A 57,671-nucleotide genomic window follows, 5' to 3' on the forward strand; every position below is an offset into this window, starting at 1 on the left:
TACGATCGAGTTTCAATAAGCCCTTGCGCCGGAGAACCGGACGGACCGATTGCATTGCTGTCGGGCATGAAGAAAAATGCGCGCTGCGGCAGAGCGCGGCAAGCAACGCAGGGAGCGCAGCTCCGGATTGTTTTTATCGTTTTGGCGAAGTTTGAATCGACACGCAAACTTAGCGCGCAAACGGCAGTCCCGGCACCTCTTCCGACGGCATCACCGTCACGGCGACATCCATCGTCTGCTGGCCGCCGCCGATCAACACGCCGCGTAACGGCGATATATCGAGGAAGTCGCGCCCCCAGCCGAGCGTGATGTGGCTGATATCGGGAAAAATACCGTTGGTGGGATCGGCATCGATCCAGATGCCCGGCTGGCCGTCGACACCCGGGCAGTACACCGACACCCAGGCATGCGAGGCGTCCGCGCCGATCAGGCGCGGCTGCCCCGGCGGCGGCTGCGTCAACAGATAGCCGCTGACATAACGCGCCGCCAAACCCAGCGACCGCAGGCAGGACAGCATGAAATGAGCAAAGTCCTGGCACACGCCGCGACGGTTGACGAACACCTCTGTGACCGGCGTCGACACCGTGGTCGCCTCGGGATCGAAGGTGAATTCGTTGAAAATGCGTTTCATCAGCAAATCGATGCCGGACAACAGTGACAAGCCGGGCGTGAAACATTCGGCGGCATAGCGCGCGAATTCACGCTTGATCCGGACATGCGACGATTCGAACATGAAGCGCGACGCTTCCAGCATATCGGGCGGCAGACTGTGACCGGCACGATACGACAGTATCTCGGCGGCCTGTTCCCACGACAGCGTGGATGCGGGCAACAAACGCGGCGAGATTTCCACCCACGACTCCGCATACACCTCGAGGCTGCTGTGGTCCTGATCGAGAGAGAAGGCCTGCAGCGCATTGCCGAAGCTGTCCGTGTACAAGTTGATCAGGCTGGTCGGCCCGGGCAGGATATTGATGAAATGGGACGTGCACGTCTGCCATGGCAAGGAACGCGGCGTCAGCCGCAACACCTGGTGCGACAGGCGCACCGGGACCGCGTACCGATAGTTCGTTTCGTGAATGATGTGATAGGTCGCCTGGTTCATCGTCATGCTCAGACTCCCTGGATCACGGGGGCGGTCAGCGGCGTGAAGAAATGCCGCGCCAGATCGTCGGTCAGCGAAAAACCGGCGGCGGTCGCTTCGCGCATGAGCTGCATGAGCCGTGCATTGGCCGCCGTGGAAGCCGCCGAGTCGCGCGAAAAATCAGGCAAGGCGAAACTGTTCAGCTGCTCGCTCAGATGCGCCGGAATATTCATGCTCAGGATGCCGAGCTGTTGCGCGATGTCGCTCAGGTAATGCTGCAGCATGCGGAACTGATAGGCGATGCTGTGCGGATTGCTCACGTCGAACACCAGCAGATGCAAGACCTGCAGCCACTCCGGCGTGCGGCGATAGCGCACGCGATACGTCACGATGCTGCTCGACGACTCAAGCAGCCAGGTCAGCGCCGCATTCTGGCGCGCCGGTTCGAGTTGCATGAACTGGTCGAACAAGGTCGCCAGATGCACCATGCGCTCGATGTGACGGCCGATCATCAGGAACTGCCAGCCTTCATCGCGCGTCATGTCGTCCAGCGCATGGCCGGCCAGACCGGAACAGGCCTGGATGACATTGTTGAGGACGTGCAGCATGACGGTGGGCGAATTGATCTTGTCCTGCACCATCGGCGGCATGCGGTTGAGCGCGTGCCAGTTGTCGAGCGACAGATGCTCGCGCACCTGGTAGCCGGAATGATGCAGGTGACGCAGGTGCGTGGCGATGCTGACGTTGGCGCTCGGATCGGATATCGCAGCTTGCAGGCTCTGCTGCAAGGCGGTGATGGTCGGATGCGCCTGCTCCGATTTCGGCATCAGGATGCCGAGACGGAAGCACACCTCGCTGACGCTGCGCAGGATCGCGCGGTTCTCGCTCTGCGTTTCGGTCGTGCATTGCAACGTGGTGCGCAACAGGCGCGCAAGATTGTCGGTGCGTTCGGCGTAGCGCCCCATCCAGAACAGGTTTTCGCCGGCATGCGACGACACGTCCACGGTGGTGCGGATCAGATCGGAAGTACGCGACACCGGATCCGTCATGGCGCCCGGTCCGACGGCGACGCTGGTCTCCGCGGTGGCGGCGACCGTACCGGATGGATCGCTATCTTCGTTACGTTCGCCCAGCACCCAGACATCCTTGCTGGTGCCGCCCTGCTGCATCGACACGACGTCGCGGCGCTGGCGCGGCGCCACGCGCGTGAGTCCGCCCGGCATGACGTGGTAACCGCCCTCGCCGTCGGCCACGGCGAACACGCGCAGGCTGATGGTGCGGTTCATGAGGCGATATTCGCCGCTGCGCGACAGCACCGGCGCCTGCGACAGGCGCACCCATTCCTGTGCGACATAGGCATGCGGCTGCAGTTGCAGACTTTCCACCAGATGGCGGCGCGCCTGCGCATTCAATGTGTGGCCAAACACCGGCTGCATGCGCATCGATGGAAAAGCCGGCATGATCACCAGTTCTTCCAGATGGGCGAGCGTGTATTCCAATGCAGGCTTTTCGCCGCACCACCAGGAGGCGACCGCCGGCAAAGCCAATTCTTCGCCCAGCAGGCGCTGGCAAATCGCCGGCAGGAAGCCATGCAAAGCCGTCGACTCCAGCACGCCGCTGCCGAGCGCATTGGCGATCAGCACGTTGCCGGAACGCGCCGCCTGCGTCAGGCCGGGAATGCCCAGCGCGGATTCGGAACGCAGCTCAAGCGGGTCGCAGTAGTCGTCGTCGAGACGGCGCATGATCGCGTGCACGCGGCGCAGGCCGGTCAGCGTCTTCAGGTAGACCATGTCGCCGCGCACGGTGAGGTCGACGCCTTCGACCAGCGGGAAGCCCAGCGTATGCGCCAGGAAGGCGTGTTCGGAGTAAGTTTCGTTGTACGGTCCCGGCGTCAGCAACACCACCAGCGGCGGTTCGCCGCCTGTCGGCGCCAGACGCGTGAGGCATTCATGCAATGCGTGAAAATAATTGAGCAAGGGCTGCACGTGCATGTCGCGCAAGGCCTCGGGCAAGGCGCGCAGCATGATCTGGCGGTTCTGCAAGGCATAGCCGGAACCGGATGGACCCTGCGTGCGATCGGCGATGACCCACCAGTTGCCGTCCGCCGAACGCGCCAGGTCGATCGCATACAGATGCAGGTGCACGCCGCCCGGCGGACGCACGTCGCGGCACGGCCACAGGTAGCCATGCTGGCCGAACACCAGCGCCGGCGGCAACAATCCCTCGGACAACAATTGCTGTTCGCCGTAGAGATCAGCGAGTACGGCGTTGAGCAGGCGCGCACGCTGCGTGACGGCGCCCGACAGTTTCTGCCATTCGTCGGCGGCAACGATCTGCGGCAGCAGGTCCAGTTCCCATGGACGATTGACGCCTTGCGGATCGGCATAGACGTTGTAAGTCATGCCGTCGGAGGCAATCGCATCGCGCACTTCATCGGCGCGGCGACGCATCATCTCGGGCGAAAGATTTTCCAGCTGATCGATCAACGTACGCCAGTGCGGCCGCAAACCGCCGTCGGCAGCCAGCATCTCGTCATAACGATCGGCGTCGGCGGTGTAACTTTGCAGGAGGCGCTGATACATAGAATTCAGTGGCGCAACCGCCGCCGTCATGCGATGAAGCATGACGGACGGCGGCGGCTAAACAGGGTGCGTTAGAAATGTCTCAAGTCTAACGTAAATGGGAACTCGATTGACGGTCTTGAAGCGGTAACTTCCATCTTTCCTGGCGTGTGATTGAGACGGAAATAACGCGCCAGGCGGCGGCTTTCCGCTTCGAATGCATTGACCGGGAAAGTTTCGTAACTGCGCCCGCCCGGATGCACCACGTGGTACTGGCAACCGCCCAGGCTGCGGCCGTTCCAGGTATCCACCAGATCGAAGGTCAGCGGCGAATCGATGCCGATGGTCGGATGCAGGGCCGACGGCGGCTGCCAGGCGCGGTAACGCACGCCGGTAACGAACTCGCCGACGATGCCGGTCGGCTGCAACGGCACGGCAACACCGTTGCAGGTAAGCACATAGCGGTCCTTCGCCATGCCGCTGACCTTGACCTGCAAGCGTTCCAGCGAGGAATCGACATAACGCGCGGTGCCGGACGAGCTGCCCTCTTCACCCAGGACGTGCCATGGTTCCAGCGCCGTACGCAATTCCAGCTCCATGCCCTTGACCGCAAAGTCGCCGATCTTGGGGAAGCGGAATTCGAAATGCGGCGCGAACCACTCTGCCTGCATCGGATAACCGGCTTCCTGCATGTCGTCCATGATGTCGCTGAAATCCTGCCAGATGAAATGCGGCAACAGGAAGCGATCGTGCAGCTCCGTGCCCCAGCGCACCAGGCGTTGCGGCTTGTACGGCGTCTTCCAGAAGCGCGCCACCAGCGCGCGCAGCAACAGTTGCTGCGTCAGGCTCATGCGCGCGTGCGGCGGCATTTCAAAGGCGCGCAGTTCCAGCAGGCCGAGACGGCCGGTGGCGCTGTCGGGCGAATACAGCTTGTCGATGCAAAATTCGGCGCGATGCGTGTTGCCCGTCACGTCGATCAGCAGATTGCGCAGCAGGCGATCGACCAGCCATGGCGGACAGCCGCCCTTGGCGATCTGGTTTTCCATCTCGGCAAAGGCCAGTTCGATTTCCACCGTGGAATCGTTGCGCGCTTCGTCGATGCGCGGCGCCTGCGAGGTCGGCCCGATGAACATGCCCGAGAACAGGTAGGACAGCGACGGGTGGTTATGCCAGTAGCTGATCAGGCTGCGCAGCAAATCCGGACGGCGCAGGAACGGCGAATCGCCGGTGGTGACGCCGCCCATCACCATGTGGTTGCCGCCGCCGGTGCCGGAATGATGGCCGTCGAGCATGAACTTTTCGGTGGTCAGGCGCGACTCGCGGCCGGCTTCGTAGAGATGCGTGGTCTGATCGACCAGCTCGGTCCAGTTGGAGGCCGGCTGGATGTTGACTTCGATCACGCCCGGATCCGGCGTGACGCTGAACTTGCGCACGCGCGGATCGTGCGGCGGCTCGTAGCCCTCCATCAATACCGGCTGCTTGAGCTCTTCCGCGGTCGCTTCGATGGCGGCGACCAGTTCAAGATAGCTTTCCATCTTGGCCAGCGGCGGCATGAACAGATACAGCACGCCGTTGCGCACTTCTGCACACAGGGCGGTGCGCGTGATCCAGTCGGCCGATTCGAAGGCGCCGGGGATGCCGCCGGTTGCGCCTGTACGCACGCCATCACCCTTGCCGGTCGTCGCAGCGCCGCGCTGCGTGGCGTAGTAGTCCTGCAGGAAGGCCACCGAAGTGGCGCCGGTCAGCGAAGGACGCTTGGTATATTGCAGGCGGATTTCAGAAGCTTGCGGCAGCGTCTGGAATTGTTGCGACGGATCTTCCGGGTACACATACGGATAGTCGGTCGTTGTGACCCAGGGCTGAGAATCCAGCGGCAAGCGATAGCCCAGCGGCGAATCTCCCGGATACAGGTAGCAGCGCTCGCTGCGCAGGAACCAGTCGCCGGTCTGCCAGCCGCTCTCATCGGGGCGGCGCGCCACCGGCAAGACATGGCCGGCGATCTTGTCGAGACCTTGCGAGAAGACGCGCAGCAGTCGGGCACGCTCCTGCTTGTCTTCCAGTTTGGAATCGAAGGGATCGACATTACCGGGCAGACGGCGCTCGCGCCACATGTAGTAGAACACGTCCTCATACGCCGAGAACACGTGCTTGCCGTCGAGCGACAGGCGCGCGGCGACGCCTTTGAGGAAACGCTCGGTGATGCCGTCGTCCGTCACGTTGGGCTTGGTTTCATCGCCGATCAGGTCGCGGTTGTGCCAGATCGGCTGGCCGTCGCGGCGCCAGTAGCAGTTGAGCGCCCAGCGCGGCAGTTGCTCGCCGGGATACCACTTGCCCTGGCCGAAATGCGGCAAGCCCTTGATGGCGTATTTCTCGCGCATGCGATGGTAGAGATCGGCGGCCAGCGGTTTCTTGGTGTCGCCGAGGGCCGCGGTGTTCCACTCCGGCTCGTCGGGATAATCGAGCGAGACGAAGGTCGGCTCGCCGCCCATGGTCAGGCGCACGTCGAGCGCATCGAGATCGTCGTCGATGGCGTGGCCGAGCTCCTCGATTTCGCTCCATTGCGCTTCGGTGTAAGGCTTGGTGACGCGCGGCGCTTCCCAGAAACGCGACACGCTCATCGCATGTTCGAACTCCACTTCGCAAGGATCGACCATGCCGCTGACCGGCGCCGCCGATGAGGGTTCAGGCGTGCACGACAAGGGGATATGGCCTTCGCCGGCGAACAGGCCGGAGGTCGGATCGAGGCCGACCCAACCGGCGCCCGGCAGATAGACTTCGCACCAGGCGTGCAAGTCGGTGAAATCGGCTTCCGGTCCCGACGGGCCGTCCAGCGACTTCTGATCGGCGGTGAGCTGGATCAGGTAACCGGACACAAAGCGCGCGGCAAGACCGAGATGGCGCAGCAGCTGCACCAGCAGCCAGGACGAGTCGCGGCACGAGCCGGAACCGATCTTGAGCGTCTCTTCCGGCGTCTGCACGCCGGGCTCCATGCGGATGGTGTAATTGACCGCGTCGGCCAGTTTCTGGTTGAGCGCGACCAGGAAATCGGCGCTGCCCATCTTCTCGCGCGAAATGCCGTCGAGAAACTGTTGGAACAACGGTGTCAGCGGTAGCGTCTTGCGATACGGCGACAATTCGTTTTGCAGTTCCTTGGCGTAGTCGAAGGGAATCTGCTCGGCATACGGTTCAAGGAAGAAGTCGAACGGGTTGATGACCGACATTTCGGCCACGAGGTCGACTTCGATGCGGAATTCTTCGGTCTTTTCCGGAAAGACCAGGCGCGCCATGTAGTTGGCTTGCGGATCCTGCTGCCAGTTGATGAAATGCGGTTCCGGCAGGATGCGCAGGGAATAGCTCAGGATGCGGGTACGGCAATGCGGAGCCGGTCGCAGGCGGACGATCTGGGGTCCGAGGTTGATAGCACGGTCGTAACGGTAAGACGTGACATGGTTCAGCGCCACATGAATTGACATGAAGATCCTTTACAACAAACAAGTTGAGCTGACGGACTGCTTTGATCGGGTTGCGCGAGGAAACGATCACCTCTGGTGCATATTAATGAAATCCCTCATGCGTGGATAGATTTCATTTTCCCAGCGGCGCCCGTTGAACACGCCATAATGGCCGACCGCTGTTTGCACATGGTGCAAACGCATGTAGGGGCGAATGCTGCTGCACAGATCTTGTGCAGCGACGGTCTGGCCGACGGCGCAGATGTCGTCTTTTTCACCTTCTACCGTGAATAATGCGGTGCGCCGGATGGCCTTGAGATTGACCGGCCGGCCTTTGTATTGCAACAGGCCGAGCGGCAGCGCGTGTTCCTGGAACACGATGCGCACCGTTTCCAGATAAAACTCCGCCGGCAAGTCCGACATGGCGAAGTATTCTTCGTAAAAAACTTTGATGGCCTCGGCTTTTTCGTGCTCTCCCTCGATGAGATAGTTGTACAGATTGCGGAATGCGTCGACATGGCGATTCAGGTTCATGTTCATGAACGCCGCCAGCTGCATGAAGCCGGGATACACCTTGCGGCCGCCGCCGGGATGGCGCGCCGGCACGGTGCTCACCAGATTCTGTTCGAACCATTCGATGGGCTTGCTCTTGGCCAGTTCGTTCACGGTGGTCGGATTGACGCGCGTGTCGATCGGACCGGCCATGAGCGTCATGCTGCGCGGCTGCGCGGCGTCGTTGTCTTCCGCCATGACGGCAACGGCGGTAATGGCCGCCACCGTGGGTTGGCAGACCGCGACGATGTGCGCGCCGGGACCGATGGCCTGCAGGAAACGGATCAGATGGGCGACGTATTCGTCGAGGCCGAAGCGGCCGTGCTCGAGCGAGATGTCCCGGGCGTTGTGCCAGTCGGTGATGTAGACGTCGTGATCGCGCAGCAAGGTTTTGACGGTGCCGCGCAGCAAGGTGGCGAAGTGCCCCGACATCGGCGCGACCAATAACACGGCGGGTTGCTCCGCGGCAGTTTCCTTGCGGAAACGCAACAGGCTGCAGAACGGCGTCTGGTCGACCACCTGTTCCCGCACCGCAACGGTGCAGCCACCATCCAGCACGCTGTCGATATCGAACGGCGGACGCTCGTGCGTAAGTTGCGTGCGGGAAAATACTTCGTATGCAGCAGACATTTTGCGCAGCGTCAGACTGGACGGGAAGCCCGGCCAGCTATGCCCCAGAAACGGTGCTGCTGCGCGTGCCGATGCCCGCAGCGGATCGGTGGCATCGGCGTATTGCTGATATGCCTGGTAAATATTTGTCATAGAACCCATTCCCTCTGTTCTCACCAGTCCTTCACTCGATGCAATATGCATGCCATTGACCTTCGATGCCTTCCATACGATACGGCCGGCACGCTTTCCGATGCGAGCCGCTGGCACGCCCTTTGCAAGTACCGGAAATGCAACACCAGGAAACATCGACGCGTCCATGCAAACTGCGCGTCAACGCATCGACGCGCCAAAGTCAGAAGCACCTACACAGATAAAGGACTGACATGCCTAAAACGACTTTGCGCATCACCAGCAAGAATTATTCTTCGTGGTCCATGCGCGGCTGGCTGCTCGCCAAATTTGCCGGACTGCCGTTTCAGGAAGACATCGTCTCGCCCGATGATCCCGATGCACGCGCCGAAATACTGTTGCTGTCTTCCTCCATTCTTGTGCCCAGCCTGAAACATGGCAACATCTTCGTCTGGGACACGCTCGCCATTGCCGAATATCTCAACGAAATCCGCCCCGCCGCCAAGCTGCTGCCGGCCGACCAGGCCGCGCGCGCGCACTGCCGCGCGATCTGCGGCGAGATGCATTCCGGCTTCAGCGCGCTGCGCTCGGCGCTGCCGATGAACCTCAAGGCGCACTTCCCCAATTTCAAAGTGTGGTCGCGCGCGCAAGCCGACATCCAGCGCATCACGACGATCTGGAAAGAATGCCTTGCGACTTACGGCGGCCCCTACCTGTTCGGTGAGCGCACCATGGCCGACGCCATGTATGCACCGGTGATCACGCGCTTCATCACTTACGACGTCGCGCTCGAACCGATCTGCGCCGCGTACAGCAAACGCATCATGGCCATGCCGGAAATGAAGGAATGGATTGCCGCCGCGCAGAAAGAGCCGGAAGATATCGATGAACTGGATGTGGAGTTCTAATAGCAATAGCCTCGCCGGGAGAACAAGAGGAGACACAAGCAACGTCATTCTCCATCGCGTCAAATGCGGGACGCCGCAGAAAGGATCAGTGTGATGACTACGATAGCCGAGACAAATCCGACAGCCCTGAATGTGTTTTCCCATGTCAGCGAGGGCGATACGCCATATGAATCCGGCGGCCTGCGCGACTTCTTCCTGTACCGCGACCTGGGCATTGCCGCGGCCACCGGCGGCCAGGTGATCGCGCAACTGGTCAAGGCCAACATGGCGCCGGAGACCGGCACCGGCTGGCACCGGCATGAAGCCAACTTTCATATCGTCATCATGCTCAAAGGCTGGGCGCGCTTCATGTACGAGGACCAGGTGACGCTGGTGAAGACCGGCGACTGCGTGCACCAGCGACCGGGCATCGTGCACTTCCTGTTCGACTATTCGCCCGACATGGAATATCTGGAAATCGTCAGCCCCGCCGATTTCACCACCATCGACATGCCTGCGCCGTGCGCCGTTCCCGCGCCGACGCCGTGGGCATGAACGAGTTCTTTTTTTGAAAGGAGAATCGCATTTTCAATTATCTATTCCCTGTCGTGGCGCCCATCGCTGGCGCGGATTGCGCCCGGGACTTCACGCAATTTTCGCTGTCCAAAAACAGAAATGGCGTGATAGTCTTAGTCTACGTTCACCAGCGATGAGGATGCCGGCCAATACAACTCTACAAATAATATTCGCTTGATCAGAAGCCCCAAAATCCCCCAGCATCAGCACCAGAAAACGAAGCAAATTTATGGCAAATTTTTTCGATGAGATGTATTCCGATGGAGCCGTTTCCGTACGCCAGCATTATGATGAATTTGCTGCCTGGCTCTCCGCACAATCCGCTGAAACCATTGTTCGCAAACGAGCAGAATCGGACCTGATCTTCCGTCGCGTGGGCATCACCTTCGCGGTCTACGGCAACGATGCAGGTACGGAAAGGCTGATTCCCTTCGACATCATTCCGCGCATCATCCATGCCGCGGAATGGACTAAACTGGAAGCCGGTCTGGTGCAGCGCGTCAAAGCGCTGAACATGTTCATCCACGATATTTACCACGGGCAAAAAATCATCAAGGCGGGCGTCATTCCCGCCGAGCAGATTTTCCAGAACGCCCAGTATCGTCGTGAGATGCAGGATGTAGACGTCGCCTCCGACATTTACGCGCACATCGCCGGCGTCGATATCGTGCGCGCCGGCGAAGGCGAGTTCTACGTGCTGGAAGACAATTTGCGCGTGCCGTCGGGCGTGTCGTACATGCTGGAAAATCGCAAGATGATGATGCGGCTTTTCCCCGAACTGTTCACGCGCCACAAGATCGCGCCGGTCGATCACTACCCCGACATGCTGCTCGACAATCTGCGTTCGGTCGCGCCGGTCGGCGTGGTCGATCCGACCGTCGTGGTGATGACGCCGGGCATGTACAACTCGGCGTATTTCGAACACGCTTTCCTGGCGCAGCAAATGGGCGTCGAACTGGTCGAGGGGCAGGACTTGTTCGTCAAGGACAACACCGTCTACATGCGCACCACGCGCGGCCCGAAACGCGTCGACGTGATCTATCGCCGCATCGACGACGATTACCTCGATCCGCTGGCTTTCCGCGCCGATTCGTCATTGGGCGTGCCGGGCCTGCTGTCGGCCTATCGTGCCGGCAAGGTCACGCTGACCAATGCCATCGGCACCGGCGTGGCCGACGACAAATCGATTTATCCTTACGTGCCGGACATGATCAAGTTTTACCTGTCCGAAGAGCCCATCCTCAACAACGTTCCGACCTACCAGTGCCGCAAGAAGGAAGATCTTTCCTACACGCTGGCCAACCTGGAAAAACTGGTCGTCAAGGAAGTCCACGGCGCCGGCGGCTACGGCATGCTGGTCGGCCCCGCGTCGACCAAGCAGGAAATCGAAGATTTCCGCCAGCGCGTGATCGCCAAGCCGGACGGTTACATCGCCCAGCCGACCTTGGCTTTGTCGGTGTGCCCGACCTACGTCGAATCGGGTATCGCGCCGCGCCATCTTGACCTGCGTCCCTTCGTGTTGTCAGGAAAAACCGTCTCGATGGTCAAGGGCGGCCTGACGCGCGTGGCCCTCAAGGAAGGCTCGCTGGTGGTGAATTCGTCGCAAGGCGGCGGCACCAAGGACACCTGGATTCTGGAGAAATAAAACATGCTGAGCCGCACCGCTGACCACCTGTTCTGGATGGCGCGCTACACCGAACGCGCCGAAAACACCGCACGCATGCTGGACGTGCACGTACAAACCGCTCTGCTGCCGCAATCGGTCGACGACGCCGAACAAGGCTGGCGCGCCGTGCTCGGGATTTCCGAGCTGCTGTACGGCTACAACCAGAAGTACGATGCACTCACGCAAAAAGACGTCATCGACTTCATGGTGCGCGATCCCGGCAATCCGTCGTCGATCGCCTCCTGCCTCAAGCAGGCGCGTGAAAATGCGCGCGCCGTGCGTGGCGCCCTGACCACCGAAGCATGGGAAATCCAGAACGCCACCTGGATCAAGATGCAGGGCTATCTGCAAACCGATGCGCTGGAGCAAAACCCGAGCGAATTTTTCGAATGGGTCAAGCACCGTTCGCACCTGTCGCGCGGCGTGACGATCGGCACGATGCTCAAGGACGAGGCATTCCACTTCATCCGCCTCGGCACTTTCCTGGAACGCGCCGACAACACCGCCCGCATCATCGACGTCAAGTTCCACGGCGCCAAGGAGACGGCCGGCAAACAGAGCCAGCAGCAATCGCAACAATTGAGTCAGAGCCTGCTGAGCAAAGACAACAAGGGTCAGGACAGTCAGATCGACTTCTATTACTGGGCGGCGATCCTGCGCTCGGTATCCGGCTTCGAGATTTACCGCAAGGTCTATCGCGACGTCATCACGCCGGAACGCGTGGCCGAATTGCTGATCCTGCGCGCCGACATGCCGCGTTCGCTGGCGGCCTGCATGGACCAGGTGCTGAGCAATCTGAAGCACGTGCACAACGATGTTTCCGCCGACACCGAGCGCTTTGCCGGCAAATTGCATGCGGACCTCAAATTCAGCCGCATTGAGGAAGTCCTGGATGCGGGCCTGCATGATTACCTGACGGTGTTTCTGGAACGCATCTTTGAGTTGGGAAATCGCATCAGCAAGGACTTTCTTGTTCCTTTGGCAGCATAATTTTTGTCATTCTGCCAATCTGACACAGACGGACACTTAAGAATTATCTGAAATTTGCCGATAATGTGTCAGGTCCACGACATTTAGCCCCGCCCACGCTCAGCGTTCGGCGGGGCTTCCTGTAAAATTCGGTTTTTACATTTTTAGCTCACATCATGACTTATTGCGTTGCCATGCGCCTGAACGAAGGCCTGGTCTTCTTATCCGACTCGCGGACCAATGCGGGCGTCGACCACATCGGCACCTTCCGCAAGATGAACGTCTACGAGAACCCGGGCGAACGCGTCATGGTGATGATGACCGCAGGCAATCTTTCCATTTCGCAATCGATCCGCCAGATCGTGTCCGAAAAGACCAACGCCGAAGGCCGCACCATCTGGACAGCCCACTCGATGTACGAAGCGGCGCAAATCCTCGGTGATGCCATTCGTACCGTGCATCAGCGCGATGCGGAAGAGTTGGGCAAGTTCGGCATCGACTTCAACGTCAGCATCATTTTCGGCGGCCAGATCAAGGGCGAGCGCTGCCGCCTGTTCCAGATGTACTCGGCCGGCAATTTCATCGAGTCGCACGACGAAAACACCTATTTCCAGATCGGCGAAGCCAAGTACGGCAAACCGATCATCGACCGCGTCGTGACGCCGCAAACCTCGCTGGACGAAGCGGCGAAGTGCGCGCTGATTTCCATGGATTCGACCTTGAAGTCGAACATCTCGGTCGGCCTGCCGCTGGACCTGCTGGTCTACAACAGCAACGACCTGGCCGTGACGCGCTTCGTCACCATCGATGAGCAGAACCAATACTTCCAGATGATCCGCCGCAGCTGGGGATCGCAACTGAAGCGCGTGTTCGAAGCGATCGATGATCCGGTCTGGGACGCAGCGCCTGAAGCCACGCTCAATGTGCTGTCGTCGTCCATCGACCACAGCCAGCCGGTGCGCGTACAGCCGCCGGAAGCACTGGTGCGCGATGCGCAGCCGGTGACGCGTCAGACCCTGGCCGGCGATGGCGAAGCGGATGTAGCGCAGCAACCGGCCTGATCACGGCATTCCTTAGCGTCACCCAAAACAAAAACGGCTGCAATTGCTTGCAGCCGTTTTTTATTGCCCGGCGCGAACCGGGCCATGCCTGATTTTTTAAACGACGATCGTCTGCGCTTCGCCTTCGGCGCGTGCGCGGATTTCACCGATGCGGAACACGGTCTCGCCGGCCGCTTTCAGTTGCGCCTCGGCGGCGTCGGCGTTTTCTTTCGACACGATCACGGTCATGCCGATGCCGCAGTTGAAGACGCGGTGCATTTCGGCGTCAGCCACGCCGCCATGCTGCTGCAGCCAGGTGAATAGCGGCGGCATGGTCCAGGCTTTGCTGTCCAGCACCGCAGTCAGGTTGTCTTGCAACACGCGCGGAATGTTTTCGACCAGACCGCCGCCGGTGATGTGGACCATGCCCTTCACTTCCATAGCTTCCATCAGGGCCAGCAGCGGCTTGACGTAGATGCGCGTCGGTTCGAGCAGCACGTCGGCCAGCTTGCGGCCGTGGAAGTCGGCGTTCAGGTCAGGCTTGGCCACATCCAGGATCTTGCGCACCAGCGAATAGCCGTTGGAGTGCGCCCCCGACGAAGCCAGGCCCAGCACGACATCGCCCGGGACGATCTTGGTCCCGTCGATCAGCTTGGATTTTTCGACCGCGCCGACGGCGAAGCCGGCCAGGTCGTATTCGCCGTCCGGATACATGCTCGGCATTTCAGCGGTTTCGCCGCCGATCAGCGCGCAGCCGGCTTGCTCACAGCCCTTGGCGATGCCCTTGATGACGTCGGTGGCGCTGGCCACGTCCAGCTTGCCGCAGGCGAAGTAGTCGAGGAAGAACAGCGGCTCGGCGCCCTGCACCAGGATGTCGTTGACGCTCATGGCGACCAAGTCGATGCCGACGGTGTCGTGCCTGTTGAGGTGGAAAGCCAGTTTCAGCTTGGTGCCGACGCCGTCGGTGCCGGATACCAGCACCGGCTCCTTGAACTTCTTGCTGATCTCGAACAAGGCGCCGAAACCGCCAATGCCGCCCAGCACGCCTTCACGGGTCGTACGCTTGGCAAAAGGCTTGATGGCCTCGACCAAAGCGTCGCCTGCATCGATATCGACACCGGCGTCGCGGTAGGAAAGGGAAACATTGGATGATGAAGTCATGATGATATTGGCACTAGAGGCGGTAAAATAGAGGTCTGAAGCGTAGAAGAGTAAAACGGCCGGCAAGGCTGCTGAATTACTGCGTAAACCATGATTTTATCAAACCGATTCACCTAAAGCCCGATTTCCATGCCTTTTTCTTTCTCGGATGAGCAAAAACAAAGCTTGTTGTGGCTCATTTTAGGGCTTTTGTTAATAGGCCTCCTGGTGCTGCTGGGGCCCATGCTGACTCCCTTCGTGACCGCGGCCATCCTGGCGTATGCCCTCAATCCGGGCGTCGACTGGCTGGCCGGGCGCCGCATCGGCCGTTTCCGCCTGCCGCGCGTGCTGGCGGTGCTCGTCGTCATCCTGTTGCTGGTGCTGGCCGTGCTGGCCATGATCCTGGTGGTGGTGCCGGTGCTGGTCAAGGAAATCCCGCTGCTGCAACAGCAAATCCCGAATTTCCTCGACAAACTCAACGCCACCGTGGCGCCGCGCCTGGGCGAATACGGCATCCACGTGCGCCTGGACGTCACCGGCATCAAGAAGATCATGACCCAGCAGCTGGCCACCAGCGGCGATGAAATCTGGGCTTCCGTGCTGGCCTCGGTCAAGATCGGCGGCACCGCCGTGCTGGCCTGGCTGGCCAATCTGTTGTTTATTCCGATGGTGTTGTTTTATCTGTTGCAAGACTGGCATCCTTTCATCGGACGCCTGCGTGGCATGATTCCGCGCCGCTGGGTCGCCAAGATCAGCCACATGGCCGAAGAAGTCGACGACCTGCTCGCGCAATACCTGCGCGGACAATTGCTGGTGATGCTGATCCTGGCGGCCTATTATTCAATAGCGCTGGCCATTGCCGGCTTCGACATCGCCTTGCCGGTCGGCATCCTGACCGGTTTGCTGGTTTTCATTCCCTACGTCGGCTTCGGTCTCGGCCTGGTGCTGGCGCTGATCGCCGCCGTATTGCAATTCACCGGCCCATACGGGCTGGTCGCCATTGCCATCATCTATGGCATCGGCCAGGTGCTGGAAAGCTTCATCCTGACGCCGCAACTGGTGGGAGAACGCATCGGCCTGCATCCGCTGGTCGTGATCTTCGCCCTGCTGGCGTTCGGGCAGTTATTCGGTTTTGTCGGCGTGCTGCTCGCCCTGCCAACCTCGGCCATCATTTCGGTGATGGTGCGGCACCTGCGCCAACATTACCTGAGCAGCAGTTTCTACAATAGCGAGACATGAGACAACTTCTGCTGGATCTGAGCGCGCAGCAGCCGCCGACTTTCGATACTTTCGTCACCGGCCAGAATGCAGAATTGCTGCAACGGTTGCAAGGCATCGCCTCGGCGCAGGCGCAGCCGACATTGAACGACCGCTTCATCTACCTCTGGGGCGAGAACGGTGCGGGCAAGACGCATCTGCTGCATTCGCTGGCGCATGCCAATGTCGCCAGCCGCCTGATCACCGCCGCCGACGCCTTCGATAGCGCCTTCGACTACACGCCCGCCGTGCAATGCTATCTGCTCGACGATTGCGAACAGCTCTCGCCGGATGCCCAGATTGCCGCCTTCGCGCTGTTCAACCAGATCCGTGAACTGGGCGGCTATCTGATCAGCACCGGCACCCGGCCGCCGGCGCAATTGCAGGTGCGCGAAGATTTGCGCACGCGGCTCGGCTGGGGCCTGATCTATCAGTTGCACGGCCTGACCGACGACGAGAAGATCGCCGCCCTGACGCAATCCGCGCAAGGCCGCGGCATGACCGTGTCGCCCGGCATCCTCTCGTACCTGCTGACCCACTACCGGCGCGACATGCCTTCTCTGTCGCGCATGCTCGACGCGCTTGACCGCTATTCGCTGGAAACCAAGCGTCCCATCACCCTGCCGCTGCTACGCGATCTATTACAACAGGAAGCTGAAGACGAAACGCCATGAATCTCGCCTTATTTGACCTCGACCATACCCTGATTCCCATCGACTCCGACCATGAGTGGGGCGAGTTTCTGGCCCGCACCGGCGCCATCGATGCAACCGCTTTCCGCAAAGCCAACGACGAGTGGTATGCGCACTACCAGGCCGGCACGCTGGACCCGGTGAAATATCTGGAATTCGCCTTCGGCACGTTGTCCAGATTCCCGCGCAAGCAACTGGACGACTGGCACGCACAGTTCATGGAAGAAGTCGTCAAACCGGCCATGGTCCCCGCCGCCGTCGCCGTGGTGCAAAAACATCTGGATGCCGGCGACACCGTCGCCATCATCACCGCCACCAACAGCTTCGTCACCGAACCGATCGCCAAACTGTTCAAGGTGCATCACCTGATCGCCGCGCTGCCGGAACTCGACGCCGAAGGAAACATCACCGGTCGCCTGCTGGGCACGCCGACCTACGCCGAAGGCAAAGTGACGCACACCGAAGCCTGGCTCAAGAGCCTCGGCAAGACGATTGCCGATTACGAACAAAGTCACTTCTACAGCGATTCGCAAAACGACATTCCGCTGCTCTCGCGCGTCACGCACCCGGTCGCCACCAACCCCAACGACAAGCTCAAGGCACATGCGATCGCCCAGGGCTGGCCGATTCTGAATCTCTTCGACGCGCAATGATAAAAATCAAACTGAAACGCAATGATTAAAAAGTTCATCCGCTCGATCCTCGGCAAGAACAAGAAGGACGCAGCCTCCGCCACCGAGCCGACCATCCTGAGCCAGAAGCAGCACGGCATCGATCCGCAGCTGGTGTCGCCCAACGCCATCCGCGTGACGCAGACGCTGCAGGACGCCGGCTTCAAGGCCTTCATCGTCGGCGGCGCCGTGCGCGACCTGCTGCTGTCGGTCAAGCCCAAGGACTTCGACGTCGCCACCAACGCCACGCCGGAACAGGTCAAGCAATTGTTCCGCCGCGCCTTCATCATCGGCCGCCGCTTCCAGATCGTGCACGTGATGTTCGGCCAGGAGCTTATCGAAGTCACCACCTTCCGCGGCGCCTCCGCCGACATGGCGCCCAAGGATGAACACGGCCGCGTGCTGCGCGACAACACCTTCGGCGAGCAGCACGAAGACGCGGTGCGGCGCGACTTCACCATCAACGCGATGTACTACGATCCGGCTTCGCAAAGCGTGCTGGATTATCACGGCGGCATCGCCGACATCCGCGCCAAGACCTTGCGCATCATCGGCGTGCCGGAAGAGCGCTATCGCGAAGACCCGGTGCGCATGCTGCGCGTGGTGCGCTTCGCCGCCAAGCTCAAATTCTCTATCGACGCCGCCACCGGCGCGCCGATCGCCGTCATGGCGCCGCTCATCAACAACGTGCCGGCGGCGCGCGTGTTCGACGAAATGCTCAAGCTGCTCATGAGCGGCCACGCCCTCGCCTGCCTGCAGCAGCTGCGCAAGCAAGGCCTGCATCACGGCTTGCTGCCGCTGCTCGACGTCGTGCTGGAGCAACCGCTCGGCGAAAAATTCGTCACGCTGGCGCTGGCCAATACCGACGCCCGCATCAAGCAAGGCAAGCCGGTCTCGCCGGGCTTCCTGTTCGCCTCGCTGCTGTGGCATCAGGTGCTGGAAAAATGGCGCGCTTATCAGGCAGCCGGAGAATATCCGATTCCGGCGCTGCATCTCGCGGCCGACGACGTGCTCAACGCACAGACCGAAAAACTCGCACTGCAACGCAAGATCGCCTCCGACATGCGCGACATCTGGGCCATGCAGCCGCGTTTCGAACGCCGCACCGGCAAGGCGCCGTACAAGCTGCTGGAACATCTGCGCCTGCGCGCCGGCTACGACTTCCTGCTGCTGCGTTGCGCTTCCGGCGAAATCGATGCCGAGCTGGGCGACTGGTGGACCGCATTCATCGATGGCGATGCGCCGGAACGCGAAGTCCTGCTCTCGCGCAAACCAACGACTTCCGGCGGCGGCAATGCCGCTGCGGGCGCGGGAACAGGCCCAGGCGCCAACGCCGGTCCGGCCAAAAAACGCAAGCGTCGCGGCGGCCGCAATCGCAGCAAGAGCGGCAGTGGCGCCGACAAGCCGACCGACGGCGACGTATAACCGTGACCGCACCGGCAACAGCCTACATCGGCATCGGCGGCAACCTGGGCGACGCCCGCGCGACGGTGGAAGACGCGTTGCGCCGGCTGGCGCAATTGCCGCATACCATCCTCTCCGCACAATCGCCCTTGTATCGCACCGCGCCGGTGGACGCCGGCGGCGACGACTACGTCAACGCCGTGGCGCAACTCTTCACTTCCTTGACGCCGCATGATTTGCTGCAGGCGTTGCAGGACATCGAGCAAGCACACGGACGCCAGCGTCCTTATCGCAATGCACCGCGCACCCTGGATCTGGATATTCTGCTGTACGGCGATCTGATCATCGCCGACGATGTGTTGACCGTGCCGCATCCGCGCATGACGCAACGCGCCTTCGTTCTGATTCCGCTGCTGGATATCGCCCCCGCCGTCGCCATCCCCGGCATCGGTGCGGTACGGGACTTGCGCGCAGGCGTGGCGGATCAGCCGATTCATCCGATCGGCAACTGATCAGCAACGAATACAAGCTGCAAGGAAAGCTCCGGGCGTTTGCACGCGCTGTGCGAGCGCCGCTCAATTGTCGTGATCGGCTCCGCCGGTGCCGTTTGCTGCATCCTGCTGCGGACGCAGCTCGGCCAGACGGCGATGATGCCCCTTGAGCCAGATGGGCAACTCGCTGGGCAGCATCGGTTTGGCAATCAGGTAACCCTGTCCCAGCGTGCAACCCGAGTCCTGCAGCAAACGCCAGTCTTCGATGGTCTCGATCCCCTCCGCCACCGTCACGAGTTCCAGCCGCTTGGCCATATCCAGAGCCGACTGCAGGATCACGCGCAGATTCTGGCGCGCATGTGCGCCATGCACAAACGAGCGGTCGATCTTCAGTTCCGTGAAAGGAATGCGCGCCAGCTGCTGCATCGATGAGAAGCCGGTGCCGTAGTCGTCGATCGACAAACCGAATCCCTTGAGGCGGAAACGCGCCAGTGCACCAAGCGCACTTCCCAGGTTCGCCACGACCGAACTCTCGGTAATCTCCAGCACGATCTGTTCCGCCAGCAAGGCGTGCTGCGCCAGCAGGTCGGACACCTTCTGCACGAAGCTGGGGATGTCGAGCGACAACGGCGACAGGTTGACAGCCACCTTCAACGACAAGCCGCGTTCGTTCCACAAGGCCGCCTGCGCCATGGCTTGCTCGAACATCGACAAGGTCAGTTCGTGGATCAGGCCGCTGCTTTCGGCCAGCGGAATGAAGTGATTCGGCGGAATCATTCCGGCTTGCGGATGTATCCAGCGCGCCAGCGCTTCCACCCCTTTGAGCATGCCGGTACGGATATCGACCTTGGGCTGGTAGTAGGCGATGATTTCGTGATTGCGAATAGCCGCCGCCAATTCCGCTTCGGTGATGGTCGGCAAGTTCGGATCTTTTTGCGGCAAGGAAAGATTGCTGCCGGAGGAATTCAATGCACCGAGAAGTTTTTCCTGATTCAACGGTTTCTGCAACGCGCCCAGCACATGCATGCCCAATGCTTCAATCATGGTCTCCACCGACGCCAACAGGGATCTTTCGCGACTGGAGGCGACAATCAACGGGAAGTGCAGATTCCTTGCCTGCAATTGCTGGATGAACTCAACGCCGTCCATGCCCGGCATTTCCAGGTCCACGATCACCAGGCTCGGCGGCAGGCGCAGCAAGGCCAGCAGTTCCAGCGCTTCATGCCCGTCGCCGGCTTCGTAGATCATCTCGACGCCGAGGTCGCGCATCAGGCCGACCGTGTGCAGACGCTGCAACGGGCTGTCATCGACAATCAACAAGGTTTCTATTGGAAAGGGCGTCAATTTAGTAACCATATCTGTCAATCACGGAAGAGATGTCTTCAAGGGAAACAACATCGCCCACACCGCCGAGCAACACCGCTTCCTTCGGCATGCCAAACACCACGCAGCTGTTTTCATCCTGCGCATAGGTCGCCGCACCGCACTCGCGCATTTCCTTCATGCCGCATGCGCCATCATCGCCCATGCCGGTCATGATGATGCCGACGGCGTTCCTGCCGGCAGCCTTGGCCATCGAACGAAACAGCACATCCACCGACGGCTTGTGGCGGCTGACGAGAGGCCCGCCGACTACTTCTACATAGTACTGCACGCCATCGCGCCTGACCATCATGTGCGAGCCGCCGGGTGCAACTAATGCGCGTCCAGGCAACACCAGGTCATGATGTTCGGCCTCCTTGACCTGAATTCCCGAAATCGAATCGAGGCGTTTTGCAAAACTCTGCGTGAATTTCTCCGGCATATGCTGCACGATCACCAGCCCCGGGCAATCCTTCCGGACCGCCCGCAGCACCCTCTCCAGCGCCTGCGGGCCACCGGTTGAAGCGCCGATCGCCACCACTTTCGGCGTAATCGGAATCAATCCGTCCTGGAAACCAGGCGGCTCCAGCATCGCGTCGGCGGTCAGCCGCATGCCGTCCAGTCCGGACGCAGGAGGCATATCCGCGCGCATCATCTTCTCGGCATCGCTGCCGATATTGCCTGCGGCGACGTGCGCGCGGCGCAAACGCGCATGTGCTGCCGCGCGTATGGCGGCGATCAGGTCTTCCGAGCTGTCTTGCAGAAAATCGCGAATGCCGAGCGACGGCTTGGTGATGACCCCGACCGCGCCGGCCGCCAGGGCCTCCATCGTGACCGCCGCGCTGCGTTCGGCCAACGATGAGCAGATCACCACGGGCGTAGGCCTGATGGCCATGATCTGACGCAGGAAAGTGATGCCGTCCATGCGCGGCATTTCGATGTCCAGAATGATCACGTCCGGCCAGTTGGCGCGCATCTTCGCCATGGCGAAGATCGGATCCGGCGCCGTGGCGATCACGGAAAGATCGTGGCACGGCTCGATCAGGTCCTGGATCACCTGACGGACCACCGACGAATCATCGACAATCATCACCTTGATCGTCATCCGCGCCCCCTGTCCCGCAACATGCCTGCGGTGTGTGCCGCGACACCGGACCGCACTGCCGGGACTTTTTCCAGGTCGTGCACGACGCCATGTCCGCGCCGCACCCAGACGTCGCCGCTGTTCAGATCGAAGCGCAGGTAGCGATAGCCGTCGCCGGCGATGTCCTGCGCCGTGATCGGAATCTGCTGCCGCTGCAGCATTTCCAGTGCAAAGTCGGCATTGGCCTGCCCGACCCGGACTTTCGAGGCCGGCAATCCCAGCACGTTGCCGCCGCCAAAGACTTTTACCCGATAGTCGGCGAGCTGCGTGTCATGCTTGCGCACTTCGTCGAGCAGGCGCACCAATGCCTCATCGCCATAACGGCCATCCGGTTCCGCCTGCCCGTCTTGCGCATTTTGCCTGCGAGGCAAGCGCCGCGCCGGCAACAGGAAATGGCACAGTCCGCCCAAACGCCGGCCCGGATGCCAGAACGTGATTGCCACGCACGACCCCAGCAAGGTCTCGACCTGCAAGTCGCCCTGGCCGAAATACACCTCCCCAAGATTGACGAAGACGCGTTCGCTCACAGCGGTCTCCTGTAAATGGAAGGAGCGTACATCTCCAGCTCGAGCGGCATGCCGTGCAGTGATTCCGAATGCCCGACGATCAGCCAGCCGCCGGGCCGGATTTTGCGAACGACGGACTGGATGACTTCGACCTTGGTTGGAAAATCGAAATAGATGATGACGTTGCGCAGGAACACGATATCGAATCTCGTGTCCATGTCAGTCGGCAGATCCAGCAGGTTGCGCTGCTCGAAGGAGACACGCTTGCGAATGCGCTGGTCGATCAGAAAATGTCCTTCATATTCGCCCGTGCCGCACAGGCAGTAGCGCGACAGGTAGGATTTCGGAATATGCTCGCCGCGCACCATCGGATACAGGGCCCGGCGCGCGAACGTCAGCACGCGCTGACTGATGTCGGACGCATAGATGCTCCAGGGATGATGCGCGCGACAGTCGTCAAGCAGCATGGCGATTGAAAAGGCTTCTTCGCCGGTGGCACTGGCGGCGCTCCAGATTTTCAGTTCCTGCCGTGAAAACATCTCCGGCAAGATATCGTCGCGCAAAGCGTCGAAGTGCTTTTGCTCACGAAAGAAATAAGTCTCGTTGGTCGTGATCAGGTCAATGGCGCGTTGCCGCTCCATCTCCTCCTGCGGCGCCGAGATCAGCGCATAGTACTCCCGCAAATCACGCAGCCCGAGCTCGCCCAGCCTGCGCGACAGGCGACTGCACAGCAACGCCTTCTTCGAGAACGGCAGATACAAACCGATGTAGTGCTTGAAAAGCTGCTGGAATAGCAGCATTTCCTGATCACTGACATCCAGTGCCATGGACTCGATGCTGGAATTCATCTATCGACTCCCTCGATTGACATGCTGCATCTCCTGGCGGCCGGTTTGTCGCAGCCGGCGTTGCCCGCCGGCATGCTTATACCGATCATGATCCCATCATAGCGTCAGCTACCCGATTGTGCATTGAGTTCTTCGACGGCAGTCATTCCCATCAACGACGACAGTTCGTCCACCGACAAGACCGCGCCGACATCCAGCACAACGATGAAACGGTCCTTGATGTTGATCATGCCTTCGATAAAATCGGCGCGCAGCCGCGAGCCGAAACTCAGCGGCGGTTCCACCTTGTCGTTTTCCACCATCAGCACGGCGCGCACGGCGTCGACCATCACGCCCAACAGCATGGTCTGTTCCTCCTGCGCGACTTCCATGATGACGATGCAAGTGCGCTTGGCAATCGGCGTCGGCGCGCGACCGAATCGCACCGACAAGTCGATGACCGGCACCACCGCGCCACGCAGGTTGATCACGCCGCGCAAAAAATTCGGCATCAACGGCACTTCCGTCAGGCTGCAGAACTCGATGATTTCGCGGATGTCTCCGATCGGCATGGCGAACATCTCTTCACCCAGCACAAAAGTCAGGAACTGGCGGCTCAGCACCGCTTCCTGTTGCTGCGACCTGGCGAACGACGATTCACCGTTCAGCGATAAACTGGGCATACACGTACTCCTCAAACATCTGACAACACCGATTCCCGAACACTGCCGCCGGCAACGCCCCCGCCGCCTGAACCGCGAGGAAAGTATTTTCCCTCAATGAGGGTCTGCTCCGACACGTCCTGCACGACATCCTCATTGATTTCATCCAGCGAAAAATACCGCATCATGTCGCGCAGCTGATTGGCCTGATCACTCATTTCTTCCGAAGTCGCGGACAACTCCTCCGACGCCACGGCATTCATTTGTATCGCCTGGGCAATCTGCCCGATTGCATTGTGGATTTGCGCCAGATTGGAATTCTGATCGCGCGCCGACAACGATATGCCATCGACCAGGTTCGCGGTTTGCTGAATCGACGGCAACATGTTCTCCAGCAAGCCACCTGCTTTCTCCGCCAGTCCGACACTGCGTTGCGACACTTCCAGGATCTCCTGCGCGGCGACCTGCGAGCGCTCGGCCAGTTTGCGCACTTCATTGGCGACCACGGCAAAACCCTTGCCGTTCTCGCCGGCGCGAGCGGCCTCAATGGCAGCATTCAGCGCCAGCAAGTTGGTCTGATAGGCGATGTCGTCGATGACGCTGATTCTGACGGCAATCTCGCGCATGGCATCCAGCGTTTCGCGCACGGCATCCCTTCCTGCGGCAGCCGTGCGCGCCGATTCGCCGGCGATCTCATTGGTGCGGTTGGCGTTGGCGGTATTGATGCCGACCGTGCCGGCGATCTGACCGATGGCATTGGTGGCTTCCTCGGAATCGGCTGCCTGCTGCGACGAGTTTTTGCTCAACTGTTCCGCCGCCAATGTCAACTGGCCGGCAGCGGAAGCCAGCGTCACCGTCGCCGCATTGACGTCGCCCAGCACTTCCGTCAACCTGCCCTGCATTCTCTGCGCGCTATGCAACACGCTCCCTTTACTGATTTTCTCGGCATCGAGCACGACGGCGAGATTGCCATTGGCAATCTTCAGCAAGACTTTCATCACTTCTCTCGGATCGCCGCCGATCTGCCGGACAAAGGCACGGCGCGTATACATTCCCAGAATGATCGCCGTCAGCAAGGCCAGCGCAATGACGCCGACGCTTTGCTCCAGATTCTGTTGCTCCAATGCGGCCGCTCTCTGCCTGTTGACGGTTGCCTGGCGCACGTTCTCGTCTATCAATGCGTTCAACTGCACGTGCAGGCCGTCGGCATCTTTCCGGATCGCATCGGGATCGCCGCCGTTGTCGTCGTCGCGCAATAAATAATCGCGGCGCAACTCGACTTTCCTGATATAAACCGCCACCAGTTGATCGGCCTGCGCTTGCAGTGTTTTTTCCAGGTCGCTCAACATCGTAGTCGACTTGTAGCCGGCATAAGCATGCTTGAGTTCATCGAGCTTGAAGCGCAGGGCGTCGGCAATTCGTTTGCGTTCGACGTGCTGATCCGATTTTTCCATGGCCTGCATGAAGCTTGAGATGTCGAAGGTAAGTTTGTTGGTCCGGCTCAGATTGACGATGGTGAGAAGATTGGTGGTATAGATTTCCTCAAGCATGCCGTTGACGCGAAACAGATTGGCGACGCCGTAGCCGCCCACGGCCACGGTCAGGAGCGCAGCAAAGGCAAAACTGGCGGCAAGCTTGTTGGATAGCTTCATTTCCGTGTCTCCTCCGGGTACTCCTTCGTGCCTTGCTCCCTGCGTAGTCGCATCAAAAACGCGCATCAAAAACGCACATCAAAAACGCTTGAACGAAGACTCGTCAACCGGATCATCGCCGTCATCCAGCATGGAAATGCGGGTCGGCTTGACGAACTTGGTGCTGATCGCCGGCGGCTCGTTGACCAGCTTGCCGGTCTTGCCGGCGTTCTTCACCGGCCCGCGTTTTTCCTCGCCGACCTGGAAGAACAGGATCAGATCCTGCAACTGCATGGCTTGGGCGCTCATTTCTTCCGAAGTCGAAGACAATTCTTCCGATGCGGATGCAGTCAGTTGCGTGGTCTGCGCCATCTGGTGCACGGCGTTGTTGATCTGCTCCAGTCCCGCCGATTGCTCGCGCGAGGCGGCGGAAATTTCCTGCACCAGATCCGCAGTCCGGCGAATCGACGGCACCATCTGGTCAAGCAAGCCGCCGGCCTTTTCCGCCAGCATCACGCTGTTCTCCGCGACGGCGATGATTTCCTGCGCGGCGGTCTGCGAACGCTCGGCCAGCTTCCGCACTTCGGCGGCAACCACCGCGAAGCCCTTGCCATGCTCGCCGGCGCGCGCCGCTTCAATGGCCGCGTTCAGCGCCAGCAGGTTGGTCTGGTAGGCGATATCGTCGATGATGCCGATCTTGCCCGCGATCTGCTTCATGGCCTGCACGGTCTCGCGCACGACTTCGCCTCCTTCGGCGGCCGAATTGGCGGACTTGCTGGCGATGCTGTCGGTGACGCGCGCATTCTCGGCATTCTGCGCGATGGTGGCGGTGATCTCTTCCACCGAGGCGCTGGTCTCTTCCACGTTGGAAGCTTGCTGCGACGCATTCTTGCTCAGCGCCTGGGAAGACGCCGAGATCTGTTCGGACGCCGACGCCAGCGAACTCGCCGTGCCGCTGACGTCGCCGATCACGGAAGTCCACTTGGCAACCATTTGCTGCGTGCTGTGCAAGACGCTGCCGGTATCTTTGGGCGACACCGGCACCTTGACGGTCAGATCGCCCTCGGCCACTTTACGCAACACCATCATGGCATCCTTCGGTTCTCCGCCCAGTTGCGAACGAATCACGCGATAGGTGAAGAACAGACAAACCAGCAACAGCAGCATGGACGCGCCGAGCAGCGAAAAAATCATCATCTCCAGTTCCGAGTAACGCATCTGCGCAATGGCCACGCGCTTCTCGGTACGCTCGTCGACCATGCGCAAGAAATCATTGATCGGCACCATCACGCGACCGACCATGTTGCGATAATTCTGGTCGAACATCAGTTCCTGCGCCATCGCCTGATTCGGCGCGCCGGTCACGGTGAAATTGCCGGCGCCGTCGTCGAACTGCCCCTTCACGGCGTTGAATGCAGTAATCTCGATCTTGTTCAAGGCATCGGAATTGGCCTTGGCCTCCTGCATCTTCGCCAGTTCCTGCGTGGTGAAGCCGGCCTGCTTCATCAAGTCGATGAGCGGCATGGCAGGGTCGGACGGCATGCCGTTGACCTGCTTGGCGGTGACCAGGTCGAGATTGAAGCGCTCGTAGTTCTTGGGGCGTGGACGCTTGCCGTTGCGGATATCGAGGACGATGTAATAGCGTTCCTCGTCGTTGGGGTCGCCCGTGGTGACGTAAGCGCGTCCGAACTTGGTCAGGTCTTCCGAGCTGCGCCGCATTTCATTGGCCAGCACGAACGAGTAGTAGCGGGACTCGTGCGCCCGGTCCAGGTTGGAGTTGGCGTCCTTGAGCGCCCGCGTCACGCTGACGATGGAGCCCATCAGCACGGCCAGCACGATGACCAGCCAGATGAAAAGCTGCCGGATGCTCATTCGTTGCGTCAATTTGTTCTGCATGACAACTCCCTTGTTTCCCATACTGTCTTTCTTATCGGCCCGGCCTGAAGGAATTCCCTGCCGTGATGCCTGCTATTCACATTCGTTCGCCAAACTCAACCTTGATCTCCGAACGCCGGATGCTCACCTGCTCCATCTGTCCGGTATGCGCGATCAGATGCGGCACGTCCAGGATCAATGCGACGCGACCGTCGCCGAGAATGGTCGAGCCGCTCAATCCCTTGACCTTGCTGAACAATTTTCCCAGCGGCTTGATCACGGCCTGGCATTCGCCCAGCAAATTGTCGACCAGCAAACCGGCGCGCATCTGGCCGTACTGAACGATCACGAGGCTCTTGCGCGGCGACTCCCGGGAGGGAAGATCGAACAACTCGCGCAACGGAATGAACGGCAAAGGTTCGCCGCGCAAGGTCACCACGTTGTCGTGCACCTGATGCGCCGTCAAATTGATGCATTCCACCACCAGATCCAGCGGGATGACGAACACCGCGCCGCCCACCACCACCTGGAAACCGGCAATGATGGCCAGCGTCAACGGCAGGCGAATGCGCACCATGGTGCCCTTGCCCGGGTTGCTGAAAATGTCGACCTCGCCATGGAGGGAATCGATGTTGCGCTTGACGACGTCCATGCCGACGCCGCGTCCGGACAGGGCTGTCACCTGCTCGGCAGTCGAAAATCCCGGTTCGAAAATAAGGCGGAAAATATCCTTCTCCGACAAGTTCGCATCGACGGCGATCAATCCCTGTTGCGTCGCCTTGCGCACAATCTTTTCCTTGTCGAGGCCGCGGCCGTCGTCGAACACTTCGATCACGACGCTGCCGGATTCATGCGTCGCGTTCAGGCGCAGCACGCCCGCCTCCGGCTTGCCCATGTCACGCCGGATGTCGGCTGCTTCGATGCCGTGGTCCATGGCGTTGCGCACGATATGCATCAGCGGGTCGGAAATCTTCTCGACCATCGACTTGTCCAGTTCGGTGTCGGCGCCAGTGACGATCAGTTCGATCTCCTTGCCCAGCTCGCGCGAGATGTTGCGCACCACGCGCGGAAAGCGCTGGAAGACCTCATTGATCTGCACCATCCGCAACGTCAGCGCGGCATCGCGGATCTGTTCCACCAGGCCGGAAATAAGCTGCGTCGCTTCTTCAAAACGCTGATCCTTCTTGCGTTTGGCGACCAGGCTGGCACCTGCGCCGGCGATCACGAGTTCGCCGACGAGATCGATCAACTGGTCGAGCTTGGAGACTTCGATCTTGATGAATTTCTGCTCCTGGCCCTTTTTGTCGTCGCCCGATTTTTGCCGGGTAACGGCGCCATTGTCCGCCACGGCATGCGGCGCCAACTCGAACGATCCGGTCTTGGCCACGGTCTTTGCGGCCGTCTTGGCAAATAAAGTCGCCGCGTCGCTGTCAGTGACAGTCCGGCATGGAAGAGGTCCCTCGCCGTTCAGGAACTGGCATTCGGCGTCGGTCAATGCACCCGACTGCAGCAACATCCGCATCATCCGATCGCGTTCGGGCATGCGCGCCAGCCAGCACCGGTATTGCTCCAACGAACAATGCGGCGAAAAGATGTTGATGTCGCTGCCTTCGCGGACGAACTCAAACACGCTTTCGATCGCTTGGCGATCGGCGTTGCTGTCAAAGCCGATCTCGAATCCGATATAGCAAAGCTCAGGATCCATTTCGTCGGCGGTCGGCATGGTGTGCTCGACCGTATGCGCGTAGACGCTGCGCCCCATCGTCAGCAAGTAGCGCAGGAACGAGAGCGGATCGAGGCCGTCGCGCAGTACGTCCTGGCTGAAGCGCAACGACAAATGCCAGTTGGGATTGGCTACGGCGGGGTGGTCGTCTTCGGCGTCCCCATCGCCATCGACGTCTGCGTATTGTGCATTCCCCGCCAGCGCGGCGGCCGCCGCGGTGACGGCAGCGACGGTTTCCGTCAGGCCGGTGGCATCGACCACCGGCACGTCCCTGGCGTTGGCTTCTTCCGCCACGGCGACCTGTTCGAGATGGGCATTGAGCGCCGCTTCCAGCTCGGTCCGGCGCGCCAGATCCGGTTCCTGATCTTCTTGCAGTTTTTCGATGGCGTCGACCAGATCGCCCATGTAGTCGCCGCAGTTCAGCAGCAGCGACATCATGGCATCGTCGAGCTTCAGGATGCCGTTGCGCACTTTGTCGAGGACGCTCTCCAGCACATGCGTGAAACTGACGATGCTGTCGAAGGCAAACAACCCCGCCGATCCCTTGATGGTGTGCGCGGCGCGGAAGATCGCATTGATCGCATCCTTGCTGGGGCCTTCGCTCTCGATCTGCAGCAAGGCCGCTTCCATGGCAACCAGCAGTTCGCGCCCTTCCTGCACCAGCGCATCGCGGGCGGCATCTTTTTTCATGCGAGCCCCTGTATGGATGGTTGAATGTCGAATGTTCCCTGCAGATGCAGCATGTCGATCACGTTTTGCACGGCAGGACTGATGCCGTTGAAAAATAATTGCTTGTACTGGAGCGCGGCCTCGCGCTTCATCAGCAACAGCAATTGCAATCCGGTGGTGTCGATTTCATCGACGCCGCTCAGGTCCATCTCCAGCATTTCATCGGCATTGTCGATCACGCCGAGCAGCTGCGGCTTGTACTCGGCCGCCTGGAAAATGGTAAAGCCGCCATTCACCAGGAGTCGCAAGTGTCCGTCGCGTGTGCTTTGCGTCAAAGGCATCGTCGTCTTCCTTATGGCGATACCAGCTTGGCGACTGCTTCAAGCAGGACCGGCGGCAGGAAAGGCTTGTGCACCCAGGCGCGCACGCCGATGGACTTGCCTTCCTGCTTGCGCGAGTCGCCGCTCTCGGTAGTCAGCATCAATACCGGCGTGAATTTGTAGTTCGGGTTTTGCTTGAGCTCGCGCACGAAACTCAAACCGTCGAGATTGGGCATGTTGACGTCGGAGATGACCAGGTTGTATTTGCGCCCGTCGAGCTTGTTGAGCGCATCGCGCCCGTCGATGGCTTCGACCACGTCATAACCTGCGCCCTGCAGCGCCATGCAGATGGTCTGGCGCAGACTGAACGAATCATCGACGATCAGGATGGTCTTGGCGCTCATTTCAGCGCCCTCCCCGAAAAGACGCCGCCGGCACGCCGCCGTGGCTGCCGGTATTGCGGATGCCGATCGTCAACATCAGTTCTTGCATGCATGCCACCCTCTTCAAAAGAAATCAACTTGCGATTGCATGGACTTGTCGGCCTGCCGGCCGGCGTGTATCTGGCGCTGCTCCTGCGTGGTATAGGTCTTTTCGAGATCGGCCAGCCAGGTCGCGCGGTCCGGCAATGGCTGCGCCTGTTCGACCAGGCCTACCAGCTTGATCATGTCGAGTTGCACGTGGTCGAGGATCTGGCTGATGCGGTCCTGGAATTGCAGGTTGACGAGGATGTCGCACACCTCCTGGTCGACTTCGCGGCTATCCTCCTCCAACTGGCCGACGGTGCCGCTCAGTTTGAGGGCGGACTGGCGAAAATCGGCGATGACGGTGTCGATGACGAGGCGCGAATCGTCCATCATGCGGCTGGCGTCGCTGTCGAGCTGATTGGCCGACACCAGCGTGGTCTGTATTTGCTGCTGCACGTTTTTTGTTTTGGCGACGATTTGCTGGCCGGCCTCGGCGGAACGCGCCGCCAGTTCGGCCCAGCTTTTTTCATCCGAGAACAGATCGGTGACGCCGGTGCGGCCGGCGATCCGCTCGATCTCCAGGCCCAACTGGCGAATGTCTTCATTATGCTGGCCCAGGTTTTCGATCTTGCGCAGCAAGGCCTCGCGCGTGGACAAGACTTGTTCCAGGGCCTCGGCGATGCCGCCGAGTTGCTGCGCCGCTTTTTGAATGACTTGCAGCACGTCGCCGTTCCTGCCGCCTTCCGCGAGGCTGACTGCGCCGCCGAGCCGCTGATGGATGCCGACGAAACGTTGCGTCAGCTTGTCGATGGCTTCCTGCGTCTGCGAACGGGCCAGTTGCACGTTGTTGCGCCAGGCCGGCACGACGCCTTGCAGCAGCTCGAACGGCACTGTCTGCGACGTTGCGGCATTGCCGTCGACGGAGACGGACAGCACCGGAGACTCCCTGGAGGCGGTGGATGCAGCCGGCGCATTCTTGCCCGTCAGCGCCCAGGCTGCAGCAGCGATGAGCACGCCGGCAATGAGGCCTTGCCACCATCTCGGCGCCAGCAGCGCCAGCAACAGTGCATTGATCCCCCAGACCAATAGCATGGCTTGGTGTTTCGACTTCACGATATCCCAATCAGAATGTTTGACTTTTCCCAGGTACGACAGACCCGGCCGCCCAGCACGAGCCCACATGCATTAACGGCAACAATTCGCCGGTCTTTTATACATTCGCCACGATTTATTATTCTTTACATCAGCTTGCCCAATGGCAACACTGGTCTGCGTCTGCACGGATGCCCGCGCCTCCCTCAACTCATACTTCAGCCCATACTGCAGCCATTTTTACTATTTCCTTATTCTGAGGGGCGGGTGTCTTGGCCTGTCGGGGGAATAGAGGCAGAATTCAGCTTGATTTATCAAAGTTAATTTTTCCATAAAGAAACAATTTCCCGGTAATAACACGCATGCAAATTCCTGTCGCCTTCCAGACCGTCGGCCTGCTGGCTTTGTCCAATATTTTCATGACCGTGGCCTGGTACGGCCATCTCAAAAGCCTTGCGTCCAAACCCTGGTGGATCGCGGCGTTGATCAGTTGGTCGATTGCCCTGTTCGAATACTTGTTGCAAGTGCCCGCCAACCGCATCGGCTACACCCAGTTCAGCCTGGCGCAACTGAAGATCATGCAGGAGGCCATCACGCTCACCGTGTTCGTTCCCTTTGCCATGATTTACATGAACCAGCCGTTCAAGCTGGACTATGTATGGGCGGCGCTGTGCCTGGTGGGGGCGGTCTATTTCATCTTCCGCAGTTGAGGCCGGCCGGGGTGATTGCCGGCGGCTTGATGCACTGCACTGACACATCCGCGGCAATCTCCTACAATGCGGACTTGCTGTCTTTCCTTGCAGCAGCAACGCCCAACCGCGAAGACCACGAATGGATCTAAACAATTACAAATACATCGTCATCGAAGGCCCGATCGGCGTCGGCAAGACGACCCTGACCCGCAAGCTGGCCGAACACCTCGGCGCGCAAGCCGTGCTGGAGCAGCCGCAGGAGAATCCCTTCCTGGAAAAATTTTATCGGGACGCGGCCCGATATGCCTTGCAGACGCAGATGTTTTTCCTGTTCCAGCGCATCCAGCAATTGCAGGAGCTGGCGCAGGCCGATCTTTTTCAGACGCGCTTCGTCGGCGATTTTCTGCTGGAAAAAGACCCTCTGTTTGCACGCCTGACGCTGGCCGATGAAGAACTGAAACTGTACGAGCAACTCTATCAGCACATGCGCCCGCATGCCGTGCAGCCGGATCTGGTGATCTATCTGCAGGCGCCCGTGGAGACACTGGTGGAACGCATCAGGAAGCGCGGCATTCCGATGGAAGCATCGATCTCGCCCGATTACCTGCAGCGCCTGTGCGACAGCTACAGCCGTTTTTTTTACAACTACGATGCCGCGCCGCTGCTGATCGTCAACAACGAGCACATGAACATGGCCGAACGGGAAGACGACTTCCGGCAACTGCTGTCGCACATCGTTGAAATGCGCGGCAAGCGCGCCTTTCTGAACCGAGGAGAATAATTTGGCAGCCTATCTGCAAGAAGCACCGGCACCCGCGGCGCGCAAGAAACCCGTTACCGTCCACACGCTGCAGGCGATGCGCGACAAGGACGAAAAGATCAGCATGCTGACCTGTTACGACGCCAGCTTTGCTGCACTCATGGATCGCAGCGGCGTCGACACCGTCCTCATCGGCGATTCGCTGGGCATGGTATGCCAGGGCCATCAGTCGACGCTGCCGGTGACCATCGTCGACATCGCCTATCACACCGCCAGCGTGGCACGCGGCAACCAGACCATGCTGATCGTGGCGGACATGCCGTTCGGCACTTACGCCACGCCGGTGGCGGCGTTCGACAATGCAGTCAAACTGATGCAGGCCGGCGCACAGATGGTCAAGCTGGAAGGCGGTGCCTGGCTTGCCGATACGATTCGCTTGCTGACTGAGCGCGGCATCCCGGTCTGCGCGCATCTCGGCTTGACGCCACAGTCGGTGCATCAGATGGGTGGCTACAAGGTACAAGGAAAAACGCTGGAAGGGGCCGAGCTGCTGCATGCCGACGCCAAGGCCGTGCAGGCGGCGGGCGCATCGCTGATGGTGCTCGAAGCGATTCCGGCAACGCTGGGCGCGGAAGTGACGGCACAATTGCGCATCCCCACCATCGGCATCGGCGCCGGCGCCGGCTGCTCCGGCCAGGTGCTGGTGATGCATGACATGCTGGGCGTGTTTCCGGGACACAAAGCGAAATTCGTGAAGAACTTCATGGAAGGTGCGCCCAGCGTGGAAGACGCCGTGCGCGCGTATGTGGCGGCGGTGCGCGATCAGCGTTTCCCTGCGGCCGAACATTGCTTCTGAATGACGGCGCCATACCTGCCACCTCATCTCGAAGCGGACAAGAAAAAAGCCTGCGTTGCAGGCTTTTTTCATTTGTCGTCGAACACTCTTCCGAGCATCAATTATCACTGATGTCGCGATAGCGCTCCAGGCTTTGCGCCAGGTGACGGCCGCATTCGTCGGCATTGCTGATGGTCGGCGACAAGGCTTCCAGCAAGCCATCGTGCACGCCGTACACCAGCGCATGAATACTGAGCTCCTGACCGCGTTCCCAGGCGTCGGTGACGATGGTGGTGCGGCAGATGTTGGCGACTTGTTCCAGCACGTTCAGTTCGCACAGGCGATCATGCTGGTCGCCTTCGGACATGTGGTCGTGGAAACAGCCGACGTGCTTCTCATGCACGTCTTGCACGTGTTGCAGCCAGTTGTCGGCCAGGCCCACGCGACGCTTGGTCAATGCAGCCTGCACGCCAGCGCAACCGTAGTGGCCGCAGATGATGATGTGTTTGACCTTCAGCACGTCGACGGCAAACTGCAGCACCGACAGGCAGTTCAGGTCGGTGTGCACGACCACGTTGGCGATGTTGCGGTGGACGAACAGTTCGCCCGGCAACAAACCCAGCAGATCGTTGGCGGGCACGCGGTTGTCCGAGCAGCCGATCCAGAAGTATTCCGGAGAGCGCTGCGAACCGAGCTTCAGGAAGAAGTCGGGGTCGCGCGCCGTGATGTCGGATGCCCAGCGGCGATTGCCCTGGAGTAGGAGTTCCTGAACCTGGTCTTGTTGGCTTGTTTTGGTCATAGTCGGCAAGATCGAGTGTCACGCTTTCCGTCGTACAGCGCATGAATGAAGCGATGCGATGTGACGGCATGCATGGTGGTGAATGAACGAAAGACCGTACACATGCACCCTGTCTCAGCCGAGTCGGCTGGACTGCGCAACCTTGGCGCATGCAACGATGTCTTTCGGGAAATGCCCGGCAATCAGGATACAACACTGACCGCCGCGACTGCATTGTATAGAAAAATACATGCAAAAACCGGCGGCCGCCCGGCTCATGCCGAAGCGCCGCCAACTTCAGAGCGACTTACTCGAAGAATTCCTTGACCTTGTCCTTCCAGGTCTTGGTCTGCGGGCTGTGCTTGGCGCCGCCTTCGATGGTCAATTTTTCAAACTCGCGCAACAGGTCTTTCTGGCGTTCGGTCAGCTTGACCGGCGTTTCCACCACGACGTGGCAGAACAGGTCGCCGGCATAACCGGAACGCACGCCCTTGATGCCCTTGCCGCGCAAGCGGAAGGTCTTGCCCGATTGCGTGCCTTCGGGAATCGTGAAGGACGCCTTGCCGCTCAGGGTCGGCGCTTCGATGTCGCCACCCAATGCCGCCTTGGCGAAGGAAATCGGCATTTCGCAATGCAGGTCGTCGCCGTCGCGCTGGAACACTTCGTGTTGCTTGATGTGGATTTCCACATACAGGTCGCCCGGAGGACCGCCGTTCATGCCGGGTTCGCCGTTGCCGGACGAACGGATGCGCATGCCGTCGTCGATGCCTTCCGGGATCTTCACTTCCAGCGTCTTGTTGCGCTTCAGACGACCGGCGCCGGCGCAGGTCGGGCATGGCTCGGGAATGACTTTGCCGCTGCCGTGACACTTCGGGCAAGTCTGCTGGATGCTGAAGAAACCTTGCTGCATGCGCACCTGGCCGTGGCCGCCGCAAGTGCCGCAAGTGGTCGGCGAGGTGCCGGGCTTGGCGCCGGAACCGTGGCAGGTATCGCACTCGTCCCAGGACGGTACGCGAATGGTGGTGTCGAAACCGTGGGCCGCTTGTTCCAGCGTGATTTCGAGGTTGTAGCGCAAGTCGGCGCCGCGATACACCTGCGGTCCGGAGCTGCGACCGCGACCGCCGCCACCGCCGAAGATGTCGCCGAAGATGTCGCCGAAGGCGTCAGCGAAACCGCCTGCACCCGCGCCGCCACCGCCGCCCATGTTGGGATCGACGCCGGCATGACCGTAACGATCGTAGGCATCGCGCTTTTGCGGATCCGACAACATCTCGTAGGCTTCCTTGACCTCCTTGAACTTCTCTTCCGCACCCTTGCTGTCGGGGTTGCGGTCAGGATGGTATTTCATCGCCAGTTTGCGATAAGCCTTCTTGATTTCGTCGTCGGTGGCGTTTTTCGCCAGCCCCAGAATTTCGTAAAAGTCGCGTTTTGCCATGTTTTATAACACCTTGTTATTGGATTTCTCTTGCGGGCAGCGGGCACCGACAAGAAACCAACAATGTGAAAAAGCCGAGAGACGATCTCGCGACCATCTTGCTCGGCGTGCCGCCCGGCAAAGCCGGCCGACGTGTTCCTGAATGACTGCTTCGCTTGCCGGCGGGGAGAAAGCTGCGAACTCCCCTGCCTGCAATCGAAATTACTTCACTTCCTTGAAGTCGGCATCGACCACGTCGTCGTCCTTCGGACGCGATTCGCCTGCACCTGCGGCACCCGCAGCGCCGGCCGCACCACCGGCCGCTGCCTGCTGCGCCTGCTGGTCGGCGTACATCTTTTCGCCCAGCTTTTGCGCTGCCACGGACAGTGCTGCCGTCTTGGCGTCGATGGCGGCCTTGTCGTTCGCCTTCAACACTTCTTCCAGTTCCTTGACGGCGGCTTCGATGGTTTCCTTCTCGCCTGCGTCCAGCTTGTCGCCGTATTCAGTCAGCGCCTTGCGTGTGGAGTGGACCAGCGCGTCGCCCTGATTGCGGGTTTCGGCCAATTCCTTCAGGCGCTTGTCTTCTTCGGCGTTGGCTTCGGCGTCGCGCACCATCTTTTCGATCTCATCTTCGCTCAGACCGGAGTTGGCCTTGATGGTGATCTTGTTTTCCTTGCCGGTGGCCTTGTCTTTGGCGCCGACGTGCAGGATACCGTTGGCGTCGATGTCGAAGGTCACTTCGATCTGCGGCGTGCCGCGCGGCGATGGCGGAATGCCTTCCAGATTGAATTCGCCCAGACCCTTGTTGCCGGCGGCCATTTCGCGCTCACCCTGATAGACCTTGATCGTCACGGCAGGCTGGTTGTCGTCGGCAGTCGAGAACACCTGGCTGAACTTGGTCGGGATGGTCGTGTTCTTCTTGATCATCTTGGTCATCACGCCGCCCATGGTTTCGATACCCAGCGACAGTGGCGTGACGTCCAGCAGCAGCAAGTCCTTGCGTTCGCCCGAGAGGACCGAACCTTGAATGGCAGCGCCGACGGCGACTGCTTCGTCAGGGTTGACGTCCTTGCGCGGTTCCTTGCCGAAGAATTCCTTGACCTTCTCTTGCACCTTCGGCATGCGGGTCATGCCGCCGACCAGAATGATGTCGTCGATGTCGGTGACCTTGACGCCGGCATCCTTGATCGCGGTGCGGCATGGCTCGATCGTCTTGGCGATCAGTTCTTCCACCAGCGATTCCAGCTTGGCGCGGGTGATCTTCAGGTTCAGGTGGACCGGCGCGCCGTTGGCCATGGCGATGTACGGTTCGTTGATTTCGGTTTGCTGCGACGACGACAATTCGATCTTGGCGCGCTCGGCCGATGCCTTGATGCGTTGCAGGGCGATCGCGTCTTTCGACAGGTCGAGGCCGTTGATTTTCTTGAACTCGTCGATGATGTAATCGATGATGCGTTGGTCGAAGTCTTCGCCGCCGAGGAAGGTGTCGCCGTTGGTGGACAGCACTTCGAACTGCTTCTCGCCATCGACGTCGGCGATTTCAATGATGGAGACGTCGAAGGTACCGCCGCCCAGGTCATACACCGCGATCTTGCGATCGCCCTTTTCGGTCTTGTCCAGGCCGAACGCCAGCGCAGCCGCAGTCGGTTCGTTGATGATGCGCTTGACTTCCAGGCCGGCGATACGGCCGGCGTCCTTGGTTGCCTGACGTTGCGAGTCGTTGAAGTAGGCAGGTACGGTGATGACCGCTTCGGTCACTTCTTCGCCGAGATAGTCTTCGGCTGTTTTCTTCATCTTGCGCAGCACTTCCGCGGAGATTTGCGGCGGCGCCAGCTTGTTGTCGCGCACGCCGATCCAGGCGTCGCCGTTGTCGGCTTTGACGATCTGGTAAGGCATCAGGGAAATATCTTTTTGCACTTCCTTTTCGTCGAACTTGCGACCGATCAGACGCTTGGCGGCGTAGATGGTGTTCTTCGGATTGGTGACGGCCTGGCGTTTGGCAGGCGCGCCGACGAGGATTTCGCCGTCTTCCTGATAAGCGATGATGGAAGGCGTGGTACGCGCGCCTTCGGAGTTTTCGATGACTTTCGGCTGACCGCCTTCCATGACGGAGACGCACGAGTTGGTTGTACCCAAGTCAATACCAATGATTTTGCCCATGATTTTTCCTTCGATCCTTAAGTTCCCGAATAGGGAACAACAATAGTTTTGATAGTTTTAATATGTGGAGAAAACGGTCGCTTTCAAGCGCGGAACGTCACTTAAAAGCAAATTTTGTGCCGTTTGTTCTCTTTTTTTCGTTTCGTTGCTGCCGAGGCTGCTTATTTGTTGCTTAGTTGCGGCTTACTTGCGGCTTACTTGCCTTGCGCCACAGTCACCAACGCCGGACGCAGCAAGCGTTCGGAAATCGTATAACCCTTTTGCAACACCGCCACGACGGTATTGGCTTCCTGCTCTGCCGGCACGGCGGAAATCGCCTGATGCTTCATCGGATCCAGCTTTTCGCCGGCTTGCGGATGAATTTCCAACAGCTTGTTCTTTTCGAACGCCGACGACAGTTGCTTCAATGTCATGTCGACGCCTTCCTTGAGCGATTCCACCGACGGTGTCTCAATCTTCAACGCCATTTCCAGGCTGTCCTTGACCGCCAGCAGCGACTCGGCAAAACCTTCGATCGCAAACTTGTGGGCGCGGCTGATATCGTCTTGCGCACGGCGACGGATATTCTCGGCTTCGGCCTTGGCGCGCAGGAAAGCATCCTGCATCTCGGCAATCTTCGCCTCGGCGGCGACGAGCTGCTCTTCCACCGTCGGCTCAGCTGCAGTTGTTACAGCCTCGGCCTGATTCTCCTGGCCGGCTTGCGCCGTCTGCACCTGTTCGTTTTCCGCTTGTTTTTCCGTATCTTGCATATTTAACAATCTCCAACTGGTAATGCGTGTTTAAGCATGTTTGGTTTTCAGCGCCTGAACGGATTGACCGCCCTTCGCGCCTGGCAAAGCACATGAGGCTTTATCCCTTGATTTTCAAGGGTTATTACGCCCGTAATGTCCGGAGAGCACCCCCGAATGTTTAATTGAGGCAAAAAAGTCATATGCATCCAACCAAACGTTCTAAGCCGCCACTAACGTCTTGTTACAGAATTTACTACACTGGAAATAGCAAATCGCGATGCAACATTTATCATGTGGCTATCTATCCCTTGCCCTTCTTTGTCCCTCTTTTATCCACCAACCTTCAAGGAGACGTCATGAAATTGCCGCTTATCTCCGCCACCATCATTGCCTACACCTTGCTGGCAGCCGCCTGGATCAGCTATTCGCAACTAGTCGCACTGTATTGAAGCTGCTTCCCCAGCCATGCGCCAGGCCAAGCTTGCTTGACAACAACACAAAGATTTCCGCAACGCAATAGCTGTACAGCCCATTATTTTAACAGGCTGACGCTCGCTTACATCCATTTGGCCTATTGAGTCGCGCCCAGGCGACGAGCTTGTGCGACCGAAATTTCCGCCTGCTTCTTTTCTTCTTCACGCAGTGCGGCGCCGGCCATAGTCGGCCAGCCCACCATATGCAACTCGGCAATTTCCATCATGCCCTGCACCCAGGCCGCATCGCCGTTCAGGCATGGGATGAAACGAAACTCCTTGCCGCCGGCATGCAGGAACTCGGCCTTGGCTTCCATCGCAATTTCTTCCAGGGTTTCCAGGCAATCGCTGGTAAAACCGGGACACATCACGTCCACGCGCTGCACGCCCTGACGCGCCAGTTCCTGCAGCGTCGGCGCGGTATACGGTTGCAACCACTCGGCCTTGCCGAAACGCGACTGGAAGGTCACCACGTAGTCGGACTCGCTCAAACCCAGCGCCAACGCCAACAGGCGTGCCGTCTTGTGACATTCGCAATGGTAGGGATCGCCGAGCAGCAAGGTGCGCTTGGGCACGCCGTGAAAACTCATCACCAGCTTGTCCGGCTGGCCGTTGGCATCCCAATGCGCCAGCACCGACGCCTTGAGTGCCTGGATATAAGTGTCGTGATCGTGATAATGCTTGATCAGGCGCAGCTCGGGAACATTACGCACTTTGGAAAAATGGGTGAACACGGCATCGAAAATCGATGCCGTTGTCGTGCCGGAATATTGCGGATACGCCGGCAGAATCAGGATGCGGTCGCAGCCCTGCGCCTTGAGGCGGTCCAGCACGTCGGGCAAGGCCGGTTGTCCGTAACGCATCGCGTACGTCACCTGCACCCGATGGCCGCGTTCCTGCATGCGCGCGCGCAGCAGCGTCGCCTGGCGCTCGGTATTGACCTTGAGCGGAGAACCTTCGGCGGACCAGATCGACGCATATTTTTCCGCCGATTTGCTGGAGCGAAACGGCAGGATGATGCCGTTCAGGATGAACCACCATACCGCCTTCGGAATTTCCACCACGCGCGGGTCCGACAGGAATTGTCTTAAATAGCGCCGCACCGCGCGCGTCGTCGGCGCATCGGGCGTACCGAGATTGACCAGCACGATGGCGGTGCCGGCCGGCGTGCCGTGCGTATAAGAAGGCTCTTTGCGAAATGACATGGAAATCCGTGACGAGTCTGGCGATGGCTGGAAGAATGGAATGTCAGAGCGCGAGCAATTCGCGCGCGTGTTTGCGCGTGGTCGCGGTGATTTCCAGGCCGCCCAGCATGCGGGCGATTTCTTCCACGCGCGACTTGGCATCCAGCGGCTCGATCTGCGACACAGTCTTGCCGCCGTCGTTGCGCTTGCTGACCTGGAAATGCTGGTTGCCCTGGCTGGCGACCTGCGGCAAATGCGTCACGCACAGCACCTGCCTATCCTGCCCGAGGCGCTTGAGCAGACGACCGACCACTTCGGCCACGCCGCCGCCGATGCCGCTGTCGACTTCGTCGAAAATCAAGGTCGGCGTCGCCGTCGAGCTCGATGCGATCACGGAAATCGCCAGCGCAATGCGCGCCAGCTCGCCTCCGGACGCCACTTTCGCAAGCGGACGCGGCGCCACGCCGGCATGACCGGCAACCAGAAACTCGACCTGCTCCAGGCCGTAGGCCGCCGGCTCGCACGCTTCCAATGCGATCGAAAAACGTCCGCCTGACATGCTCAGGTCTTGCATCGCCGCTGTCACCGCTTCGCTCAGGGCTTTGGCTGCTTTGGCGCGGCCTTTGGACAATTTCTGTGCAGCGCCGGTGTAAGCCGCCTTGAGCTTTTCTTCCTGCGCGCGCAAGGCGTCAAGGTCGCTGGCATCCGCCAGTTGCTTCAATTCTTCGGCCAGCTTGGCATGCTCCTGCGGCAGCTCGTCGGGCGTGACGCGGAATTTGCGGGCAGTCGAATGGATGGCTTCAAGACGCCCTTCCACTTGCTGCAGGCGCGCCGGGTCCAGCTCCACGCGGCCGAGATAATCGTTGAGCGCGTAGACCGCTTCCTGCAGTTGGATCTGCGCCGGTTCCAGCGCATCCATGACCGGCTTGAGGGCGGCGTCGACGTCGGTCAGCTTGCCGAGTTTTTGTGTCAGCGACGAGAGCTGCGACAGGATCGGCGACTCCGATTCGGAAATCGCGCTCAGCGCTTCCTGCGCGCCGTCGATCAGACTCGCGGCATGCGACAGGCGACTGTGTTCGTTGCTGATGTCAGCCCATTCTCCCGGCTTGACGGCCAGCTTTTCCAGCTCGCCGACTTGCCATTCGAGACGCTCGCGTTCGAGCAGGACGCTCTTGGCGTTCACTTCATATTCTTCACGCTGCTTTGCCAAAGCGCGCCAGGTCTTATAGGCAGCGGCGACGGCTTTCGCTTCGTCGAGCAGGCCGGCCTGGTTGTCCAGCAACTGACGCTGGGCGTCGGCCTTGAGCAAGGACTGGTGCGCATGCTGACCGTGAATATCGACCAGCAGTTCACCCAGTTCGCGCAACTGCGTCGCGGTGGCCGCGATGCCGTTGATGAAGGCCTTGGAACGCCCGGCGTTGTCGATCACGCGACGCAGCAGCACGGCGCCGTCTTCGTCGGCGAATTCATGCGCATCAAGCCAGGCGGCAACATCTTCGCTCACGCTGAAGTCGGCCGTGATATCCGCCTTGGCCGCACCTTCGCGCACCACGCTGGCGTCGCCGCGACCGCCAAGGGCCAGCGCCAGCGCATCGATCAGGATCGACTTGCCCGCGCCGGTTTCGCCGGTGAAGACGGAAAATCCGGGTGCGAACTCAAGTTCGATGGCATCGACGATAACGAAATCACGAATCGACAGGGTACGCAGCATGGGGTTTTGAGAATTGATGTTTTGGAAATATTGCTTGCCGCGTCCGCGCGGACGAGCCACGGACGCAGAGATTGGTCGTTATTGTAAACGGCCTTCTACCGAGGGGTATTCGTTCCAGTGCAATTTTTGCCGCAAGGTGTCGTAGTAGCTCCAGCCTTCCGGATGCAGGAAGGTGATCTTGTGCGCCGAGCGCTTGATGACGATCAGATCGCCATGCGTCAGGCTGGTCAGCGACTGCATGTCGAAATTGGCGCTGATGTCGCGGCCGTTGACGACGCGGATCGATATCTCGCAAGAATCGGGAATCACAATCGGACGATTCGACAAGGCATGCGGCGCAATCGGCACCAGCACGATGCCATGCAAGCTCGGATGCAGAATCGGGCCGCCGGCCGACAAGGCGTAGGCGGTCGAGCCGGTCGGCGTGGCCACGATCAAACCGTCGGAACGCTGGTTGTACATGAAGCGGCCATCGACCTCGACGGTCAGTTCGACCATGCCGGAAGAGGCGCCGCGCGCCACCACCACGTCATTGAACGCCAGTGCGTTGAAAATCTGTTCGCCATCGCGAAAGACCGTAGCCTCCAGCAGCGAGCGCGTCTCGGCATCCACTTTCCCATCCAGCATGTCGGCCAATACCGGTATCATGCGGTCCAGGGAAATATCCGTCATGAAACCCAGCCGGCCCTGGTTGATGCCGATCAGCGGCACGTTGAAGGGTGCAAGCTGGCGCGCGATGCCGAGCATGGTGCCGTCGCCGCCGACCACGATGGCGGCATCGGCGAACTGGCCGATCTGCTCCGGCGACATGGCGTCGTAGCCTTCCAGCGCGACGTTTTGCGCGGTCTCGGCTTCAAACACGATCGTATGACCGTGCGCTTCCAGAAACGCCGCGATATCGGACAAGGACTGAGCGATGCCGGCGGCATGAAACTTGCCGACGATCGCGATGGTTTTGGGCGTTGCCGCCTGCACGGGTAATTTGATGGGCCACATGCTGCGGATTAAAGCATAATTTAGACAATTCTGAATCGATTTTCATGAACAAAACAAACATACGGGCCGTCCTGTTCGACCTCGACGATACCCTGTGGGCCATCGAGCCGGTACTGCATCTCGCCGAAAGCCAGCTGTACGACTGGCTACGCCGGCACGCGCCGGGCGTGACCGAACGCGAGACGATAGAAAGCCTGCGCGCGCGCCGCCAGTTGCTGGCGAAAAGCGACCCGCGATACAAGATCAACCTGTGGGCGCTGCGCCATGCAGCGCTGACCGCCGTCTTGGCCGAGCACGGCGAAGATCCGGCGCTGGCCGATCCGGCCATGGCAATCTTCACCACCGGCCGCAATGCAGTCACGCCGTTCGATGACGTCGTCCCGGGGTTGCGGCAACTGAAACCGCGCGTGAAGCTCGGTACGGTATCGAACGGTTTTGCCGACCTCGGCCGCATCGGGCTGGCGGAGCATTTCGAAATTTCCATTGCCGCGCACCAATTCGGCACGGCCAAACCCGATCCGACCATCTTCCACGCGGCCTGCACGGCGCTCGGCGTGGCCCCGGAACACACCGTCTACGTCGGCGACGACCTCACGCTGGACGTGCTGGGCGCCCAGCAAGCCGGCTTGCGCGCCGTCTGGATGAACCGCTTCAAACGCGAGCTGCCCGAGCATGTGCGTCCCGATGCGGTCTGCGCCGACCTGGCCGAACTGGCAATCTGGCTGGCGGCATGACATCCATCAATGAGATATATAAATGAGAAGACGCTGGCAGGCCTGCCGCCGGGTCGTTAGAATGAAGACATGCAACTAGACAATCGCGCTCAAACCCTGCTCAAGGCACTGGTCGAACGGTATATCGCCGACGGCCAGCCGGTCGGCTCGCGCGCGCTCTCCAAGATTTCCGGACTCGAACTGTCGCCGGCGACCATCCGCAACGTCATGGCCGACCTGGAAGACATGGGCTTCGTCGCCAGCCCGCACACCTCCGCCGGGCGGATTCCTACGCCGCGCGGCTATCGCGTGTTCGTCGATACCTTGCTGACCATCGAGTCGATCGACGCCATCGACGAGGCCACGCTGGAAACCAAACTGCAATCGCGCTCGCAGCTCAACTCGCCGCAAAAGATCATTTCCAACGCAGCGCAGGTGCTGTCGTCGCTGTCGCAATTCGCCGGCGTGGTCATGACGCCCAAGCGCGAGTCGATCTTCAAGCAGATCGAGTTCCTGCGCCTGTCCGAAAAACGCATCCTGCTGGTCATCGTCGGGCCCGGCGGCGACGTGCAAAACCGCCTGCTGCTGACCGACGTCGACTACACGCCGTCGCAACTGGTGCAGGCGGCCAATTACATCAATCAACACTACGGCGGCCTCGGCTTCGATGAAGTGCGACTGCGCCTGCAAAGCGAACTGCGCCAGCTGCGCGACGACATGACCAGCCTGATGCAGGCCGCGGTCGAAGCCGGCAGCGACGCCATGGCGGACGAGTCCGACAACGTGGTGATTTCCGGCGAACGCAATCTGCTCAGCGTCTCCGACCTGTCATCGAACATGACCTCGCTGCGCAAGCTGTTCGACATGTTCGAACAAAAGACCAGCCTGATGCAATTGCTGGACGTATCGAGTAAGGCCACCGGCGTGCAGATCTTCATCGGCGGCGAATCGCAACTGGTGCCGATGGACGACATGAGCATCGTCACCGCGCCGTACGAAGTCAACGGCAAGATCGTCGGCACGCTGGGCGTGATCGGTCCGACGCGCATGGCTTATGAACGCGTGATTCCCATCGTCGACATCACCGCCAAATTGCTGTCGAGCGCATTGAGCAACACCTGAGGCGGCAAGCAAGGGGAATGTTGCAAACGCCTTACCCAACTTTACGCGTGCAGGACAGACAATAAAAAAGCCATCCGGCATTGCTGCCGGATGGCTTTTTTACAAGTAAATCTGAACTCTCGCTGAACTTACTTCTTGGTTTTCTGGCAATCCCGGCAATGTCCGTACAGCGCCAGCGCATGGTCGGCGATCTCGAAACCGTGCTCCTGGGCAATCTTGACCTGGCGCTTTTCGATTTCGGCGTCGAAGAATTCTTCGACCTTGCCGCAATCCAGGCAGACCAGATGGTCATGGTGCGAGCCTTCGTTCAGTTCGAACACGGCCTTGCCGGTTTCGAAGTGATTGCGCTGCAACAGGCCCGCCTGCTCGAACTGGGTCAGCACGCGATAGACCGTCGCCAGTCCTACGTCGAGGTTGTCGGCCAGCAGGATTTTGTAGACGTCTTCGGCACTGAGGTGACGCACCTCGGTGTTTTGGAAGATTTCCAGGATTTTCAGACGCGGCAGGGTGGCTTTGAGACCGCTGGCTTTCAGTTCGGATGGATTATTAGGCATGTTTCAGTAAAAATCGGGTTATCTGCTTTATCATATAGCGTTTTAGCACAATTGCTCAACCAATTGAAATCTTTATGCGAATGTTGCCTTCCTACCGTATTACCGCCCTCGCGTTGATCGCGCTGGGCGTCCTGTTGTCCGGCTGTGCATCCAAAAAACCGGCGGAAGGCGCGGCAGCCAATAATGCAAGCGGCTTGCAAGTGGTCAAGAACGCCAGCCTGTTCGGCTTCCTGAAACCTTACCGCATCGATATCCAGCAAGGCAATTTCGTGTCCAAGGAAATGGTCGCCCAGCTCAAGCCAGGCATGACGCGCGATCAGGTTCGTTTCGTGCTCGGCACGCCGCTGCTGACCGACGTGTTCCACTCGGATCGCTGGGATTATGAATTCCGCCTGGCCAAGGGCAACGGCGAAGTGTTGACCAGTCGCGTTTCGGTGTTTTTCAAGGAAAACCTGCTGGATCGCTACGAAGGCGGCAACGACCTGCCGACCGAGCAGGAATACCTGTCCCTGATCGCCGGTTCCAAGAAAGGCGCGATGCCTGAACTGTCCGACACGCCGATCGCCCCGACCATCACGAACAAGTAAAAGTAGCAATATGAGCGCACTGAAAATCGCCGTAGCCGGCGCGTCCGGCCGTATGGGCCGCATGCTGATCGAAGCGATCCAAAATGCCGACGACATGGTATTGGCCGGCGCACTGGACGTGCCGGGCTCGCCGAGCCTCGGTACCGATGCGGCAGCTTTCCTCGGCAAGCCTGCCGGCGTCGCCATCGAATCCGACCTGGCCAAAGGCCTTGCCAATGCCGATTTCCTGATCGACTTCACGCGTCCGGAAGGCACGCTGAAGCACGCCGAATACTGCGCCGCGCACGGCATCAAGATGATCATCGGCACCACCGGCCTGGAGCAGGAAGCCAGGGACGCCATTGCCGTCGCCGCGCAAAAGACCGCCATCATGCAATCGCCCAACATGAGCATCGGCGTCAACGTCACGCTCAAGCTGCTGGAAATGGCCGCCAAGAGTTTCACCCACGGCTACGATATTGAAATCATCGAAGCGCACCATCGCCACAAGGTCGATGCGCCGTCCGGCACCGCACTGAAGATGGGCGAAGTCATCGCCGACGCCATCGGCGTCAAGCTCGACGACGTTGCCGTCTACGCCCGCGAAGGCATCACCGGCGAACGCGATCCGTCGTCGATCGGCTTCTCCGCCATCCGCGGCGGCGACATCGTCGGCGACCATACCGTATTGTTTGCCGGCATCGGCGAGCGCATCGAAATCACCCACAAATCGTCCAGCCGCGTCACCTACGCCCACGGCAGCCTGCGCGCCGCGCGCTTCCTGGCAGACAAGTCGACCGGCTTGTACGACATGCAGGACGTGCTGGGACTGAAGTAAGTCATCCGATCCGGCGCGCTTGTTTGTATCGCGCGCCGGCTTGTATCTGCAGCGAATCTGATACGAATCTGATACGAATCTGCTGCGAATCTTTTCACGGATGACCGCTCCAACGGATTGCCATTCCTCTGCTCTTCCATTGCATTTAACCCAGAGAACACACCATGGAACAAACCGTTGGATTCGCCCATTACTGGGCACAGGGCGACGCCGTTTCACATGCCGTCGCATACGCCTTGCTGCTGATGTCCATCGCCAGCTGGTATTACATTCTTTCCAAAACCTGGAGTTCCTGGCGCATCCGCCGCAGCAGCAATGCGCTGGACGGTTTCTGGCGTGCGCCGACGCTGACCGACGCCATCGCCGTCATGCGCACCGTCGACTCCGAAGAAATTTACACGCCGCTGGCGCAACGCTCCTCCGAAGCCGCCAGCATCTCGTCCAAACAGCAAGGCGCGCCGTCGCTGAACGCCGCCACCGATCCCGGCGAACTGATCACGCGTACCCTGCGCCGCGAAATCAACCGCGTCTCGGCGCGCCTCGAACGCGGCCTGACGCTGCTGGCGTCGGTCGGCTCGACGGCGCCCTTCGTCGGCCTGTTCGGCACGGTCTGGGGCATCTATCACGCACTGGCGGCGGTATCGGCCAGCGGCACCGTGCAAATCGACAAGGTCGCCGGTCCGGTCGGCGAGGCGCTGATCATGACGGCGCTCGGCCTGGTGGTGGCGATTCCCGCCGTACTGGCCTACAACGCCTTCACCCGCATCAACCGCCTGACGCTGGCCGAACTCGACGGCTTCGCGCACGACCTGCACGCTTACCTGACGACCGGCGAGCGCGTCGGCGAGAGGCAATCATGAGCTTCGGCGGTTTCAACGACAATCAACACGCCGGCCCGATGGCCGAGATCAACGTCACGCCGATGGTCGACGTAATGCTGGTGCTGCTGGTGATTTTCATCATCTCGGCGCCGCTGTTTACCCACTCCCTGCAACTCGACCTGCCAACCGCCAAATCCGCACCCGCGCCGGAAAAGCCGCAGACCGTCAGCGTCGCCATCGACGCCGCCGGCAAACTGTACTGGCAAGACCAGCCCGTCACGCTGGCCGATCTGACCAAGCGCATGAGCGCTGCCGCCGCCAAACAGCCGCAGCCTGAAGTGCAGCTGCGCGCCGACAAAGCGACGCGTTATGAAGTGATTGCGGATGTGATGTCGGCGGCGCAAAGCAACGGCCTCAACAAACTCGGTTTTGTCACCGATCCCAAACCCGATGCGCCTGCCGGTGCGGAGAAAAAATAATCATGCCGACCGCCCGCCTGAACGGCGAACTCATCACCGATTGGGACAGCTTCCATACCGAATGCGAAAAGGTATTCGGCTTTCCCGATTTCTACGGCCGCAACATGAACGCCTGGGTCGATTGCCTCAGCTACCTGCGCGACGACGACGGCATGAGCAAGTTCGTGCTGAAAGAAAATGAAGTGCTGACGATCGAAGTCCAGCACAGCAACAAGCTGCGCGCCGCCGCGCCGGACATCGTGGAAGAATTGCAATTCTGCGTCGCCATGATCAACGAACGCTGCGAAGACTACGAAGAAACGGCAACGCTCAGACTGGCCTTGCTGTAGTCTTCACAGCAGATGACTGACGGCTCAGTCGATCAGATTGTCGCCGTCATAGAACGGATAAGGCCCGTCGAACTCGCCGACGTAAGCCGTATGACTGATCAGTCCGGCCTGCTCATTCCACAAATGCAATTGAAATCCCGGCGGCTCCATGACGAACTGCGACGCCGCCTGCGGATCCAGATCCAGCACCACCTGATGCGACACGCCCGGGCAGGTTGAGGCAATCGTGCCGCCGAAGCGCGTGTAAATCGGCCGATGCAAATGGCCGCACAAGATGCGTTCGACCTGAGGATGGCGCCGCACCACCTGCTCCAGCAACTGCGGATTCGCCAGCCCGATATCGTCCATGTGACCGATGCCGGTCTTGAACGGCGGATGGTGCATCACGATCACCGTCGGTCGCTGCGGCTGTTCGCTGAGGACGCGATCGAGCCAGACCATGCTGGCAGGCGCCAGCTCGCCGCCGCTGGCGCGCGGAATCACCGTGTCCAACGCGACGATGCGCAATGGATGATCGTCGATGACGTATTCAATGCGATCACCACCTTGTTGAAGATAGACATGCTCCGGAAATGCCGCGCGCAACGCCTGGCGCTCGTCGTGATTGCCGGGCAAGAGGTAGTAAGGCACGCTCAGCGGCGCCAGCAACGCGCGCAGCATCTCGTATTCTTCCGCCATGCCGAAATCGACCAGATCGCCGGTGAACACCACCGCGTCGGGACGCTGCCTTAGCCTGTTCACCTGTGCGATGCAGCGACGCAGGCTCTCAGCCGTGTCGACCACCTTGTAGGATTTCTTGCCCGCCGCCTTGATGTGCAGATCGGAAATTTGACAGAGGATCATGGACGCTCCTCTCCTTCCCATGGCTTGCCGGGCAGCTGCATGACCGCATGCTCAGGCACGCGCATGCCGATACGCTCGCCGGCATGCCAGACGCCGCGGCGACGCGTTTCCACGATGACCGGTAATTCGTCGCCGATGTCCACCAGCAAGCGCGTGCGGTCGCCCATGAAGAAGGTCGACACGACATCGCCGAAGATTTCCGCACCGACGGTTTCCAGCGGCACGATGTCGACGTCTTCGGGACGAAACATCGCCGTCATGGTCTGATTGTCCTTCACCGCCGCCATCGGCACGGCTCCGGCCGGGAATGACAGCTGCCCTGCCCGTCCCACGCCCGTCACACGATTCATCGTACCGATGAAGTCGGCGACAAAGGCATTGACCGGGCGATAGTAGATATCTTGCGGACTGCCGATCTGGGCGATCTTGCCGCGCTCCATCACCACCACGCGGTCGCCCAGCGCCATGGCTTCGCCCTGGTCGTGCGTCACGTAGATCGCCGTGATGCCGAGCTTGCGCAACAACTGATTGAGATCGGCGCGCAGGGTTTCGCGCAGCTTGGCGTCGAGCGCCGTCAGCGGCTCGTCCAGCAGCAAGACTTTCGGCTCCACCGCCAGCGCGCGCGCCAGGGCGACACGCTGTTTCTGGCCGCCCGACAATTGGTCGATGCGGCGATGGCTCAAGCCTTGCAGGTGCACCATGTCCAGCAGCGCCTCGATCTTCGCCAGTCGTGCGGCGGGCGCCATCTTGCGGATCTTGAGACCGTAGGCAATGTTTTCGCCGACGGTCATGTTGGGAAACAAGGCGTAGTTCTGGAACACCATGCCGACGCCGCGCTTTTCGATCGGCAGGTCGGTGACGTCGTCGTTGCCGAACATCACGCGGCCGCCGGCGTCGGGAAACTCCAGTCCGGCGATCAGGCGCAAGGTGGTCGTCTTGCCGCAGCCGGAAGGTCCAAGCAGGACCAGCGTCTCGCCGGGATGGATTTCCAGGTCGATCGGTTCCAGCGCAGATGCGCCGTTGCCGAAAGTTTTGGCGCACTTGACCAGCCGAATCGACAGTGGCTTGAGCGGCTTCAGCGGTAGGGACGAAGAGGATGGGGAACTCAAAGATTTACTCATAAGCGTACTCGTGCCCGTGTAGTCTGCGTCACCCATTGCATGGCGATCAGCAGCGGAACAATCATGAAAAGAAAAATCAGGGTGTAAGCCGAACCGACTTCCAGGCGCATCGAGGCGTAGCTGTCGGCCAGGCCCACCGGCAAGGTCATGGTCAGCGGCGTGTGCAGCATCCAGGTGATGTTGAACTCGCCGATGGACAAGGTCACCACCATCAGCGCGCCGGCCAGGATGCCGGACATCACGTTGGGGATCACCACGCCGAAGAAGCGCTGCGACATGTTGGCGCCAAGGCTGGCGGCGGCTTCTTCCAGGACGGCCAGTTGCGACGACTGCATCACCGCCAGCACCGGCCGCACCATGAACGGCAGCGTGAACAAGACATGTCCCACCAGGATGAACAGCAAGCTGCCGCGAAACGCTCGGTACTGGCCGTAAGCCATGATCAGCGCCAGCGCCGTCGCCAGGCCGGGGACGGCGACGGGCATCATCAGCAGTTCTTCGAACACGCGTGCCAGACGGCTGTTGCCGCCCTTGTAGCGCGCCAGCATGTAAGCCAGCGGCACGCCGGCGACCAGCGTCACTGCAAGGCAGGCCAGGGCGATGACGATGGAGCGCCAGATGGTCATCTGGTAGGTGTCCCACACCTGCAGCACCCAGCGCAGGGTGAAGCCGCTGGACAAGCCGACGAAGAAATTTTCCGTCACGCCGGCCAGCATCGACAGCACCACCGGCACGATCAGGAAGGCGCACACCAGCAAGGTGAACGCCAGTTGCAGATAAAAACGAAAGGATTGCTTCACAGTCTGTCTCCCTACGCCGTTGCCGGCACGGTGCTGCCGGACAGGGAACGCGCCAGCGCCAGGGCGACCCAGGTGATCACGCCGAGCACGATGGACAGCGCCGCCGACATCGCAAAATTGGCGTAGCTGGTGAATTCGTTATAGATCGCCATCGGCAAGACATCAATGTTGGTGGCCAGCGTGAAGGCAGTGCCGAAGGCGCCGACGCTGGTGGCGAAACAAATTGCACCCGACGAAATCAACGCTGGCGTCAGCGCCGGCACCATGACATCGAGGAAGACGCGCGCCGGACCGGCGCCGAGCGAACGGGCGGCCTCTTCCAGGGAAGGATCGAGTTTTTCCGCCGCGGCGATCACCGTCAGGATCACGCGCGGAATCGAAAAATACAGATAACCCACGAACAAACCCGCAAGCGAATAAGCAAACACCAGCGATTCGCCGAACAGCTTGTCGGTCAGCGCGCCGATCAGCCCCTGCCGTCCGGCCAGCATGATGACCATGAAGCCGACCACCACGCCCGGGAACGCCAGCGGAAACGTCAGCATCGCCAGCAGCAGCGACTTGCCGGGAAAGCGATTGCGCTGCAGGAACAGGCCGACGAAAGACGAAATCGCCAGCGTCGCCACGGTGACGACGCCCGACAACACCAGCGTCGACACCAGGCTCCACAGATAGTGGCGATTGGTCACGACGGCCAGATAGGCCATCGCACCGGTCGGACCGCTGGCGCCGACGCCGACCAGGCGCAGCATCGGCAACAGCCAGAACGCCGCGAACAGCGTCATGCCCGGCACCGCAAACAGCCAGACTTTGCTGCCCGGGCGTTTGCGGTTGGACTTGTTAGTCACATGCACCGACATAATTACTTCACTTCGGCCAGGTAACGTTCGCTGAACTGACGCTGCACTTCAGCCATCTTGCCGTAGTCGACCGATTTGGCGCGGGCGTAGTCGGCGGCAGGCAGGAAGCGTGCTTCGGCTTCTTTCGAAATGGCCGAGGCGCGCACCGGCCGCAGATAGGCGTTGGCCCAGATTGCCTGGCCTTCGTTGGACAGCAGGAAGTCCAGCACCTTCTTGGCATTGGCCTGGTTCGGACCGTTCTTCACGAGGCTGACAACGTAGGGCACGGTGACGCTGCCTTCAGCCGGAATCACGAACGCGACGTTGGCCTTGTCCTTGTACTTGGCGCGGTAAGCGTCGAAGTCGTAGCCGAACAGGATAGGGATTTCACCCGAAATCAGGCGCGCATAGGAAGTCTGCTTCGGCACGATCGGTTGATTTTTTTGCAGCGACTTGAAGAAGTTGATGCCGGGCGTGAAGTTGTCCAGCGTGCCGCCCAAAGCCTGGTTCACCGCCACCGCGCCGACATAGCCGACGAAGGCGCTGGCCGGGTCGAGGTAGCCGATCAGCCCCTTGTATTCAGGCTTGAGCAGGTCCGCCCACGAGCGCGGCACCGGCTTGCCCTTCAATGCATCGACGTTGACCATCAGGCCCATGGTGCCCGAATGGATCGTGGTCCAGTAACCTTCCGGATCCTTCAGACCGGCAGGCACGTCGTTCCAGCCGGCCGGCTTGTACGGAGTGATGATGTCGTTCTTTTTGGCTTCGATGCCGAAGGTCACGCCGACGTAGGTGAAGTCGGCAACCGGGCTGGCCTTCTCGGCCATGATCTGGGCCAGCGCCTGGCCGCTGTTCTTGTTGTCGGGCGGCACGGTGATGCCGGTCTTTTCCTTGATGGTCTTGATCTGGGTGGCCCAGTCAGCCCATTCCGGCGGGCAGTTGTAGCAGATGACGTTTTGCGCCGCGACGCCGAACGAGGCCGCGAGCGCCGCACTGGCTGCCAGCGCCTGGAGGATTCTGGATAAACGCATAGTGATTCCTTTCTGTTGCTGTTTGTGGTGCTGCGTTAAAAAACAGGTGAAGTAAAACTGACGAAACAAAATTAAAAATCAGGGAGTGAACACTTGCACTGATCCGCCGTGGCGAATCGCGTGCGCGAGAATGCTTGAGGCAGGCTGGCCGGCGTCACCGACACCAGACTGTTCGATCGCCGCCACCAGCGTGCGCAAGGCAACCTCGCCGATCTGTTCCGACGGCTGCACCGCGCTGGCCAGGACGGGCGACATCATCTCGCCCAGCGGAATGCCGTCGAAACCCATCACCGACATATCCTGCGGCACGCGCAACCCCAGCGTGCGCAAGTCGCGCATGGCGGAAAACGCCAGCAGATCGTTGGAGCAAAACAAGGCGCTCGGCCGCTGCTGCCGATCGGCGAAGGACTGCAGGTAGTCGACGCCGAGGCCGGTGTGGCGCGGAACTTCGATCGGCGTCATCGGTGCCAGGCCGTGTTCGCGCATGGCGTCGAGATAGCCGTGGTAGCGCTGGATCGCGCGGTCGGACGCGTGGAAATAGCCGGTCAGCATCTGGATGCGCGTATGTCCCAGCGCGATCAGATGCGCCACCGCATCGTGCGCCGCGGCACGGTTGTCGACCGAAACCGACAGGCGCGAGGCCTGCTGCGGCTGGTTGTAAGTCAATACATAAGGAATACCTTCGCTGTCGAGCACGTCCAGCGTGCTGCTGGCGCTGGCGTCGGCGACCGTCAGGATCACGCCGTCGACGCGATGGCTCAGCAGCAGGTCGACCGCCGCGGCCTCGTCTTCCTGGCGGTATTCGGTGGCGGTGAACATCACCGAGTAATCCAGCGCGCGCGCCGCCAGTTCAATGCCCTGCAAACACTGCGCAAACACCGTGTTGGACAGCGTCGGCACCACCACCCCGACGGTGCGCGAGCGTCCGGCGCGCAGGTTGCGGCCGTTGAAGTTGGGACGAAAGCCGAGGTCGGCGATGGCCTGATTGATCTTGTCAGCCGTGTCCGAACTCACCGATTCCGGTTTGTTGAGCAGGCGCGACACCGTCGCGGTGGAAACGCCGGCTTGCTGGGCAACTTGTTTGATGGATGGCGGCACGATGTCGGATGGCGATCATGATGAAAACGATTACATCCTATCAGTACAATGTTACGGAGCCATGACGATGAACATGTTTGACTACGCCTCACGATGTTTCATTGCGGAAATTCAAAATCTGTCCAGCCGGTCATTTTTATAGCCAAACTGACATCAACGCTAAACTGCGTCGACAAAGGAACCAGCCAGTATAATGTCGGGTTTCGATCTTTCCTTTGCCTCAACCCGTCATGCAAGATAAATACAGCCCCGCAGAAGTAGAACAATCCGCGCAGCAGCACTGGATCGCGACCGACGCCTACAAAACCGTCGAACACGCGAAAGACAAGAACGGCCGCGACAAGAAGAAGTTCTACGCCTGTTCGATGCTGCCCTACCCGTCGGGCAAGCTGCACATGGGCCACGTGCGCAATTACACGATCAACGACGTGATGTACCGCTACCTGCGCATGAGCGGCTACAACGTGCTCATGCCGATGGGCTGGGACGCGTTCGGCATGCCGGCGGAAAACGCGGCGATGGCCAACGGCGTGCCGCCGGCGCAATGGACTTACTCGAACATCGAGTACATGAAGAAACAGATGGCGTCCATGGGCCTGGCGATCGACTGGTCGCGCGAAATGACGGCCTGCTCGCCTGAATACTACAAGTGGAACCAGTGGATGTTCCTGAAGATGCTCGAGAAAGGCATCATCTACAAGAAGACCGGCACCGTGAACTGGGATCCGATCGACCAGACCGTGCTGGCCAACGAACAGGTCATCGACGGCAAGGGCTGGCGCTCGGGCGCGGTCATCGAGAAGCGTGAAATCCCGATGTACTACGCCAAGATCACCGACTACGCCGACGAACTGCTGGAACACGTCGAAACCAAGCTGCCGGGCTGGCCCGAGCGCGTGCGCCTGATGCAGGCCAACTGGATCGGCAAGTCGACCGGCGTGCGTTTCGCCTTCCCGCACGACATCGAAGAAGACGGTCAACTGATCAACGACGGCAAGCTGTGGGTCTTCACCACGCGCGCCGACACCGTCATGGGCGTGACCTTCTGCGCCGTGGCGCCGGAACACGCGCTGGCGACTGTCGCCGCGAAGAACAATCCTGCGCTGCAAGACTTCATCGCCGAATGCAAAAAAGGCAGCGTCATCGAAGCCGACATGGCGACGATGGAAAAGAAAGGCATGCCGACCGGCCTGTTCGTCACGCATCCGCTGACCGGCGCGCAAGTCGAAGTGTGGGTCGGCAACTACGTGCTGATCACCTACGGCGACGGCGCCGTGATGGGCGTGCCGGCGCATGACGAGCGCGATTTCGCCTTCGCCAAAAAATACAATCTGGCGATCAGGCAAGTCGTCGCCGTCGAAGGCAAGACTTACTCCACCGACGCGTGGGAAGAATGGTACGCCGACAAGGAAAGCGGCAAGACCGTAGCCTCCGGCAAATACGACGGTCTCGGCTATCAGGCTGCAGTCGATGCCGTTGCCGCCGACCTGGCCGCCAAGGGCCTGGGCGAAAAGAAAATCACCTTCCGCCTGCGCGACTGGGGCATCTCGCGCCAGCGTTACTGGGGCACGCCGATCCCTATCATCCATTGCGGCGATTGCGGCGACGTGCCCGTGCCGGAAAAAGACCTGCCGGTCGTGCTGCCGGAAGACTGCGTGCCGGACGGCAGCGGCAACCCGCTCAACAAGCATGAAAAATTCCTGCACGTCGACTGCCCGCAATGTGGCAAACCGGCGCGCCGCGAAACCGACACGATGGATACCTTCGTCGACTCGTCGTGGTACTACATGCGTTATACGTCGCCACAGAGCAATGATGCGATGGTCGACTCCCGCAACGATTACTGGATGCCGATGGACCAGTACATCGGCGGCATCGAACACGCCGTCCTGCACTTGCTGTACGCGCGCTTCTGGACCAAGGTCATGCGCGACTTCGGCCTGGTCAAGTTCGACGAGCCGTTCACCAACCTGCTCACGCAAGGCATGGTGCTCAACGAAACTTACTATCGCGAAGACGACGCCGGCAAGAAGACCTGGATCAACCCCGCCGACGTTGAACTGACGCATGACGACAAGGGTCGTCCGGTCTCCGCCATCCTCAGGGAAGACGGCCAGCCTGTCATCATCGGCGGCACCGAGAAGATGTCGAAGTCCAAGAACAACGGTATCGACCCCCAAGCGCAGATCGACCAGTACGGCGCCGACACCGCGCGCCTGTTCACCATGTTCGCTTCGCCGCCGGAGCAGACGCTGGAATGGTCGGGCACCGGCGTCGAAGGCGCCAACCGTTTCCTGCGCCGCGTGTGGGCATTCGCTTACAACAACGCTGCGCGCATCGAAGGCGCGGCGGCTGTGGATGCTGCACAACTGACCGACGCATTAAAGACGCTGCGCCGCGAAGTGCACAAGGTGCTGCAACAGGCCGATCACGACTTGAAACGCATTCAGTACAACACCGTGGTGTCGGCCTGCATGAAGATGCTCAACACGCTCGAAGCCGCCAAGCTGGAAGACAGCCCGGCCGCCAACGCCGTGCTGGCCGAATGCACCTCGATCTTCCTGCGCATCCTCAATCCGATCACGCCGCACATCACCCACGCGCTGTGGCAGGAACTGGGCTTTGCCAAGTCGCAGGGCGACATCCTCGACGCCGAGTGGCCGCAAGTCGACGCCGCCGCGCTGGAGCAAAGCGAGATCGAAATGATGATTCAGGTCAACGGCAAGCTGCGCGGCAGCATCACCGTCGCCAAGAACGCCGACAAGGCCGCCATCGAAGCACTGGCGCTGGCCAACGAGAGCGTGCAGAAATTCCTGACCGGCGCGCCGAAGAAAGTGATCGTGGTGCCGGGCAAGCTGATCAACATCGTTGCCTGACGCTTTTGCGCCTGCTTTTACACTCGCTTTTATACTTATTTTTACGCTCACGAACCTGACCACGGATAGATACATGCCATTTCAACTTCACCGACGCAAAGTGCTGCAATGGTTTCTGGTGCTGCTGGCCGCGGTCATGCTCAGCGCCTGCGGCTTTCACATGCGCGGGCCGGCGAAGCTGCCGTTCAAGTCGATTTACCTCGGCTTTCCCGACAACTCGTCGCTGGGCACGGAGCTGAAGCGCTACATCCGCGCCAGCGGCGTCGAAGTCGTCGACAAGGCCACCGAAGCGGAAGCGGTCATGCAGGTGCTCGCCAACACCACCGAGAAGAAAATTCTCACCCTGAACAGCAATGGCCAGGTCCGCGAGTACAGTTTGTATCAACGCTTCAGCTTCCTGGTGAAGGACCAGACCGGGAAAGTCACAATCGCTCCCATCCAGATGA

General features: G+C 60.3%; 52 protein-coding genes (1 of these 52 running past the window's edge). 22 read left to right on the forward strand and 30 right to left on the reverse strand.

What is annotated here, in order from left to right:
• Positions 1-169: 169 nt before the first annotated feature.
• From PMI16_RS15135 to PMI16_RS15150, 4 genes are all read right to left on the reverse strand, one after another.
• Positions 170-1,111, reverse strand: a complete 942-nt coding sequence (locus PMI16_RS15135) for a transglutaminase family protein (RefSeq protein WP_007880983.1) — start codon at positions 1,109-1,111, stop codon at positions 170-172.
• A gap of 2 nt (positions 1,112-1,113) precedes the next feature.
• Entirely contained in the window at positions 1,114-3,666 is a 2,553-nt protein-coding gene (locus PMI16_RS15140; protein WP_034380767.1) for a circularly permuted type 2 ATP-grasp protein, read from the reverse strand.
• Between the two features lie 71 nt (positions 3,667-3,737).
• Positions 3,738-7,118: a transglutaminase family protein gene (locus PMI16_RS15145; protein WP_007880993.1), complete on the reverse strand. Its 3,381-nt coding sequence runs from the start codon at positions 7,116-7,118 to the stop codon at positions 3,738-3,740.
• Positions 7,119-7,184: 66 nt separating this feature from the next.
• On the reverse strand, positions 7,185-8,411 hold the full coding sequence (locus tag PMI16_RS15150) for a polyhydroxyalkanoate depolymerase (RefSeq protein ID WP_007880994.1): 1,227 nt from the start codon (positions 8,409-8,411) through the stop codon (positions 7,185-7,187).
• Positions 8,412-8,644: 233 nt separating this feature from the next.
• Here PMI16_RS15150 and PMI16_RS15155 point away from each other — a divergent pair, with 233 nt between their 5' ends.
• From PMI16_RS15155 to PMI16_RS15175, 5 genes are all read left to right on the forward strand, one after another.
• Positions 8,645-9,298, forward strand: coding sequence for a glutathione S-transferase family protein (locus PMI16_RS15155; protein ID WP_007880997.1), 654 nt, complete (start codon positions 8,645-8,647; stop codon positions 9,296-9,298).
• A 93-nt stretch (positions 9,299-9,391) separates the two neighbouring features.
• Positions 9,392-9,832: a cupin domain-containing protein gene (locus PMI16_RS15160; RefSeq protein WP_007880998.1), complete on the forward strand. Its 441-nt coding sequence runs from the start codon at positions 9,392-9,394 to the stop codon at positions 9,830-9,832.
• Between the two features lie 250 nt (positions 9,833-10,082).
• Complete coding sequence (locus PMI16_RS15165) at positions 10,083-11,498, forward strand: circularly permuted type 2 ATP-grasp protein (protein ID WP_007880999.1); 1,416 nt, start codon at positions 10,083-10,085, stop codon at positions 11,496-11,498.
• Positions 11,499-11,501: 3 nt separating this feature from the next.
• Positions 11,502-12,509 carry an alpha-E domain-containing protein gene (locus PMI16_RS15170; RefSeq protein WP_007881005.1) on the forward strand — a complete coding sequence of 336 codons (1,008 nt, stop codon included), beginning with the start codon at positions 11,502-11,504 and terminating at the stop codon, positions 12,507-12,509.
• A 155-nt stretch (positions 12,510-12,664) separates the two neighbouring features.
• Positions 12,665-13,549 (forward strand): hypothetical protein, encoded by an 885-nt coding sequence (locus tag PMI16_RS15175; protein WP_007881015.1) that lies wholly within the window; start codon positions 12,665-12,667, stop codon positions 13,547-13,549.
• Positions 13,550-13,645: 96 nt separating this feature from the next.
• Here PMI16_RS15175 and purM read toward each other — a convergent pair whose 3' ends face one another.
• Positions 13,646-14,689 (reverse strand): phosphoribosylformylglycinamidine cyclo-ligase, encoded by a 1,044-nt coding sequence (gene purM, locus PMI16_RS15180; protein ID WP_007881016.1) that lies wholly within the window; start codon positions 14,687-14,689, stop codon positions 13,646-13,648.
• A 129-nt stretch (positions 14,690-14,818) separates the two neighbouring features.
• Here purM and PMI16_RS15185 point away from each other — a divergent pair, with 129 nt between their 5' ends.
• From PMI16_RS15185 to folK, 5 genes are read left to right on the forward strand one after another with little or no spacing between them, the layout of a single operon-like run.
• Positions 14,819-15,907, forward strand: coding sequence for an AI-2E family transporter (locus PMI16_RS15185; RefSeq protein WP_007881018.1), 1,089 nt, complete (start codon positions 14,819-14,821; stop codon positions 15,905-15,907).
• Positions 15,904-16,599, forward strand: a complete 696-nt coding sequence (gene hda / locus PMI16_RS15190) for a DnaA regulatory inactivator Hda (RefSeq protein ID WP_007881020.1) — start codon at positions 15,904-15,906, stop codon at positions 16,597-16,599. The genes PMI16_RS15185 and hda overlap by 4 nt, the downstream gene beginning before the upstream one ends.
• The gene (locus PMI16_RS15195; protein ID WP_007881021.1) at positions 16,596-17,270 is read left to right on the forward strand and encodes an HAD family hydrolase; all 675 of its coding nucleotides are present in this window, start codon (positions 16,596-16,598) and stop codon (positions 17,268-17,270) included. The genes hda and PMI16_RS15195 overlap by 4 nt, the downstream gene beginning before the upstream one ends.
• A 21-nt stretch (positions 17,271-17,291) precedes the next feature.
• On the forward strand, positions 17,292-18,713 hold the full coding sequence (gene pcnB, locus PMI16_RS15200; protein WP_007881022.1) for a polynucleotide adenylyltransferase PcnB: 1,422 nt from the start codon (positions 17,292-17,294) through the stop codon (positions 18,711-18,713).
• A gap of 2 nt (positions 18,714-18,715) precedes the next feature.
• Positions 18,716-19,204: a 2-amino-4-hydroxy-6-hydroxymethyldihydropteridine diphosphokinase gene (gene folK, locus PMI16_RS15205; protein WP_007881023.1), complete on the forward strand. Its 489-nt coding sequence runs from the start codon at positions 18,716-18,718 to the stop codon at positions 19,202-19,204.
• A 63-nt stretch (positions 19,205-19,267) separates the two neighbouring features.
• On the opposite strand, the gene PMI16_RS15210 is transcribed toward folK, so the two are convergent.
• The 11 genes from PMI16_RS15210 to PMI16_RS15260 all read right to left on the reverse strand — a co-directional run bounded on the left by PMI16_RS15210 (position 19,268) and on the right by PMI16_RS15260 (position 31,482).
• Positions 19,268-20,539: an EAL domain-containing response regulator gene (locus PMI16_RS15210; RefSeq protein ID WP_007881024.1), complete on the reverse strand. Its 1,272-nt coding sequence runs from the start codon at positions 20,537-20,539 to the stop codon at positions 19,268-19,270.
• Complete coding sequence (locus PMI16_RS15215; RefSeq protein ID WP_007881025.1) at positions 20,529-21,650, reverse strand: protein-glutamate methylesterase/protein-glutamine glutaminase; 1,122 nt, start codon at positions 21,648-21,650, stop codon at positions 20,529-20,531. The genes PMI16_RS15210 and PMI16_RS15215 overlap by 11 nt, the downstream gene beginning before the upstream one ends.
• Entirely contained in the window at positions 21,647-22,216 is a 570-nt protein-coding gene (locus PMI16_RS15220) for a chemotaxis protein CheD (RefSeq protein ID WP_007881026.1), read from the reverse strand. Before PMI16_RS15220 ends, PMI16_RS15215 begins: the two co-directional genes overlap by 4 nt.
• Positions 22,213-23,043: a CheR family methyltransferase gene (locus tag PMI16_RS15225; RefSeq protein WP_007881027.1), complete on the reverse strand. Its 831-nt coding sequence runs from the start codon at positions 23,041-23,043 to the stop codon at positions 22,213-22,215. The genes PMI16_RS15220 and PMI16_RS15225 overlap by 4 nt, the downstream gene beginning before the upstream one ends.
• 104 nt (positions 23,044-23,147) lie before the next feature.
• The gene (locus PMI16_RS15230; RefSeq protein WP_007881028.1) at positions 23,148-23,705 is read right to left on the reverse strand and encodes a chemotaxis protein CheW; all 558 of its coding nucleotides are present in this window, start codon (positions 23,703-23,705) and stop codon (positions 23,148-23,150) included.
• Positions 23,706-23,716: 11 nt separating this feature from the next.
• Positions 23,717-25,336, reverse strand: a complete 1,620-nt coding sequence (locus PMI16_RS15235; RefSeq protein ID WP_007881029.1) for a methyl-accepting chemotaxis protein — start codon at positions 25,334-25,336, stop codon at positions 23,717-23,719.
• A gap of 78 nt (positions 25,337-25,414) precedes the next feature.
• Positions 25,415-27,211: a methyl-accepting chemotaxis protein gene (locus PMI16_RS15240; RefSeq protein ID WP_007881030.1), complete on the reverse strand. Its 1,797-nt coding sequence runs from the start codon at positions 27,209-27,211 to the stop codon at positions 25,415-25,417.
• Positions 27,212-27,287: 76 nt separating this feature from the next.
• On the reverse strand, positions 27,288-29,603 hold the full coding sequence (locus tag PMI16_RS15245; RefSeq protein WP_007881032.1) for a chemotaxis protein CheA: 2,316 nt from the start codon (positions 29,601-29,603) through the stop codon (positions 27,288-27,290).
• Positions 29,600-29,923 carry an STAS domain-containing protein gene (locus PMI16_RS15250; RefSeq protein ID WP_007881042.1) on the reverse strand — a complete coding sequence of 108 codons (324 nt, stop codon included), beginning with the start codon at positions 29,921-29,923 and terminating at the stop codon, positions 29,600-29,602. The genes PMI16_RS15245 and PMI16_RS15250 overlap by 4 nt, the downstream gene beginning before the upstream one ends.
• Positions 29,924-29,934: 11 nt before the next feature.
• A complete protein-coding gene (locus tag PMI16_RS15255; RefSeq protein WP_007881044.1) occupies positions 29,935-30,306 on the reverse strand; it encodes a response regulator in 372 nt (123 codons plus the stop codon).
• 102 nt (positions 30,307-30,408) lie between these two features.
• Positions 30,409-31,482: a chemotaxis protein gene (locus PMI16_RS15260; protein WP_237719875.1), complete on the reverse strand. Its 1,074-nt coding sequence runs from the start codon at positions 31,480-31,482 to the stop codon at positions 30,409-30,411.
• Positions 31,483-31,823: 341 nt separating this feature from the next.
• Here PMI16_RS15260 and PMI16_RS15265 point away from each other — a divergent pair, with 341 nt between their 5' ends.
• The 3 genes from PMI16_RS15265 (at position 31,824) to panB (ending at position 33,769) form a co-directional block, all read left to right on the forward strand.
• Positions 31,824-32,171 carry a DMT family protein gene (locus PMI16_RS15265; RefSeq protein ID WP_007881054.1) on the forward strand — a complete coding sequence of 116 codons (348 nt, stop codon included), beginning with the start codon at positions 31,824-31,826 and terminating at the stop codon, positions 32,169-32,171.
• A 121-nt stretch (positions 32,172-32,292) separates the two neighbouring features.
• On the forward strand, positions 32,293-32,934 hold the full coding sequence (locus PMI16_RS15270; protein ID WP_007881055.1) for a deoxynucleoside kinase: 642 nt from the start codon (positions 32,293-32,295) through the stop codon (positions 32,932-32,934).
• Between the two features lies 1 nt (position 32,935).
• Positions 32,936-33,769 carry a 3-methyl-2-oxobutanoate hydroxymethyltransferase gene (gene panB / locus PMI16_RS15275; RefSeq protein WP_007881056.1) on the forward strand — a complete coding sequence of 278 codons (834 nt, stop codon included), beginning with the start codon at positions 32,936-32,938 and terminating at the stop codon, positions 33,767-33,769.
• A 97-nt stretch (positions 33,770-33,866) separates the two neighbouring features.
• Here the strand turns inward: panB and can are convergent, their stop codons facing one another.
• From can to PMI16_RS15310, 7 genes are all read right to left on the reverse strand, one after another.
• Positions 33,867-34,547: a carbonate dehydratase gene (gene can, locus PMI16_RS15280; protein ID WP_007881057.1), complete on the reverse strand. Its 681-nt coding sequence runs from the start codon at positions 34,545-34,547 to the stop codon at positions 33,867-33,869.
• A 286-nt stretch (positions 34,548-34,833) separates the two neighbouring features.
• Positions 34,834-35,961, reverse strand: coding sequence for a molecular chaperone DnaJ (gene dnaJ, locus PMI16_RS15285; protein ID WP_007881058.1), 1,128 nt, complete (start codon positions 35,959-35,961; stop codon positions 34,834-34,836).
• A 201-nt stretch (positions 35,962-36,162) separates the two neighbouring features.
• A complete protein-coding gene (gene dnaK / locus PMI16_RS15290; protein WP_007881059.1) occupies positions 36,163-38,100 on the reverse strand; it encodes a molecular chaperone DnaK in 1,938 nt (645 codons plus the stop codon).
• A gap of 194 nt (positions 38,101-38,294) precedes the next feature.
• Positions 38,295-38,849, reverse strand: a complete 555-nt coding sequence (grpE, locus tag PMI16_RS15295; protein WP_007881060.1) for a nucleotide exchange factor GrpE — start codon at positions 38,847-38,849, stop codon at positions 38,295-38,297.
• Positions 38,850-39,402: 553 nt separating this feature from the next.
• Positions 39,403-40,509: a ferrochelatase gene (hemH, locus tag PMI16_RS15300; RefSeq protein WP_007881062.1), complete on the reverse strand. Its 1,107-nt coding sequence runs from the start codon at positions 40,507-40,509 to the stop codon at positions 39,403-39,405.
• Positions 40,510-40,552: 43 nt separating this feature from the next.
• Positions 40,553-42,199 carry a DNA repair protein RecN gene (gene recN / locus PMI16_RS15305; protein ID WP_007881063.1) on the reverse strand — a complete coding sequence of 549 codons (1,647 nt, stop codon included), beginning with the start codon at positions 42,197-42,199 and terminating at the stop codon, positions 40,553-40,555.
• A 78-nt stretch (positions 42,200-42,277) separates the two neighbouring features.
• Positions 42,278-43,195, reverse strand: a complete 918-nt coding sequence (locus PMI16_RS15310; RefSeq protein ID WP_007881064.1) for an NAD kinase — start codon at positions 43,193-43,195, stop codon at positions 42,278-42,280.
• Positions 43,196-43,239: 44 nt separating this feature from the next.
• Between PMI16_RS15310 and PMI16_RS15315 the strand changes: the two genes are divergently transcribed.
• Positions 43,240-43,929: an HAD family hydrolase gene (locus PMI16_RS15315; RefSeq protein WP_007881065.1), complete on the forward strand. Its 690-nt coding sequence runs from the start codon at positions 43,240-43,242 to the stop codon at positions 43,927-43,929.
• A 69-nt stretch (positions 43,930-43,998) separates the two neighbouring features.
• Positions 43,999-45,030, forward strand: a complete 1,032-nt coding sequence (hrcA, locus tag PMI16_RS15320; protein WP_007881066.1) for a heat-inducible transcriptional repressor HrcA — start codon at positions 43,999-44,001, stop codon at positions 45,028-45,030.
• A 128-nt stretch (positions 45,031-45,158) separates the two neighbouring features.
• Here hrcA and fur read toward each other — a convergent pair whose 3' ends face one another.
• Positions 45,159-45,584, reverse strand: a complete 426-nt coding sequence (fur, locus tag PMI16_RS15325) for a ferric iron uptake transcriptional regulator (RefSeq protein WP_007881067.1) — start codon at positions 45,582-45,584, stop codon at positions 45,159-45,161.
• 80 nt (positions 45,585-45,664) lie between these two features.
• Here fur and PMI16_RS15330 point away from each other — a divergent pair, with 80 nt between their 5' ends.
• The 5 genes from PMI16_RS15330 to PMI16_RS15350 all read left to right on the forward strand — a co-directional run bounded on the left by PMI16_RS15330 (position 45,665) and on the right by PMI16_RS15350 (position 48,617).
• Positions 45,665-46,171 (forward strand): outer membrane protein assembly factor BamE, encoded by a 507-nt coding sequence (locus PMI16_RS15330; RefSeq protein ID WP_007881068.1) that lies wholly within the window; start codon positions 45,665-45,667, stop codon positions 46,169-46,171.
• A gap of 10 nt (positions 46,172-46,181) precedes the next feature.
• Positions 46,182-46,988 carry a 4-hydroxy-tetrahydrodipicolinate reductase gene (gene dapB, locus PMI16_RS15335; RefSeq protein WP_007881080.1) on the forward strand — a complete coding sequence of 269 codons (807 nt, stop codon included), beginning with the start codon at positions 46,182-46,184 and terminating at the stop codon, positions 46,986-46,988.
• 164 nt (positions 46,989-47,152) lie between these two features.
• Complete coding sequence (locus PMI16_RS15340; protein ID WP_007881082.1) at positions 47,153-47,848, forward strand: MotA/TolQ/ExbB proton channel family protein; 696 nt, start codon at positions 47,153-47,155, stop codon at positions 47,846-47,848.
• Positions 47,845-48,288 carry an ExbD/TolR family protein gene (locus PMI16_RS15345; RefSeq protein ID WP_007881083.1) on the forward strand — a complete coding sequence of 148 codons (444 nt, stop codon included), beginning with the start codon at positions 47,845-47,847 and terminating at the stop codon, positions 48,286-48,288. Before PMI16_RS15340 ends, PMI16_RS15345 begins: the two co-directional genes overlap by 4 nt.
• Before the next feature lie 2 nt (positions 48,289-48,290).
• Complete coding sequence (locus PMI16_RS15350) at positions 48,291-48,617, forward strand: barstar family protein (protein WP_007881084.1); 327 nt, start codon at positions 48,291-48,293, stop codon at positions 48,615-48,617.
• 24 nt (positions 48,618-48,641) lie between these two features.
• Here the strand turns inward: PMI16_RS15350 and PMI16_RS15355 are convergent, their stop codons facing one another.
• The 6 genes from PMI16_RS15355 to PMI16_RS15380 all read right to left on the reverse strand — a co-directional run bounded on the left by PMI16_RS15355 (position 48,642) and on the right by PMI16_RS15380 (position 54,349).
• On the reverse strand, positions 48,642-49,460 hold the full coding sequence (locus tag PMI16_RS15355; RefSeq protein WP_007881085.1) for a phosphodiesterase: 819 nt from the start codon (positions 49,458-49,460) through the stop codon (positions 48,642-48,644).
• Entirely contained in the window at positions 49,457-50,581 is a 1,125-nt protein-coding gene (locus PMI16_RS15360; protein WP_007881086.1) for an ABC transporter ATP-binding protein, read from the reverse strand. The genes PMI16_RS15355 and PMI16_RS15360 overlap by 4 nt, the downstream gene beginning before the upstream one ends.
• Positions 50,578-51,381, reverse strand: coding sequence for an ABC transporter permease (locus PMI16_RS15365; protein ID WP_007881088.1), 804 nt, complete (start codon positions 51,379-51,381; stop codon positions 50,578-50,580). Before PMI16_RS15365 ends, PMI16_RS15360 begins: the two co-directional genes overlap by 4 nt.
• A gap of 11 nt (positions 51,382-51,392) precedes the next feature.
• Positions 51,393-52,241 carry an ABC transporter permease gene (locus tag PMI16_RS15370; protein ID WP_007881089.1) on the reverse strand — a complete coding sequence of 283 codons (849 nt, stop codon included), beginning with the start codon at positions 52,239-52,241 and terminating at the stop codon, positions 51,393-51,395.
• 2 nt (positions 52,242-52,243) lie between these two features.
• Positions 52,244-53,251, reverse strand: coding sequence for an ABC transporter substrate-binding protein (locus tag PMI16_RS15375; RefSeq protein WP_007881090.1), 1,008 nt, complete (start codon positions 53,249-53,251; stop codon positions 52,244-52,246).
• A 78-nt stretch (positions 53,252-53,329) separates the two neighbouring features.
• Positions 53,330-54,349 carry a LacI family DNA-binding transcriptional regulator gene (locus PMI16_RS15380; protein ID WP_007881091.1) on the reverse strand — a complete coding sequence of 340 codons (1,020 nt, stop codon included), beginning with the start codon at positions 54,347-54,349 and terminating at the stop codon, positions 53,330-53,332.
• Positions 54,350-54,579: 230 nt separating this feature from the next.
• On the opposite strand from PMI16_RS15380, the gene leuS reads away from it, so the two are divergent.
• Both leuS and PMI16_RS15390 read left to right on the forward strand, forming a co-directional pair.
• The gene (leuS, locus tag PMI16_RS15385; protein WP_007881097.1) at positions 54,580-57,225 is read left to right on the forward strand and encodes a leucine--tRNA ligase; all 2,646 of its coding nucleotides are present in this window, start codon (positions 54,580-54,582) and stop codon (positions 57,223-57,225) included.
• A 73-nt stretch (positions 57,226-57,298) separates the two neighbouring features.
• On the forward strand, positions 57,299-57,671 hold the 5' portion of the coding sequence (locus PMI16_RS15390) for an LPS-assembly lipoprotein LptE (protein ID WP_007881098.1). The gene runs 158 nt beyond the window's last position; the window shows 373 of its 531 coding nt (coding positions 1-373); the start codon lies at positions 57,299-57,301; its stop codon lies off the right edge, out of view.

Source organism: Herbaspirillum sp. CF444, from assembly GCF_000282135.1.
In the GTDB taxonomy this organism is placed as follows: domain Bacteria; phylum Pseudomonadota; class Gammaproteobacteria; order Burkholderiales; family Burkholderiaceae_D; genus Herbaspirillum.

Excerpts from the sequence above, each read along its gene's own strand:
- PMI16_RS15330 (WP_007881068.1), top strand. The coding sequence starts at position 45,665 with ATGTTGCCTTCCTACCGTATTACCGCCCTCGCGTTGATCGCGCTGGGC.
- PMI16_RS15240 (WP_007881030.1), bottom strand. The coding sequence starts at position 27,211 with ATGCAGAACAAATTGACGCAACGAATGAGCATCCGGCAGCTTTTCATC.
- pcnB (WP_007881022.1), top strand. The coding sequence starts at position 17,292 with ATGATTAAAAAGTTCATCCGCTCGATCCTCGGCAAGAACAAGAAGGAC.
- grpE (WP_007881060.1), bottom strand. The coding sequence starts at position 38,849 with ATGCAAGATACGGAAAAACAAGCGGAAAACGAACAGGTGCAGACGGCG.
- PMI16_RS15150 (WP_007880994.1), bottom strand. The coding sequence starts at position 8,411 with ATGACAAATATTTACCAGGCATATCAGCAATACGCCGATGCCACCGAT.
- fur (WP_007881067.1), bottom strand. The coding sequence starts at position 45,584 with ATGCCTAATAATCCATCCGAACTGAAAGCCAGCGGTCTCAAAGCCACC.
- PMI16_RS15155 (WP_007880997.1), top strand. The coding sequence starts at position 8,645 with ATGCCTAAAACGACTTTGCGCATCACCAGCAAGAATTATTCTTCGTGG.
- hrcA (WP_007881066.1), top strand. The coding sequence starts at position 43,999 with ATGCAACTAGACAATCGCGCTCAAACCCTGCTCAAGGCACTGGTCGAA.
- dapB (WP_007881080.1), top strand. The coding sequence starts at position 46,182 with ATGAGCGCACTGAAAATCGCCGTAGCCGGCGCGTCCGGCCGTATGGGC.
- PMI16_RS15140 (WP_034380767.1), bottom strand. The coding sequence starts at position 3,666 with ATGTATCAGCGCCTCCTGCAAAGTTACACCGCCGACGCCGATCGTTAT.
- PMI16_RS15355 (WP_007881085.1), bottom strand. The coding sequence starts at position 49,460 with ATGATCCTCTGTCAAATTTCCGATCTGCACATCAAGGCGGCGGGCAAG.
- PMI16_RS15170 (WP_007881005.1), top strand. The coding sequence starts at position 11,502 with ATGCTGAGCCGCACCGCTGACCACCTGTTCTGGATGGCGCGCTACACC.
- leuS (WP_007881097.1), top strand. The coding sequence starts at position 54,580 with ATGCAAGATAAATACAGCCCCGCAGAAGTAGAACAATCCGCGCAGCAG.
- PMI16_RS15350 (WP_007881084.1), top strand. The coding sequence starts at position 48,291 with ATGCCGACCGCCCGCCTGAACGGCGAACTCATCACCGATTGGGACAGC.
- can (WP_007881057.1), bottom strand. The coding sequence starts at position 34,547 with ATGACCAAAACAAGCCAACAAGACCAGGTTCAGGAACTCCTACTCCAG.
- PMI16_RS15230 (WP_007881028.1), bottom strand. The coding sequence starts at position 23,705 with ATGCCCAGTTTATCGCTGAACGGTGAATCGTCGTTCGCCAGGTCGCAG.
- PMI16_RS15370 (WP_007881089.1), bottom strand. The coding sequence starts at position 52,241 with ATGTCGGTGCATGTGACTAACAAGTCCAACCGCAAACGCCCGGGCAGC.
- PMI16_RS15270 (WP_007881055.1), top strand. The coding sequence starts at position 32,293 with ATGGATCTAAACAATTACAAATACATCGTCATCGAAGGCCCGATCGGC.
- PMI16_RS15315 (WP_007881065.1), top strand. The coding sequence starts at position 43,240 with ATGAACAAAACAAACATACGGGCCGTCCTGTTCGACCTCGACGATACC.
- PMI16_RS15250 (WP_007881042.1), bottom strand. The coding sequence starts at position 29,923 with ATGCCTTTGACGCAAAGCACACGCGACGGACACTTGCGACTCCTGGTG.
- purM (WP_007881016.1), bottom strand. The coding sequence starts at position 14,689 with ATGACTTCATCATCCAATGTTTCCCTTTCCTACCGCGACGCCGGTGTC.
- dnaK (WP_007881059.1), bottom strand. The coding sequence starts at position 38,100 with ATGGGCAAAATCATTGGTATTGACTTGGGTACAACCAACTCGTGCGTC.
- PMI16_RS15265 (WP_007881054.1), top strand. The coding sequence starts at position 31,824 with ATGCAAATTCCTGTCGCCTTCCAGACCGTCGGCCTGCTGGCTTTGTCC.
- PMI16_RS15235 (WP_007881029.1), bottom strand. The coding sequence starts at position 25,336 with ATGAAGCTATCCAACAAGCTTGCCGCCAGTTTTGCCTTTGCTGCGCTC.
- PMI16_RS15145 (WP_007880993.1), bottom strand. The coding sequence starts at position 7,118 with ATGTCAATTCATGTGGCGCTGAACCATGTCACGTCTTACCGTTACGAC.
- PMI16_RS15340 (WP_007881082.1), top strand. The coding sequence starts at position 47,153 with ATGGAACAAACCGTTGGATTCGCCCATTACTGGGCACAGGGCGACGCC.
- PMI16_RS15210 (WP_007881024.1), bottom strand. The coding sequence starts at position 20,539 with ATGGTTACTAAATTGACGCCCTTTCCAATAGAAACCTTGTTGATTGTC.
- PMI16_RS15195 (WP_007881021.1), top strand. The coding sequence starts at position 16,596 with ATGAATCTCGCCTTATTTGACCTCGACCATACCCTGATTCCCATCGAC.
- PMI16_RS15160 (WP_007880998.1), top strand. The coding sequence starts at position 9,392 with ATGACTACGATAGCCGAGACAAATCCGACAGCCCTGAATGTGTTTTCC.
- PMI16_RS15185 (WP_007881018.1), top strand. The coding sequence starts at position 14,819 with ATGCCTTTTTCTTTCTCGGATGAGCAAAAACAAAGCTTGTTGTGGCTC.
- PMI16_RS15175 (WP_007881015.1), top strand. The coding sequence starts at position 12,665 with ATGACTTATTGCGTTGCCATGCGCCTGAACGAAGGCCTGGTCTTCTTA.
- hemH (WP_007881062.1), bottom strand. The coding sequence starts at position 40,509 with ATGTCATTTCGCAAAGAGCCTTCTTATACGCACGGCACGCCGGCCGGC.
- PMI16_RS15165 (WP_007880999.1), top strand. The coding sequence starts at position 10,083 with ATGGCAAATTTTTTCGATGAGATGTATTCCGATGGAGCCGTTTCCGTA.
- PMI16_RS15375 (WP_007881090.1), bottom strand. The coding sequence starts at position 53,251 with ATGCGTTTATCCAGAATCCTCCAGGCGCTGGCAGCCAGTGCGGCGCTC.
- recN (WP_007881063.1), bottom strand. The coding sequence starts at position 42,199 with ATGCTGCGTACCCTGTCGATTCGTGATTTCGTTATCGTCGATGCCATC.
- PMI16_RS15360 (WP_007881086.1), bottom strand. The coding sequence starts at position 50,581 with ATGAGTAAATCTTTGAGTTCCCCATCCTCTTCGTCCCTACCGCTGAAG.
- PMI16_RS15215 (WP_007881025.1), bottom strand. The coding sequence starts at position 21,650 with ATGACGATCAAGGTGATGATTGTCGATGATTCGTCGGTGGTCCGTCAG.
- PMI16_RS15310 (WP_007881064.1), bottom strand. The coding sequence starts at position 43,195 with ATGTGGCCCATCAAATTACCCGTGCAGGCGGCAACGCCCAAAACCATC.
- PMI16_RS15245 (WP_007881032.1), bottom strand. The coding sequence starts at position 29,603 with ATGAAAAAAGATGCCGCCCGCGATGCGCTGGTGCAGGAAGGGCGCGAA.
- PMI16_RS15225 (WP_007881027.1), bottom strand. The coding sequence starts at position 23,043 with ATGAATTCCAGCATCGAGTCCATGGCACTGGATGTCAGTGATCAGGAA.
- PMI16_RS15135 (WP_007880983.1), bottom strand. The coding sequence starts at position 1,111 with ATGACGATGAACCAGGCGACCTATCACATCATTCACGAAACGAACTAT.
- PMI16_RS15255 (WP_007881044.1), bottom strand. The coding sequence starts at position 30,306 with ATGAGCGCCAAGACCATCCTGATCGTCGATGATTCGTTCAGTCTGCGC.
- dnaJ (WP_007881058.1), bottom strand. The coding sequence starts at position 35,961 with ATGGCAAAACGCGACTTTTACGAAATTCTGGGGCTGGCGAAAAACGCC.
- hda (WP_007881020.1), top strand. The coding sequence starts at position 15,904 with ATGAGACAACTTCTGCTGGATCTGAGCGCGCAGCAGCCGCCGACTTTC.
- PMI16_RS15345 (WP_007881083.1), top strand. The coding sequence starts at position 47,845 with ATGAGCTTCGGCGGTTTCAACGACAATCAACACGCCGGCCCGATGGCC.